A 56,170-nucleotide genomic window follows, 5' to 3' on the forward strand; every position below is an offset into this window, starting at 1 on the left:
CGGCTTCGGCGAGGTGAGCGTTGTCGCCTCCGGCCACATCACCAAGTTGAACGCCCGCGCCAGTGAACCGCTGAGCGCCGGCACTCCGATCCGGATCACCGCCGTGCTCTCGCCGACCTCGGTCCTCGTCGAATCCCGTCTCTGAACAGGAGCATCTGTGCCACCCACCATTCTGATCGCCGTTGTCGGCATCATCATCGTTGTCGTCCTCCTCGGCGCCCTGGTCACCACGCGCTACAAGGTGGCCGGCCCGAACGAGGCCTTCATCGTCACCGGTCGTAAGGGCAAGGCCGTGAAGAACCTGGAGACCGGCCAGGTCTCCACCGACCTCTCCGGCCAGAAGGTCGTGATGGGTGGCGGTGTCTTCGTGATCCCCTTCGTGCAGAAGGCGCACACCCTCGACCTGTCGTCGCGACGACTGATGGTGCAGATCCGTGGCGCCGTCTCGGGCCAGGGCGTGAAGCTCAACCTCGAAGGTGTGGCGATCGTCAAGGTCGGTGGCAACGAGGACTCGATCCGTGCCGCCGCCCAGCGGTTCCTCTCGCAGCAGAAGGAGATCGAGACCTTCACCCAGGAGACGCTCGCCGGTTCGCTGCGTTCCATCGTGGGCTCGCTCTCCGTCGAGCAGATCATCCGGGACCGGGCGGCGTTCGCGCAGCGGGTGGCGGATGAGTCGGAGACCTCGCTGACCGGCCAGGGCCTGGTCCTGGACACGTTCCAGATCCAGGACATCACCGACGACGGCTCCTACCTCGCCGACCTCGGCCGTCCGGAGGCGGCCAAGGTCAACCAGATCGCCTCCATCGCCGAGGCCGAGGCCCGCCAGGCCGCGGAGCAGGCCAGGCTCGCCGCGGAGCAGGAGATCGCCGTGGCCCAGCGTCAGTTGGCGCTGAAGAACGCCGAGATCAAGGCTGAGACGGATGCCGCGCTGGCCCAGGCCGCCGCCGCCGGTCCGTTGGCGCAGGCCGACCGGGACCAGGCGATCCTCGCCGAGCAGGAGAAGGTCGCCGTCCGGCAGGCGGCGCTCAAGGAGCGCCAGCTCGACACCGAGGTGCGCAAGCCCGCTGACGCCGAGCGGTACCGGGTGGAGACCGAGGCCGAGGGTCGCCGCAACTCCCAGGTCTTCGACGCCGACGCAGCCAAGCTGGCCGCGATCGCGAAGGCCGAAGCGGAGGCGGAGCGCGACCGTCTGACCGGTGTGGGTGAGAAGTCGCGCCGTGAGGCGTTGGCCGAGGCCGAGGCGATCGAAGGCGCGAAGCGTGGTGAGGCGGAGAAGGCCCGCCGTATCGCGGAGGCCGACGCGGTCCGCGCGGAAGGTGAGGCACAGGCCGCCTCGGTGTTGGCGATCGGTGAAGCCGAGGCCGAGGCGATGAACAAGAAGGCGGAGGCGTTCGCCCAGTACAACGAGGCCGCCGTCCTGCAGATGCTGGTGGAGATCCTGCCCAAGCTGGCTGCCGAGGTCTCGGCGCCGATGGCCGCGATCGACCAGCTGACCGTGATCTCTACCGACGGTGCGGGTGAACTGCCCAAGCAGGTCACCAACAACATCGCGCAGACCCTGCAACTGCTGAAGTCGAGCACCGGCTTCGACCTGCAGGAGATCATGGGCGGGCTGGGCAAGGCGCAGGCCAGCGCGCCGTCCCCGGCAGCGAACCACGTGGCCGCCGAAGACGCATGATCGCGTCGTCGCGCCAACGCTGACGAACGAAAAGCCCCCTCAAACGCTGTTTGAGGGGGCTTTTCGTCAGGGACTATCGGCGCGTGGGGTGATCAGTCCTTCGCGCTCTTGCCGGGGAGGTCGAGCATCCGCTGCAGGGCGACCTTCGCCTCGGCGGTGGTCTTCTCGTCGACGCTGATCACGTTGACCGCGTTGCCGGCCACCAGGGACTCGAGGGTCCACACCAGGTGCGGCAGGTCGATCCGGTTCATCGTCGAGCAGTAGCAGACGGTGCGGTCCAGGAAGACGATCTTCTTGTCCGGGTGGGCGTCGGCCAGCCGCTTGACCAGGTTGAGCTCGGTGCCGATCGCCCAACTGGTGCCGGGCTCCGCAGCCTCGATGGTCTTGATGATGAACTCGGTGGACCCGATCAGGTCGGCCTTGGTGACCACCTCGTGCGTGCACTCGGGGTGGACCAGGATCTTGATCGACGGGTCCTGCGCGCGCAGGTCGTCGACGACGTCGGGGGAGAAGCGACCGTGCACCGAGCAGTGGCCCTTCCACAGGATCATCTTGGCGTCCTGCAGCTGCTCGACGGTGAGGCCACCGTTGGGGAGCAGCGGGTTCCACACGACACAGTCCTCGAGGGAGTAGCCGAGCTTCAGGACAGCGGTGTTGCGACCGAGGTGCTGGTCGGGGAAGAAGAGGACCTTGGTCTGGTCGCCCTTCTGTGCGAACGCCCACTCCAGCGCTACGTCGGCGTTCGAGGAGGTGCAGACGGCGCCGCCGTTGCGGCCGCAGAACGCCTTGATGTCTGCGGACGAGTTCATGTAGGTGATCGGCACCACGGAGTCGACGACGCCGGCGTCGGCCAGTGCGTCCCAGGCGTCCTCGACCTGCGCCAGGCGAGCCATGTCGGCCATCGAGCAACCGGCCGCGAGGTCCGGGAGGATCACCTTCTGCTCGTCGGTGGTGAGGATGTCGGCCGACTCCGCCATGAAGTGCACGCCGCAGAAGACGATGTGCTCGGCCTCCGGGCGGGCAGCGGCGTCACGGGCCAGTTTGAACGAGTCGCCGGTGACGTCGGCGAACTGGATGACCTCGTCACGCTGGTAGTGGTGTCCGAGGATGAACACCTTCTCGCCGAGGGCTTCCTTGGCGGCGCGGGCGCGAGCGACCAGGTCGGGGTCGGAGGCCGGAGGCAGATCGCCCGGACAATCGACGCCGCGTTCGCTGTTGGGGTCAGTGCCCCTGCCGAGTGGCAGAAGGGGCAGGTCAACCGTCGTCATAGGAACCATCCTAGGGGCGGAGAGGGCGGCGGGTCTGAGGGGTGAACCTTCGTGGTCACCCCGACGATTCCCGGAACCGGAGGAAGTTCCGTGTCGTGGATCACTTTGGTGATCCGGAAGAGCCGGGCAGCGGTGTTCGTTGAAAAGGTGACTACCTTCGAACCCTTGGGAGAAATCACGTGAGCGTCGACGCCGCGACCACCGTTTACGACAACCTCAGCATCGATGCCGCAACCGCCGATGCCCTGTTCCTGCAGGCGCGCACCGCCAACACGTTCTCCTCCCAGCCGGTCTCCGAGGAGCAGTTGGCCGCCATCTACGAGCTCACCAAGATGGGCCCGACGATGATGAACAACCAGCCGCTGCGGATCACCTGGGTGCAGAGCCCCGAGGCGCGCGCCGCGGTCGTGGCCCAGTTGGCCGAGGGGAACCGCGCCAAGGCCGAGCAGGCTCCCGCGCTTGCGGTCCTCAGCTACGACGCCGACTGGCACGAGCAGTTCCCGGTCTTCTTCCCGCACGCCGCGGAGCGCAAGGCGATGTTCGACGCCGACGCCGCCTCACGTGCCGAGATCGCGAAGAACAACGCCTGGATGCAGTCCGGCTACTTCATCATGGCGGTCCGTGCGGCCGGCCTGCACGCCGGACCGATGGGCGGCTTCAACGCGGCCGGCGTCGATGAGGTCGTCAACGCGGGCACCGCCAACCACGCGTTCTTGGTGGTCAACGTCGGCGTCCCCGGTGAGAACGCCTGGTTCGACCGGCTTCCGCGCCTCGACGCCGAGACCGCCACCACCACTCTCTGAGCTCGCTCGTTCGGTTCCCGCAGCCGGACGTCATCCGTACCGTGGGCCGGCCTCCTCGGTTCGTATGACGTCCGCCGGAGCCGAGCGGGAGCGGTCAGCCGAAGGTGCCGTGGTGGAGGTAGGGGCCGGGCGGCTTCATCCCACGAACCGCCAGATAGCCCGACGGGTTGATCGAGAGGCCGGCTGACGTCGCGACCTGGAGCGCCCATTGGTTGGCGCCGGTGATGTGGTCCTGGGCGACCGCGCCGCCCGGAGCGCTCGCCGCGAGCGCCGCCCACAGCAGCCGGGCCGCCGTCCGCCTGTTCTCGGCGGCGAGAAGCACTGCCCCGCCGTCGGGGTTCAGGTACGCGTAGCCCGAACCGGTGCTGGTCTCGGAGACGAGCAATGGCAGATGCTCGAGCAACCAGCCGTGGTCGACGCCGTGCGCCGAGTGCCGGAGCCGACGGTCGAGGGAGTCCATCAGGTCCCGGTCGTTCGGGCCGCCGTCCCGGATCTTGGTGATGGTGGGGATCGCGCCGCGGTCCACGGTGCCGCTGGCCGTCATCTGCGGATGGAGTTCGAAGCCGGCGGCCAGGTAGCGCCTGACCGCGGCCGGGTCGGCTGACGCCGAGAGCATGGCGCGGAGGCAGCCGGCGCCGTGGGCGGCCGCGCTGTTCAGCAGCGCCCGCCCGATCCCACGCCCCTGGGCCTCGGGATGCACCACGTAGGTGTGCAGCAGCCAGGTGAGCTCGCGCACCGTAGAGGTGGCGAATCCGACCACACCGTGCTCGGTCTCGGCGACCCAGCAGCCGCCGGGATCGGTGCTGAGGACGAAGCGAGTGCGATCCATCCACAGCGCGGAGTTGGCCTCGTCCGGGAGGGCGGGGACGGCGACATGGCGTGGCAGCGTGCGCCGGTCGAGGTCGTGGAAGCCCAGGTTCCGCAGCGCAACGACAGCAGGCAGATCGGCCTCCTGCATCGGGCGGATCAGGAGGTCTACGGAAGAGCGCGGTGACGTCATCGAGACTCAGCATGCCTGACGCCGCCGCACCCGTCCGCAGGTTCTCGGCTAGGAGGGCGACTGGCCGAGCGGGGTGTCGCGGAGCGCCGCGTGGACGCGCCCGGCTGCGTCGGTCATCGAGCCGATCTGGTGGGGCGGATCGTCGAAGGATCGGAGGAGGTCCCCGAACCTGTGTCGTAGATAACAATCCCGCTGCACCTGGCCGGGAGCCGCCCAGGCAGGATGGCCGCGTGCGCATCCTCATCGCCCCGGACAAGTTCGCCGGCACCCTGACTGCCGCGCAGGCGGCTGACGCGATCGCGCGAGGCTGGTTGCGACGTCGGCCTGATGACGTCGTCGACCTGTGCCCGATGTCGGACGGTGGACCGGGGTTCGTGGGGGCTCTGAACCAGGCGTTGGGTGGCGAGCTGCGGAGCGTCGAGGTGCCGGGGCTCGCGGGCGGCATGGTGCGTGCCGACTACCTCCTGGTCGGGAGCACCGCCTACCTGGAGTCGGCGCAGGCTGTCGGGTTAGATCAGCAGGCACCCACCGAACGGAGCCCGATGGTCAACAGCACCGTCGGTCTCGGACTGCTGATCCGGGCGGCCCTGGACGCCGGCTCGAAGCGGATCGTCGTCGGCGTCGGTGGTACGGCCACCAACGATGGGGGAGCGGGTCTGCTTGCCGCGCTCGGGGCCACCGCTACCGGGGCACGCCTGGACGCTGGCCCGGCCGGTCTATCCGGTCTGCAAGCCGTCGACCTCGCCGCGCCCTTGCAGGCGCTGAGCGGGGTGGAACTCGTCGTCGCCAGCGATGTCGACACCCAGCTGCTCGGCCTGATCGGCGCCACCAAGACCTTCGGCCCGCAGAAGGGGCTGACCGAGGAGGAACTGCTGATCGCCGACGCCCACCTGCAGCGGTTCGCCGAATCCGCTGACCGGAAGCTGGCCACCGCTGCCGGGGCCGGTGCCGGTGGTGGGATCGGGTATGCGCTGATGCTGCTCGGCGGTGTCCGCGAGCCTGGGGTCGCACTGATCGCCGAAACCCTCGTGCTGGCCGAACGCGCGGCGTCCGCTGACCTGGTGTTGACCGGCGAAGGCTCCTTCGACTTCTCCAGCCGCGCGGGCAAGGTGCCCTACGGGGTGGCCGAGGTCGCCGGCGCCGCGCTCCGTCCCTGCGTGGTGCTGGCCGGACAGGTGCTGATCGGTTCCCGGGAGATGCGCGCCCTCGGGATCGAGTCCGGCTATGCGATGACCGACCTGGTCGGCGAGGAACGTTCCTTCGCCGAACCCGCGGAGGCCCTGGCCGATCTCGCAGAGCGAGTAGCGCGGACGTGGGCACTCGGGGAATAACCCGGAGTGTGCGACGATTGCGTCTAGTGACGTTCTCACCCACGAACAGGGAGTACCAGCATGACCGAGCAGACCTTCGAGACGCGCACCGACCAGATCAACATCTCCCCGGTTGCAGCGGCCAAGGTCAAGAGCCTCCTCGAGCAGGAGGGTCGTGACGACCTCGCGCTGCGGATCTCCGTGCAGCCGGGTGGCTGCTCGGGCCTGCGCTACCAGCTCTTCTTCGACGAGCGCACCCTCGACGGTGACGTCGTCACCGACTTCGACGGCGTCAACGTCGTCGTCGACCGGATGAGCGTTCCTTACCTCAACGGTGCCGTGATCGACTTCGTCGACTCCATCGAGAAGCAGGGCTTCACCATCGACAACCCCAACGCCACCGGCTCCTGCGCCTGCGGCGACTCGTTCCACTGAGTCGAAGGCGTAGCGCTGGCACCCAGCGTTGAAACAGCGAACCCGCAGCCAGTGGCTGCGGGTTCGCTCATTTCTGTTGACCGACGCGGGTCACGCCGTCAGTTCAGGTGCAGGTGCAGGCTGCCGGCGAGCTGCGCCGCTGAGTCGGGCACCGTCACCGCGGTGAGGTCCGCGCCCACGCCGGTGGTCGGAGCGAGAGCGGGGGAGACCTGCACCGCAGTGACGGCGAGACCGAGTTCGGCGCCGGCAGCGTGGCAGTCACCGAGCAGGTCGTGGGGGCTGACGGCGTCGTCGTAGGGCAGGCGAGGTGCGATCGGCTGGCTCATGATTTCGACGCTAAGGGTTACTGTCACGTACAGCCAGGGCCTGCGGGCGGTAGTGTTTCGAGCCATGTCCCTCCTGATTGCCGGTTCCATTGCAACCGACCACCTGATGTCGTTCCCGGGCAAGTTCTCCGACTCGCTCGTCGTCGACCAACTCGACAAGTTGAGCGTCTCGTTCCTGGTTGAGGACCTGGAGATCCGTCGCGGCGGTTGCGCGGCGAACATCTCCTTCGGTCTCGGCAACCTCGGCCTGCGACCGATCCTGGTCGGCGCCGTCGGTGAGGACTTCGCGGACTACCGCGCGTGGCTGGAGCGGCACAACGTGGACTGCGACTCGGTCCACGTTTCCGAGACCCGGCACACCGCCCGTTTCGTCTGTACCAACGACTCGTCGATGGCGCAGATCGCGTCGTTCTACGCCGGTGCGATGAGCGAGTCGCGCGAGATCGAGCTCAAGCCGATCGTGGACCGCGTCGGCGCGCCCGAGTACGTCCTGATCGGCCCGGACGACCCGGAGGGCATGCTGCGCCACACCGAGGAGTGCCGTAGCCGGGGCTACCGCTTCGTCGCCGACCCCTCCCAGCAGCTCGCCTTCGGCGAGGGTCCGCTGATCCGTCAGCTGATCGAGGGTGCACACATCCTGTTCTCCAACGAGTACGAGGCGTCGCTGATCATCCAGAAGACCGGGTGGAGCCGCGACGAGGTGCTCGACCGGGTGGGTACCTGGGTGGTCACCCTCGGCGCCGCCGGTGTCCGGATCGAGCGCAAGGGCGAAGAGACCGTAACCATCGCCGCCGTGCCGGATGTCGTTGCGGTCGAGCCGACCGGTGTCGGTGACGCCTTCCGAGCCGGCTTCCTGGCTGCGCTGACCTGGGGCCTGGACGACACCCGTGCCGCCCAGCTCGGCTGCCTGCTCGCCGTCCACGTGGTGGAGCAGGTCGGCACCCAGGAGTACTCGTTGTCGCGTGAGGCGTTCCTGACCCGGCTGGAGAAGACCTACGGCGCCGAGGCACGGGCCGACATCGAAGGGCACCTGACCACCTTCCGCGCCTGACCCTGAGCGTTGCGGGCCAGACCCGCAGAGACACCGAGCCCGGAGCCACCTCGTGTGGCTCCGGGCTCGTGCTGTCTCTCTGCGGCCCCGGCTAGGAGAGCCGGCGGACCCAGAAGATCGCGACGCCGTCGGTGTCCTCGGTCTCGCCGACGAACTCCTGGCCACGGAGTCGGCAGAAGGCGGGCACGTCGACCCGGGCGGCGACGTCGGTGGCGGCGACCCCGATCAGTTCGCCGACCGCGACCTGGGTCAGGTTCTTGCCCAACTGGATGATCGGTGCCGGGCACCGGAGTCCGCGGCAGTCGAGGACCAGGTCCGCACTCACAGCCCGGCCTCCGCCCGCAGCGAGGCGACCACCTCGGGCAGCGCGGCGAGGAACGCCTCGACGTCGGCTGTGGTCGTGGCCCGGGTCAAGGAGAGCCGGACGTTGCCGTGGGTGAGTACGCCCATCGCGGCCAGCACGTGGCTCGGCGTCAGCGTCGACGCCGTACAGGCCGAGCCGGAGGACACCTCGAAACCACGCCGGTCCAACTCGGTGACCAGAGCTTCGCCGTCCACGAAGAGGCAGGAGAAGGTGACCAGGTGGGGGAGTCGGTCCTCTGTGGCGCCGACCACTTCGACGTCGGGGATCTGGGCCACCGCTTCCCGGATCCGGGCGATCAGCGCGTGTTGCCGGGCAGCCAGCTCGGTCGCCTCGGCCCGGATCGCTTGGAGTGCTGCTGCGGCGGCGAGCGCAGCGGGAACGTTCTCGAAGCCGGTCGCTCGCTCGTCCGCCCTGTCGTCGCCGGGGAAGGGTGCCCGCCAGCGGGCGCCCTTGCGGACCAGGAGCACGCCGACGCCGGCGGGGCCACCCCATTTGTGGGCGGACGCTGCCGCAGCAGACCACCCCGTAGGCAGGTCGAGACGCCCGGCGGAGGCGCAAGCATCCATGAAGAGCGGGGCGTCGCCCGCCAACGTCGCGAGCTCGGCGACGGGTTGGCAGGTCGCCACCTCATGGTTGGCGCTCTGGAGGGCCACCACGCCGAGCGGCTCGTCGGGCAGAGCGAGCTGGACCCGGCCGTCGGAATCGACGGGAAGCTCCTGGACCCGGCCGCCGTTCCGGGCGTGCCATTGGCCGGCGTGGACCACTGAGGAGTGCTCGACGGCCGAGTGGGCGAGGAGGTTCGAGACGCGGGTTCGACCGGCCAGCAGGCCGAGGACGCCGAGGTGGACCGCATGGGTACCGGATGGCGTGAAGGTCACCTCGTCGAACCGGACGCCGAGCCCTTGGGCGACGGCTTCGCGGGCGTTGTCCAGTAGCAGCCGGGCGTTACGGGCCGAACGGTGCAGCCGGCGGGGGTCGGCCCAGCCGGAGTCAAGGGCGGCGAGCAGGGTTTCCCGAGCAGCGGGATGGAGCGGTTCGCCCGCTGCGGAGTCCAGATGCACCGCTCGAGAACCCGATGTAAATGTCACAAGGTGAACCTACCGGGCACCTGCAGTCCACAGCGCGGCTGGCGTCCGATAGTGTTCGGCGTATCCGTGCAGTCCGAGAGAGAGGCTCGTTCGTGGGTCTGCAACTCCCCAAGCGCGCCCGTCGTGTGGCAGCGGGTTCGATGCTTGGTCTCACCCTCCTGACGCTGGGCGCCTGTTCTGAAGAGAGCAAGGCGCAAGCCGACCGGTGGGCGATGCCGGCGAACTCGCCAGCCACTGAGCAAGGCGCCCATATCGCCGATCTGTGGAAGTGGTCGTGGGTCGCCGCGCTCATCACCGGCGTCATTGTGTGGGCTTTGATCTTCTGGGTAGCCGCGCGCTACCGGCGTCGTAGCAACGACGAGATTCCGGTGCAGACGCGTTACAACCTGCCCCTGGAGATCCTCTACACCATCGCCCCCGTGTTCATGGTGATCGCGTTCTTCTACTGGACCGTCAACACCCAGGACAAGGTCCTTCACGAGACCGACAACCCTGACGTGATGGTCGAGGTCGTGGCCCAGCAGTGGTCCTGGACCTTCAACCACTCGGTCGGCGACGCCGAACCCGGTGGCCCCGTCGTCTACGAAGCTGGTACCGCCAGCTACATCCCGACGCTCGTTCTCCCGGTCGACAAGACCATCGAGTTCAAGCTGTCGAGCCCCGACGTCATCCACTCCTTCTGGATCCCCGGCTTCCTCATGAAGATGGACGTCATCCCGGGCCAGGAGGGTGAGCGCCGGAACTCCTTCCAGGTGACCACCACCAAGGAAGGCACCTTCGCCGGTAAGTGCGCCGAGCTGTGCGGCACCTACCACTCGCGGATGCTGTTCAACGTCGAGGTCGTCAGCGACGCTGAGTACCAGGCGTACCTCGACAAGCTGGAGAAGCAGGGCGACTCCGCCGACCAGCCGCTCCTCGGTGGCTCCTACGCAGTCACCCAGGCCGGCCTGACCGATGCCAACAACGACAGCCACGGAGGCGAAGAGTGACCGCCACGGGCAGCGCGACGATGGTTGAGGGACGCAAGTCCCTGGGCCAGAACATGATGCGCCTTCTCACCACCACCGATCACAAGCTGATCGGCAAGATGTATCTCGCCACCTCGTTCGCCTGGTTCATGCTGGGCGGCCTGATGGCGCTGGTGATCCGCTCCGAGCTAGCCTTCCCGGGCAACCAGATCGTGAGCGACGAGACCTACAACCAGATGTTCACGATGCACGGCACGATCATGCTGCTGCTCTTCGCGACGCCGCTCTTCTTCGGTTTCTCGAACGTGATCATGCCGCTGCAGATCGGTGCCCCCGACGTCGCGTTCCCGCGACTGAACATGTTCAGCTACTGGCTGTTCTCGTTCGGTGGTCTGATCGCAGCCTCGGGCTTCCTCACCCCCTCGGGTGCGGCAAGCTTCGGTTGGTTCGCCTACACCCCGCTGTCGAGCGTGATGCGCTCGCCCGGCGTCGGTGGAGACCTCTGGATCATGGGTCTGTGGATGGCCGGTATCGGTACCATCCTCGGCGCGGTGAACTTCATCACCACCATCATCTGCATGCGTGCACCCGGTATGACCATGTTCCGGATGCCGCTCTTCGTGTGGAACACCCTGATCACCAGCCTCCTCGTGCTGATCGCCTTCCCGATCCTGGGTGGCGCGCTGCTCTCGCTCGAGGCTGATCGTCTGCTCGGTGCGCACATCTTCGACGTCGACCACGGTGGCGCCATCCTGTGGCAGCACCTGTTCTGGTTCTTCGGTCACCCCGAGGTGTACATCATCGCGCTGCCGTTCTTCGGCATCGTGACCGAGATCCTCCCCGTCTTCAGCCGTAAGCCGATCTTCGGCTACGTCGGTCTGGTGGCGGCGACCCTCGGTATCGCGATCCTCTCGATCGCGGTGTGGGCGCACCACATGTTCGTCACCGGCGAAGTCAACCTGCCGTTCTTCTCAGGTATGACCTTCTTGATCGCGGTGCCTACCGGCGTGAAGTTCTTCAACTGGATCGGGACGATGTGGGGCGGGTCCATCTCGTTCGACACCCCGATGCTCTGGTCGATCGGCTTCCTCACCACCTTCCTCTTCGGTGGTCTGACCGGTGTCATCCTGGCGAGCCCGCCGCTTGACTTCCACGTCTCCGACTCCTACTTCGTGGTGGCGCACTTCCACTACGTGGTCTTCGGAACCGTCGTCTTCGCGATGTTCGCAGGCTTCTACTTCTGGTGGCCGAAGATGACCGGCAAGATGCTCGACGAGCGTCTTGGCAAGATCCACTTCTGGATCCTGTTCATCGGCTTCCACCTGACCTTCCTGGTCCAGCACTGGCTGGGTGTCGAAGGCATGCCGCGTCGCTACGCCGACTACCTGCCGGACGACGGGTTCACCACGCTCAACCAGATCTCCACAGTGGGTGCATTCCTGCTCGCGGCGTCGACGTTGCCGTTCTTCTACAACGTCTACGTGTCGTCGCGCGGTCCCAAGGTCGAGGTCGATGACCCGTGGGGCTGGGGTCGCTCGCTCGAGTGGGCCACCAGCTGCCCGCCGCCGCGTCACAACTTCCACTCGCTCCCGCGGATTCGTTCCGAATCCCCGGCCTTCGATCTGCACCACCCGGAGATCGCAGCGCTCGAGCTGGATGAAGCCGCGGACGACCTCGAGTCCATCGAAACCAAGGGAGGCAAGGCCTGATGAAGGCAGAGTCATGGATGTTCGTGATCTGCACGATCTTCTTCGCGCTGGTCACCCCTGCCTACTGGTTCGTCACTGACGCCACCGAGACCGGTGGTGACTGGACGGGTACCTCCGCGCTGGTCTGCGCCACGCTGCTGACCGGCATGGTCTCGCTCTACCTGGGCTTCCACGCGTCGAAGATGGACGCCCGGCCCGAGGACCGCAAGGACGGCGAGATCGCTGACGGCGCCGGCGAGCTGGGCTTCTTCCCGCCCTACTCGTGGTGGCCGCTGTGGTGCGCGCTGTGCTTCTCGGTGATCACCTTCGCCCTGGCCCTTGGCCTGTGGTGGCTGGTCATCATCGGGTTCGTGCTCGGCTTCCTGGCCACGATGGGCTGGGTCTTCGAGTACTACCGCGGCGAGTTCGCCCACTGATACATCGCTAACAGAACGGGCCGGCATCCTGATGGATGCCGGCCCGTTCTGTATTTGGTGCTGCGCTGATCAGTTGGCGAGCAGCTCCCGCACCCGCGGGATGACTTCGGTGCCGTAGAGCCGGATCGACTCCAGGAGCTGTTCGTGGGGCATCGAGCCGTTGCTGTACTTCAGGTCGAAGCGTTGAGCGCCGACCGCCTGGATCGCAGCGGCGATCTTGGTAGCAACCGTCTCGGGGGAGCCGACGAAGAGCGCGCCGTGGTCCGCCTCAGCGTCGTACTGGGCGCGCGTAGTGGGCCCCCAGCCGCGCTCAGCGCCGATCCGGTTCCGGTTGGCCACGAAGTGCGGATAGAGCAGCTCACGGGCCTCTTCGTCGGTCTTCGCGATGAAGCCGGGGGAGTGGATCCCGATCGGCTGCAACGGAAGCCCGAGCTGGTCCAGTGCGCGGCGGTAGAGATCGGCCAGTGGGGCGAACCGGGCCGGCTCACCGCCGATGATGGCGATCATCAGGGGCAGCCCGTGCCGAGCTGCGCGGATCACCGACTCCGGAGAGCCGCCGACGCCGACGAAGGTAGGCAGGCTCCCGGCCGCCGTCTTGGGGTAGACGTGGGTGGGCGCCAGCGGCGCGCGGGTGGTGCCCTGCCAGGCGATCTCACTTTCGGTGCGGAGCTTGGCGAAGAGGTCGAGCTTCTCCTCGAAGAGCACCTCGTAGTCGTGCAGGTCGAAGCCGTAGAGCGGGAATGACTCGGTGAACGAGCCGCGGCCCAGGGTGACCTCTGCGCGGCCGTTGGAGAGCGCGTCCAGGGTGGCGAACCGCTCGTAGACGCGGATCGGGTCGTCCGAGCTCAGCACGGTGACGGCGGTGCCGAGCTTGATCTGCTCGGTGACCGAGGCGATCGCGGCCAGCACGACGTCGGGCGCGGTGATCGCGAAGTCGTCACGGTGGTGCTCGCCGACGGAGAAGACGTCGATACCCACCTGGTCGGCCAGCCGCGCCTCGGCGACGACGTTGCGCAGCACCTGGTGGTGGGGGAGGGGGACGCCGGCAGCGTCCACGGTGACATCTCCGAAGGTATCCAGCCCGAAGCTGTACTCGGTCACGATGCTCCAATCTCAGTAGGTCGTTGCTTCTTCAACAATCTATGAGCGGATCCATTCCCGGGCGGGAATGCAAGAAGCCCGGATCAACCAAAGGTTGATCCGGGCTTCCGGGCGTTGAGTCAGAACTCAGTGCTTGGGACGGAGCTCTTCGCCCTCGACACTGTGACGGCCGTCGAATTGGTGGCCATCGGCGGCGTGGTCAAGACCCGCCTCGAGCTCGTGCTCGTGCTCTGCGTGGTGGTGCGCCTCTTCGATCTCGGCCGCGGTGGGCTTCTGAACGTTGTCGGCGAACATCGCACGGGAGAGCTTGGCGCGCAGGCGCGAGCTACGGGAGTCGGGAGCGGCAACGCCGTTGGCGTCGACGTCAGACTCCGGGTCGTAGATCTCGTCGCGGTCACGTGCGGTGAGGGTGTAAGCCTTCGCCTCGTCGATCGGCAGGTGACGCTCAGCGTGACCGCCGTCGGCGCCCCGCATGATGATGCCGGTCTCGTAGCCGTGAAGCAGGACCTCGTTGTCGTGACGCTGGAGCGAGATGCACCAACGCTTGGTGATGATGAAGACGATCGGCGGGATGATGAAGATCGCGAACCGGAGGAACCAGGTGATGTGGTTCAGGTTGAGATCGAACACCACAGCCAGAACGTCGTTACCGCCACCGATCCAGAGCAGGCCGTAGAGCGTGATCATGGCCGACAGGAACGCGGTGCGCGTCGGAGCGTTGCGCGGGCGCTGGAGCAGGTGGTGCTCGCGCTTGTCGCCGGTCACCCAGGCCTCGAGGAACGGCCAGGCGAGGACCATGCTGAGCAGCGCGATCGGCGCCACCATGCCCGGGAGCAGCACGCTCCAGGTCCAGGTGGTGTCGAACCAGTAGGTCTCCAGCGGCGGCATGATGCGGAGCATGCCTTCGGCGATACCCATGTACCAGTCAGGCTGCGAGCCCGCGGTCACCTTGGTCGGGTCGTACGGACCGTACTTCCAGACCGGGTTGATGGTCATCAGACCACCCATGAAGGCACACCAGCCGAACACGATGAAGAAGAAGCCACCGGCCTTCGCCATGTACACGGGGAGCATCGGGTAACCGACGACGTTCTCCTCGGTGCGGCCAGGGCCAGGCCACTGCGTGTGCTTGTGGTAGACGAGCAGCAGCATGTGCGCGGCGATCAGGGCCAGGATCAGCGCCGGGATCAGCAGGATGTGAGCCATGTAGAGGCGAGCGATGATCGCGTCGCCTGGGAACTCGCCACCGAACATGAAGAACGACATGTACGAGCCCAGGACCGGCGTGGCCTTGACCATGCCGTCCGCGATCCGGAGACCGGTACCCGAGAGCAGGTCGTCGGGGAGGGAGTAGCCGGAGAAGCCTTCAACGATGCCGAGCAGGATCAGCAGACCACCGATGATCCAGTTGATCTCACGCGGCTTGCGGAACGCACCGGTCAGGAAGACGCGCATCATGTGCACGAGCATCGAGGCGATGAAGAGCATCGCGGCCCAGTGGTGCATCTGGCGGACCATCAGACCACCGCGGACATCGAAGGAGATGTCGACGGTCGACTTGAAGGCCTCGGACATGTGCAGACCGCGGAGCTGCTCGTAGGTGCCGAAGTACTGGACCTCGGCCATCGACGGGCGGAACCACAGGGTCAGGAAGACGCCGGTGATCAGCAGGACGACGAAGCTCCACAGAGCGATCTCGCCGAGCATGAAGGACCAGTGGTCGGGGAAGACCTTACGGAGGTTCTTCTTGGCCGCGGTCGCGAGACCGAGGCGCTCATCAGCCCAACCGACGACCCGCGCGCCGCGACTCTGCTTGCTCGCGGTGGCAGGGGTCTTGCCGTTGGTGTTAGCCACGGAACTAGTGCTCACTTGGGCTCACGCTCCTTCCAGTACGAAGGGGAGTTGCGCTCCCAGAAGCTGGGTCCGACCGGCTCCAGGAAGCCGCTGCGGGCTGCCAGGAAGCCATCAGCGTCGACCTCGATCGGCAGCTGCGGCAGAGCGCGGGTAGCCGGACCGAAGATCACGCGGCCCTTGTCGGCCAGGTCGAACGTCGACTGGTGGCAGGGGCACAGCAGGTGGTGCGTCTGCTGCTCCCACAGGGCGATCGGGCAGCCGACGTGGGTGCAGATCTTCGAGTAGCAGAGGATGCCCTCGTGGCCCCAGTTCTCGGTGGCCTCGGTGAGGTCCTTCGGCTCGATGCGAACCAGGATCACGGCGGACTTGGCCTTCTCGGCGATCAGGTGGTGGCCGTGCAGCATCTCGACACCGCGAGCCTCGAGGTCCTCGGGGCTGGTGCGGGGGTCCAGGGTCTCGACCAGGCCCTCGGGCTCGGCGTTGACCAGCTGGCCGACCTCGAGGTCCGTGGGACGGATCCAGCGACCCGTGACGTCGTTGACGATGCGGGTGCCTGCGCGCCAGATCGTCTTCTCCAGGGTCTTGCCGGGGAGCGGGCCGAGGTCGCGGAGACCCACGACCAGCGGCAGGCCGACGAGGCCCAGAGCGCCGAGCAGGGTGTTGCGAACCAGCGGACGGCGGGCGATGCCCGACTCCTCCAGACCGGCGGAGAGCGCGGCGAGAGTGGCCTGACGGTCCTCTTCGCTGCTGGCGGCAGGGTGGCGGAGCTCGGAGATCTCCTGGTCGCCCATGAGCTTGCGAGCCCACTGGATGACGCCGATACCGATGAAGAGCAGGGCGAAGCCCAGGGTGAGGCCGAGCGCGACGTTCATCGCGTTCATCCCCATGAAGGTGTCTTCGGGCTTGATCGAGAAGTACGCCACGCAGAAGAGCACAGCGCTGATCATCGACAGCACGAAGAAGGTCGAAACCTGTCGCTCGGCACGCTTCTCAGCGGCCGGGTCGACGTCGGTCGGGCGCCAGTGGTGTTCCGGGTGTCCCGGATCTGCGATCGGCTCCGCGACCGGAAGGTTGTCGTGGTTGTTCGTCACGTCCCTCAGGCCTTCTTCTTGTCGCTACGGGTGGTGTGTGCGGCGATCCAGTAGGCGAAGCCGACCAGGCCACCGATGCCGAACAGCCAGGCGAACATGCCCTCGCTCACAGGACCCAGCGAGCCGAGGCCGAAACCGCCCTGGCTGGGCTGGCTGTGGATCGTGTTCAGGTAGGCGATGATCGCTGCCTTGTCCTCGGAGTTCAGAACCTCGTCGGAGAAGACCGGCATCTGCTGCGGACCGGTGAGCATGGCCTCGTAGAGGTGGGTGTCGCTCGTCTTCGTCAGCGCGGGGGCGTACTTGCCGTTAGGCATAGCGCCACCGGAGCCGTCGAAGTTGTGGCACGCGGTGCAGTTGGTCAAGAACAGCTGCCCACCGCGGACGATGGCCGCGCGGCGCTCGTCCTCACTGAGGTGGTCCAGCGAGAGCTGGGCCTGGGTGGGAACAGCGGGGCCAGGGCCGAGCGACGCCACGAAGGCGCCGATGGCCTCGATCTCGTCGTCGTTGTAGACCTTCGGCTTGGCAGGGGCCTGCTGGCCAGGTGCCTGCATCGGCATACGGCCGGTGCCCATCTGGAAGTTGACTGCCGCGGCGCCGACACCGACCAGCGAGGGGCCGTACTGGCCGTTCTCGCTGTTGATGCCCTCACCGTTCTGCCCATGGCAGAAGGAGCAGCCGACCAGGAAGAGCTGCCGGCCCTCGTTGATGAGTTCCTCATCCGCCTTCGCCGACTTTTCGTCAGCGCTGGAGGGGGAGAGGACGGCGTTGTAAACGCCACCCATCAAGACGAGCCCGAGCAGCATGACCACGATTCCTGCCAGGCGGCTGCGGCGGTGACGCGACAGCCTTCCTGCGGAGCGGTTCAGGAGACGCACGAAATCAGTCCTTGAGCTTGATGGTCGGGTGCTACTTGATCAGGTAGATGGTGGCGAACAGGCCAATCCACACAATGTCGACGAAGTGCCAGTAGTACGACACGACGATGGCGCTGACTGCCTGCTCGTGGGTGAACTTGCGCGCCATGTAGGTGCGCCCGATCACGAAGAGGAAGGCGATCAGACCGCCGGTGACGTGGATGCCGTGGAAGCCCGTGGTCAGGTAGAAGACCGAACCGTAGGCGTTCGCCGGGATGGTCAGCCCGTGGTGGACCAACTCCGCGTACTCAAGGGCCTGACCGCCGATGAAGACGGCACCCATGATGTACGTGAGGATGAACCACTCGCGCAGACCCCACTTGGCCACGTTGAGCAGAGATCCAGTGCGGCCCACCTGGCCACGCTCAGCGGCGAAGACGCCGAGCTGGCAGGTCACCGAGGAGAGCACAAGGATCGTCGTGTTCGCCGTGGAGAACGGAATGTTGAGAAGTTCCGTCTGACTGGCCCACAAGTCTGAGCTCTGAGCACGGATCGTGAAGTAGCACGCGAACAGTGCCGCAAAGAACATCAGCTCGCTCGAGAGCCAGATGATCGTGCCCACACTGACCATGCTGGGACGGTCATGATGCCCGTGTAGACGGGACGCCGGAATCGCAGTTGCTGTCGCCACGGGCCTCATTATGTCGGTTCTTGATCCAGAGAGCACCCCGACCCCCACTTTGAACGGGTCATTAAGTTCACAGGAGGGCGGTTTCCCGCCTGATGCGCGCCTGCGCGCGGGCTCCATTGCCTCGGATTTCGTGGACACGAAGCGGCTCGCAGAGTGGACGCCGCAGCGGATTCGCGACTTCGGTTGCCGGGTCTGGATGGCGTCGGGTCCGATCCGGATGGAAGTGGGACGTGAGGATCATCGCCTCGACCCGGCTGTGGTGCCGCGCGACTTCTGGCGCTGTGGCCGATACGATCACGTCGTGACTGAGACCACAGCACCGCTCAAGATCCTCGTCTACAGCGACGACGTCAACACGCGCTCGCAGGTGATCCTCGCGCTGGGCCGACGCCCGCACCCGGACCTGCCGGAGTTCGAGTACGTCGAGGTGGCAACCGAGCCGGTCGTCCTGCAGAACATGGACGCCGGGGGCATCGCGTTGGCGATCCTCGACGGCGAGGCCGTTCCCGCTGGCGGGATGGGGATCGCCAAGCAGCTCAAGGACGAGATCTACCAGTGCCCACCGGTTGTCGTGCTGATCGGACGTCCGCAGGACGCCTGGCTGGCGACCTGGTCCCGTGCTGAGGCGGCGGTCGCCCACCCGATCGATCCGATCGGTCTGGCCGAGGCCGTGCTGAACATCCTGCGTCCGGCGGTGCCTGCGTCGTGACTCAGTTCTCCTGGCCTGACGTCCTCACCACGGTCGTCGGGGGCCATGACCTGTCCTCGGACCAGACCCGCTGGGCGATGGGCGAGATCCTCTCCGGCGACGCGACGCCGTCCCAGATCGCTGGATTCGCGGTGGCGATGCGGAGCAAGGGCGAGACCGTTGCCGAGGTCGAAGGCCTGGTCGACGCGATGTTCGCCAAGGCGGCACCGTTGACGATCGAGGCGCGTGCGTTGGACATCGTCGGTACCGGCGGTGACCGTTCGTTCTCGGTCAACATCTCCACCATGTCGTCGATCGTGGCGGCCGGGGCCGGTGCCCTGGTCGTCAAGCACGGCAACCGCTCCGCTTCGTCGAAGGCCGGTTCTGCCGACGTCCTGGAGTACCTCGGTGTGCGCCTCGACCTCGCCCCGGACCAGGTGGCCGCGGTGGCGGAACGTGCCGGGGTCACGTTCTGCTTCGCGCCGATCTTCCACTCCGCGCTGCGCCACGCCGGCGTGCCTCGTTCGGAGCTCGGGATCGCGACCTTCTTCAACTTCCTCGGCCCGCTGGCGAACCCGGCGCGTCCGCGCGCCCAGGCGATCGGCTGCGCCGACCTGCGGATGGCGGGCGTGCTGGCCGGCGTCTTCGCGTCGCGTGGCGTGGACGCGTTGGTCTTCCGGGGTGACGACGGCCTCGACGAACTCACCACGACGACGACCTCCCAGGTGTGGTCCGTGCGTGACGGTGTGGTTGAGCACTCGGTCCTCGACCCGACCCGGCTTGCGCTGGCCCGGGCCTCCACCGAGGATCTTCGCGGTGGGGACGTGGCGCACAACGCCGGTGTCGTCCGCGACGTCCTGGCCGGGGCCCGCGGCCCCATCCGCGACGCCGTCCTGCTCAACGCCGGCGCCGCTCTGGCGGTCTACTCGGGTGAGTTCTCCGACGTCGAGGCTGCCGTGGCCCAAGGCATGGAGCGCGCCGCCGAGGCGATCGACTCGGGTGAAGCCGCCGCCGCGTTGGCGCGCTGGGTGGCTGCTGGTTCTGAGTACTGACGGGATGAGCCGGGCGTAGCTGTGACCGGCGGGGTTCCGTCGGGGTGGGTGATGTGGACACCCTGGGGCAGCGGAGGGTGAAGGCGCTCGGCTCGATCGCGAGGCTCAGGAGCCCCTCGACTTTGGAGGTCTCGACAAGCTCGACCACCGGCATTCCGTTGATCGAGCCACCGTTCATCGAGCCACCGTTGATCGAGCCACCGTTGATCGAGCTTGTCGAGATCAACCCCGCGACTATGCCCGGAGGTCTCGACAAGCTCGACTGAGCCAGTTCAGCGGGTGACCTTGAGGATCAGGGTCCCGGTCTTCGCGCTACTCACCGTGCTGCTGCCGAGGTAGCGCACGGTCAGCTTGTGACGCCCGGGCTTCAGCTTGGGCAAGGTAAGGGTGGCCCGGCCGTAGGAGGACGACGCGAGCTTGGCCGTCTTGATCACACGTCCGGAACGCAGCACCTGGATGGTTCCGGTCGGCCTGCTCAGGCCGGTGACCCGCAGGCTCACGCTGACCTTGGCCTTCTTGGTTCGCTGCACCGTACGCGGGATCAAGGAGCCGGTGACGGTCGCCGTCAGCTTGCGTACGGTGACTGGCGCCGAGAGCTCGGTGCCGCTCAGGTAGCCGGATCGTGATGCGGTGACCTGGACCTGGAGCCGCTTCACCACGTCGGTGACGGTCGGCCGATAGCTGCGGCTGGTAGCGCCAGGGATCGCAGATCCGGCCCGCAGCCACTGGTACTTGTAGGTGACGCTGCTGGTCTCCGTCCAGGTGCCAGGGACAGCGGTCAAAGTCTGCCCGACCGCTGGGGATCCAGCGATCCGGGGAGCTTCAAGGACCTCCAGGCGGATACCGGCAACAGCGTTGATCTTGTTGCTCGTGGTGACCGTCTCCGCGTAGCCGGCCTTGCGGCCGGTGACCCGCACCTGGAGTTCCCGGCCCACGTCTGCCTGGGCGACCTGATAGGACGACGAGGTCGCGCCCGAGATCGCGCTGCTTCCGCGGAACCACTGCCAACTCTCGACGACCTCGGAAAGATCCCACACCGGTGACTGCACGGTCAGCACCGCGCCTACCGGGCTCTGGCCGGGCTCGCTTCCACCGTCGCCGGAGATGATCGGAGCCTGCAGCGCAACCGGTCCCGCGGCCACTGAGAAGGGTCGCCACACGTCGCCGGTCGAGCCGAGCTCTTTGCCGTCGGTGTCCAGGGCGAGGGCACGCCACTCCCAGGCGCCAGCTGCCAGGGTGGCCTTCGGTGCCCAAGCGGTCGCGACCGTCACCTGGCTCTCGGTGAGCGAGGTGGTGCCGGGACGGCGGCGCTCGAACCGGTACGCGGCGACGCCCCCGGCGTTGGCGGGCGGCGTCCAGCTGAAGAGGCCGCCGTTGGGCGCGACCACCGCATGCGCGGACGGCGCAGCGAAGCTCGGCGCGGCACCGTCCACGGCGAAGGAACCCCACGGGGACCAGGCACCCTTGCGCCCCTTGGCGTCGGTCCGGCGCACCCGCCAGACATAGGTTCCGCCGGTTCGCGGCAACGGTGTGGTCAGCGTGAGCGCCGGATGCTTGGTGGTGGTGTTGACCACCTGGTTGTTGGTGCTCTCGGTGGTGTCGCCGTTCTTGCGCACCTGAACGTCGTAGGAGGCCGCGAAGGCCAAGGGGCCCCACTCGAAGCGGGCCCCGGACGCACGCTGCTCGCCGTCGGCGGGGTAGGTGAGCGTGGGCACCTGTGAACGCTTCTCCAGCTTGGCCGGGGCGCTCCACGGCAGCGAGTTGCCGGACCCGTCGATCGCCTGGACCCGCCACCACAGGTTGCCTTCGGGATAGGTGGCGGTGGCGGAGGTGAACTGGTTCTGGTCGACGGTCGCCGAGTCGATCACGGTGGCGAACAGCTCGTCGGTGGCCACCTGGACCCGGTAGGCGCGGGCCTCCATGCGCGCATCGGAGCTGACCCCGGTCGTGGTCTCGACGTCGTGGCTGGCGACGTAGTCCTGCCAGCTCAAGGTCACGTCGTCACCCACCTGGGTTCCTGGGATCCCCGAATCCGTGTCGCTGGTCGGCAGCGACACGACGGGGTTGCTCTTCTTCTCGAAGGCATGCTGGGCGTGGGCGAGCGGCCGACAGCTGGTCTCGGCAACACAGGGCTGGACGTACCAGTAGTAGGCGGTTCCGGCCTGGCTGTCAGGGAACGCGTCGATCGCCCGGTAGTGCGTTCCGTCGACCCGAACTCTCCGGAAGACGTTGGTGTGCTCCTGGTCGTAGCTGATCGTGAGCTGGTACGAGCCGGCGCCCGGGACCGTGTCCCAGGCCAGGATCGGCGTCTCGGGGAGTGCCGCACAACGGACCGGGAGGGTGGCGGCACAGGCCTGGCCACCGCTCGCTCCGCCCCGCAGCGAGACGCGATGGCCGGTCACCTCATTGAGGGCAGCCATCGTGAAGGAACCGAAGGTCGAGGACTGGGTGGGTGAACCGGAGCCGTCCGGGGTGGACACAACCATCCACTGGTAGGTCGTTCCCGGGGTGAGGAAGGCGGCCTCCCAATCCTGGTAACTGGCCTGCCGGGTATCGCCGGGCAGGGAGGTCCAACTCTGGGCGCCGGCGGCTCGGATCAACACCGTGTACTTGGGCGGCTTGGTGGACGACCCTGCGTCAGCGCCGTTCATCGGCGTCCAGGTCAGGGTGGGGAAGCGGGTGAAAGTGCCGCCCATAGGCGTCACCGGCTCAGGGGACGCCGCGGCTCCGTAGCCGCTGTCGGTGACGGTGAACGACGGTTGGCCCGCGCCCAGCAGTGGATTCCCCATCCGGCCCGACTCGGTGATCGGGGTGACCTGCCAGCGGTAACTCTCCGAATCCGAGACCTTCGGCTTGAGGTTCCCCCGCGGCGAGACGGAGGTGCTGGCAGTGGTTACGGTCGTCGTCGAGCCGTCGGAGAGCTTGGTGTAGGTGACGCGGTACTTCGCCGCACCGTCGACGGCGCCCCAGGACAGTGTCGGCGGCGGACCTGCGTGGCCGTCGGAGGGGGACATCGTGCCGGGGTCGACCGACCAGGACTGGTAGACGAAGCTGCGCTTCTGCGCCGAGATCAGGTCGGTGACCGCCGCGTTGGTGTTGCTGCTTCCTGGCGCTCGGTCGAGCCCTTGCACCCTCCACCACCAGACGCCGCCGCTGGTGGGCCAGCAGTCGTCTGTCGTCCTCGGGACGTAGGTGGTGTGCACCGTCGTGCAGCTGGTTACGCCGGTATTGAAGTTCTGGTCCTGGCTGAGCTCCAGACGGTAGTGGCTGGCCAAGCGGATCGGGGCCCACTCGAAGTAGACCGGGTTGTCGACCGTGACGCCGTCCGCCGGGTACTCCAAATGGGGTTGCCGCGGCCAGGCGCGGCGGAAGGTCGCCACTGCCGCCTGGCTCCAGTCGCTGGGGATCCCGAAGGCGTCGACCCCGCGTACGCGCCAGAAGTACTCGTCGTTCACCAACGTGGCGGGTCGTGCGTAGCGCGTCCCGGTGACGCCGGTGACCTGGAAGAGGAGGGAGTCGAAGTCGTTGTCGGTGTCGACCTCGAGTTGGTAGGTGACCGCGCCCGGGACCGGCTCCCAGCCGAAGACGCTGTCCTCGACGTACTCGGCAGGGGAACTGTGCTGCGGCGACATCCCGGTGATGTCGACAGATCGGAGCCCCGGGATCCGGAACGAGGAGACCGTCGACCAGCTGGTGTAGATCCCGGTGCCTACCTCGGCAGCGACGCGCCACCAGTACTCCTGCGCTGTGGTGGGGCTGAACAGATAGCTGGGCACTTTGGTGGTGGCTTCGATCTGGCGCGTCGGGTCGCTGAACGAGGAGTCGGTGCCGATCTGGACCTTGTAGCCCGTCGCGCCAGCGACACCCTGCCAACGTAGGGACGGCGAGTCCTCCGGTTGTTGGATCACCGCGCCGTCGATCGGGTGGTTCAACGCCGGCGGGGCCGGCGTCACCCGGTCGAAGGTGGATTCGGCCCAGTCGCTTACGCCGCTGGCGTCCTTGGACCGGACCCGCCAGGCGCCGGCAGCAGGCAGGCCGACGGTCGGCACGTAGCTGACGTTGGTGGTGCTGGAGGACTCCACGAGCGAGCTGAAACTCGAGTTGGCGGCTACCTGGAACTCGTAGCTTGTGGCACCGTCGACACGGTCCCAGGAGAGTCGCGGCATCCCGCCGTCCACCGCCGTGGAGGCGAGGTTGCTCGGGGTGCCCGGCGCGGCACTGGCGGGCGTCTGCCAACCGAGGGCGACCAGGGCCAGGCAGGCGATGGTCGTGGTCAGACGACGGAAATGGCAGCGCACGCGGTCCCCCTGGTGTGGCGATCTACTCCACTGCGGAGGCTAGAAGGAGTGCCGAGGTCCCGCCCGGCAAATCGCTTCGAGATAGTCCGATCGGGCTATCTCATCCGGCCGGTCGGCGGCGCCAAGGTGCTTCTCTGCGGATCAGTCCAGGCCGAGGGAGAAGGCAGCCTCGAGGTCGTGGCGCGAGTAGGCGCGGAAAGCGATGTGGGTCTCGGTGGAGGTGACGCCGGTGATCTTGTTGAGCTTGTCGGCCACCACGGCTGCCACGTCGTCCACGTGGCTGACCCGGACCAACGCGATCAGGTCGATCTGACCGGTCACCGAGTAGACCTCGCTGACGCCGTCGAGTGCGGCGATCTGCTCGGCGACCTCGGGGATCTGGTGAACGTCGGCGTTGACGAAGACGATGGCAGTGATCACACGTCGGAGACTACCGGGCGGGCCGGTGGACCGGGGTGAGGCTGCGCCGCTCGTCGAACGGCACCAGATCGCGGCGGGACTGCTCGACGGCATCGTGGACGGCGAGGTGCCGGGTCGCGCCACCGATCGGGCTCGCCCAGGTGCCGTCGACGTCGACCAGCCGGATGCCGTCCGACTCCAGCCAGCGCAGGATCAACTCGCTCTCCTCGGCACTTGCCGCGGGGACCGGGCCGGGCCCGGTCAGGACCGTCTCGGCACTGGCGCGCAGTTGATCGACGTAGATCCGCGCGTCGGCGCCGGCCGGGATCCGTCCCGCCGCCGCCAACCTGCCGTAGCGCACGATGTGGACGGCCCACCTGCCGTCCTTCTCGCGCTGGGCCGCGACCAACTCCGGGCACCCCGAGAGCCCGGTCAACCGCTGGGTCCGCGACGCCGCCCGGAGGAAGGCGGCGAGCCGGTCCCGGTGGACGCCGGCCTCTTCGAACCGTTCGTCCTCGGCGAGGCGGAGCATCCGGGTGGTGCTCGCGGCGATCACCTCGTCGGGCCGCCGGTGGACGGCGTCAATGACGCGGTCGACCAGGGCGCTGTACGTCTCTTCGCTGACCGAACCGTCGCAGGGGGAGAGGCAACGCCCCATCTCGCCCAGCGCGCAGGGCGTCTGACGGGACGTGCGCGAGAGCCGGTCGGAGCACTGCCTGATCGGGAACGCTTCGTGCAACGCGGTCAGTGAGCGCTCGGCGGAACCCCGTGAGGAGAACGGCCCGAGGTAGTCGGCGCCGTCGTCCGTCACGCGGCGCACCATCGAGAGTCGCGGCCACGGCTCCCGGGTGACCTTGATGAAGTGCATCTTCTCGGGGAAGCGGGAGCGCCGGTTGTAGCGCGGCTTGTGCTCACCGATCAGCCGGAGCTCGCGCACCTGCGCCTCCAGGGTGGTGGCGCACTCGATCGCGTCGACCCTCTCCGCGAGGTTGATCATCTCGCCCATCCGGGACCTGGTCTCGGAGGCGGTGAAGTAGGAGCGGACACGGGTGCGGAGGTCGCGCGAGGTGCCGATGTAGAGGACCCGGCCCTGGTCGTCGCGGAAGAGATAGACGCCGGGCGCATGGGGGAGCGGCTCAGCGAGATGCCGCTTGCGGCGCTGGGCGGTGGAGACGCGAGCGCTGAAGCCCTGCAACTCCTCCAAGGTCTGCACCCCGAGCCCGCCCAGGCGCTCCATCAGCCCGTGCAGCACGTCGACCGTGGCGCGGGCGTCGGCGAGGGCGCGGTGGTTCGGCGTCGTGCTGGCGCCGAAGAGGGTGGCCAAGGAGGAGAGTTTGCAGTTCGGGGCGTCGTCGCGGGTGATCACCCGACGGGCCAGCTTGGCGGTATCGACCACCTCGAAGCGCGGCCAGTCGCGCCCCTGCTCGGCAGCGAAGTGCTTGAGGAAGCCGACGTCGAACGGTGCGTTGTGGGCGACCAGCACGGTGCCCTGGGCGAACTCCAAGAAGGCGGGCAGCGCGGACTCGATCGGAGGAGAGCTGGCCACCATCGTGTTGGTGATGCCGGTCAGTACCGCGATGAAGGCCGGGATCTCGCTGTGCGGGTTGACCAAAGTCTGGAACTCACCGAGGATCTCGCCACCACGAACCTTGACCGCGCCGATCTCGGTGATCATCGATCCAGCTGCGGCAGAACCACCGGTGGTCTCCAGGTCGACGACGGTGAAGGTGACGTCGTGGAGCGGCCGACCGAGCTGGTCGAAACCACGCTGTGCCTCCCAGCGCGGAGCGGAATTCGTTGCGGTACTGCTCATGACAACGGACCGTAGACGGGGCCTCCGACAGAACCAGGACGGCGCGCGCGGTGGTCCGCTTTGTACCCACTAGGCTGTGTGGCCTACCTGTCGATGCACTGAGGAGATAGCTGTGACCGCAACCCTTCCTGACACCACCAACCGTTGGCGGTGCGCTGGCTGCGGCAACCTGACTCGCTTCGACGTCACCCGGACCCGCCGCACCAACGAGTTCTGGCACTTCGACCTGGCCGGTGAGCCGACCGTCGAGAGCACCGAGTTGCTCGCCGAGACGGTGGAGACGGTCACCTGCCGCTGGTGCAACCGCAGCGATGCGATCGAACTGGTCAGTCGCAACGACGCTCCGGTCTCGCAAGACCCCAGCCAGGGCCAGTAACCACCTGATACCCATCCGAACAAGCGCAAGGAGACGCCGGTGAACCAGCCAGAGTCTCCCCGCGCGCGTTCGTTGCCGGATCCGGTCCGGAGCCGAGTGGTCGCCCTGGTGGCCGAGGTGTTGCCCCAGGTCGCCGAGCCGCCCCCGTCGTTGCGTCGGGTGGCGACCTTCGCCGCGCCCCGGCGGGCCCGGTTGGGGCGTAACCAGATCGCCGCGGCGATCGAGACCGACGACGATTTCCGGGGCCACGTCGCGGCTCTGGTCAGCGCGCTCTCCGGCGACCTGGCCACGGCCCTGGCCGACGGCGTCGCCCCGGCCGTTGCGGAGCCCGTCGAGGTGGCCGCGATCGCTTGGCTGACCCGTGCCGACGGCTGGGAGGCGCTCTTCGATGCCGCCGTCGAGCAGGTCGAAGGCGCGGCCGACGCCGTCGACCCACGTGAGGTGGAGCGGCTCCGTGGCCGGATCGCCGAAGCCGAAGGGGCGCTGCGCGAGCAGCGTCTGCGGCATAAGGAACGGCTCGGCGAGCTGAAGGATGAGAACACCAGTCTGCGGCGCAAGCTCGGCGAGGCGCGGGCCGCGCAGCGCGCGGTGGTCACCGATGTCGACCGCGCCGCGACCGAGGCCGAGCAGGCCAGGGAGAGCGCCGAACAGGCGTTGGCCTCGGCTCTGGCAGACAACCGCAGGTTGAAGTCGCAGCTGGAGGAGTTGCAGACGCAGATCGCCGCGATCCGCCGGGACAGTCGCTCGGAACGCGACGAGGCGACGCTGCGGGCGCGTCTGCTGCTCGACACGCTGCTCGACGCCGGCCAAGGGCTGCGCCGTGAGTTGGCGCTTCCTCCGGTCAGCGGCGCTCCGGGCGAACGGGTCGAGGCGGAGATCGCCGCGGCCCGCGACGCGGTCGCCGAACCCGGCGTGAGCCCGTCCCGGCCGGGCCTGTTGGAGGGGTATCTCGCGATGCCCCGGGCGCGGCTGCTGATCGACGGCTACAACGTGAGCAAGGAGGCGTGGCCGGAGTCGTCGCTGGAGGCACAGCGGATCCGCCTGCTGGCACAACTCTCCACCCTGGTGGCACGCACCGGCGCGGAGACCACGGTGGTCTTCGACGCCGCCTCGAGCGCGCACCGTCCGTTGGTCAACCCGCCGCGCGGCGTCAAGGTGCTCTTCAGTCCGGAGGGCGTGATCGCCGACGACGTGCTCCGCGACCTGGTCGAGGCCGAACCGGAGGGTCGGATGGTGGTCGTGGTGACCTCCGACCGTGAGGTGGTTCGCGACGTCCGGCGGATGGGGGCGCGTACGGTCGGCGCCGGCGCGCTGTTGGGGCTGCTCCGGCACTGACGCCGTGCGTCGTCGGAGATTGTGTCGGACCCCACTGTCAGGCTCCCGTCGTCACTGAAAGTCCGGTCGTCCGGACCAAGGAGAGGACGTCATCATGAGCCTGAAGATCGACTGCGACACCTGCGTCGTGCGTGGCCCCGCCTGCCATGACTGCGTGGTCACCGTGCTGCTCGGCCCACCGCCAGAGTTGGCGTTCGACGACGACGAGCAGCGCGCGCTCGACGTGCTGGCTGCGGGCGGCCTGGTGCCACCACTGCGGCTGGTCACCTCGCTGCCGGAGATCGACGTCGAATCTGCCTGACCGTCTCGATATCTGCGATGGGTGTTTGGCGCTGCCGCCGGCAGCGACTAACCTGATGCCTTCACGGCGCCCGCACCAGTTGGTCAAACCGGACCGGCTCGGGCGTCGCGCTGAGTCCGGCCCTCGGTCGGGCGAAGATACAGAGGAGATCGTCAGCTCGTGCCACACGCACGGTTGCGCCTCGTCGCAGGGGTCGCCAGCAGCATCGCCATCGCCGGTATCGCATTGGTACCGGCTCTTCCGAGTAACGCCGACCCCGATATCGAGCAGGTCCAGGCCAAGGTCGACCGGCTCTTCCACGAGGCAGAGGCAGCTACCGAGCGTCACCACGACGCCGAGCTCCGACTCGATGAACTTCGCGCCGACCTGCGCGACCTGCGGGCCGACGAGGCCAAGCAGCAGAAGCGGGTCGACGCGCTCCAGGCCGCGGTCGACCGCGACCTGGCCGCCGAGTACGAGGGCCAGACCATCTCGGCCACCGGCCGGATGGTGGTCTCCGGCGACCCGGCGACCTTCCTCAGCGAGCTGACCACGCTCAGCACCTACCGCGACATCCAGGCACGGTCGGTCGACGAGCTCGACCGCGAGTCCAAAGCGCTCCAGATCCGCCGCGAGGCGACCGAGGAGAGCGCTGACGACCTCGCCGAGACCGAGCAGACCCTCGCCAAGGAGTCCAAGGAGGCGGACGCCAAGCTGGCAGAGGCCAAGGGCATCCTCGGCGACCTCAAGGCTGAGGAGCGGGCCCGGATCGCCGCTGAGTCGAGCCGCGGCAACAGCACCCGCCTGCCGGACGACGTCAAGGCGTCGGGCCGCGCCGCTGCCGCGATCAACTTCGCGCTCGCCCAGCTCGGCGACTCCTACGTCTTCGGCGCTGCCGGTCCGAACGCCTGGGACTGCTCGGGTCTGACCATGGTGGCCTGGGGGCAGGCAGGGGTCTCCCTCCCGCACAGCTCGCGTGCCCAGCAGGGTTACGGAACTCCGGTCTCCTCGGACAACCTGCAGCCTGGCGACCTGGTCTTCTACTACAGCCCGGTCAGCCACGTCGGTATCTACCTCGGTGGCGGTCGGATCGTGCACGCCGCGAACCCGAGCACCGGTGTGGTGATCTCCGGGGTCTTCTCGATGCCCTTCTCGGGCGCCGTACGACCCGGCTGATTCCGCTGAGCATCAGGCTTTCCGGCGCCGGCCATCCACGTTCGTGGGTGGCCGGCGCTGTTGCGTTGGCCGCCGTCCTCGCCGGCTGCTCCGAGGAGCCCGACCCGGTCAGCGCGCCCCAGGGCAGCCTGATCGACCCGGCGGCCGCCGCCTCGGTGATCGCTGACCTTGCGGTCGAGCTCGGTGAACCCGGTCCCGCCGAGGTTGCCCGCTGGCCCGACTACTTCGAGACGAACGTCGAGGCGATCGGGGTCAGTGACGTCGGCATCCGTTTCCTGGTGGACGATGCCGAACTCTCCGCCACGCTGGCCCCGGGCCAGTGGGCCGGAGTCGTCGACCTGAGCTGGCGGTTCGCGGACGCGGACCGTGCCCCCGCCCAGGGCGAGGTCAGCATGATCTTCTCCGGGCGCGGCGACGACCTACGGATCGTGGGGGTCGGTGGTGGCGGCCGAGTGGCTCCACTCTGGCTGCAGACGCCGGTCGAGGTGGCCCGTGGCAAGCATGCGTTGGCCGTCGTCGCGGGCGCCGATGCGAAGACCCGTGCGGCAACCTACGTGCACCAGGCCGACCTGGGCCTGCGAGCGGTCCGGGAGGTGCTGAGGCCGGCGACCCAGGGCGTGGTGATCGAGGCACCGGCCGATGTCGCGCAACTGGAGCGCACCCTGGGCACAGATCCGGGGAGCTACCGCGGGATCGCCGCGGTGACGACGCCGGTCGACGGCTCGACGGCGCCCGGAGCGCCCACCCATATCTTCCTGAACCCGGCACAGTTTGGCTCGCTCGCGCCGCGTGGCGCCCAAGTGGTGATCACCCACGAGGTGACCCATGTCGCCACCGGGGCGGCGACCGCTGTCGCAGTTCCGCTCTGGCTGACCGAAGGGTTCGCCGACTACGTGGCATTGCGTGGTTCGGACGTGCCCGTGACGCGGGCGGCTGCCCAGATCATCGCGCAGGTACGGAAGAACGGCGCACCCACGACGTTGCCCAGCGACGCGGAGTTCGCGGCGCGAACGGCGAAGCTCGGGGCCTCATATGAAGCGGCCTGGATGGTCTGCACGGTGTTGGCGGACCGCGGTGGCGAATCGGCGTTGCTGCAGTTCCATCAGCGGGTGATGGCGGGGGCGAGCGTCGGCCCCACTCTGCGGAAGGTCTTCGGGATCAGCGAGGCAGAGCTGGTTGCGCTCTGGGGCGAGAGACTGCTGGAGTTGGCAGGGTGAAGAGTCCATTCTCGGGTAGGGCGCAGGGGTTCACCCCCTCACTGGTGGCGTTGATCGTGTTGCTGGTCAGCGGCGTCGCCTTCGTGGTGCTGGTCGCCTGGTTGGTGCCGTGGGGCGCAGGCGACCAGGTCGCCGGCCCCGCGCCGGCGGAGAGCGTCTTCACCACCGCCCAGATCCGCCGAGGGGAGGAGTACGCCTCGACGGCGCGGATCCTGGGGTGGAGCTCGCTCGGCGTGGCCACGCTGGTGGCTGCGCTCTTCGGGTTGACCAGGCTCGGCTCACGGCTGGTGCGTGGTAGTACCCGGTGGTGGCCGATCGCAGCCGTGGGCGCCGTCGCCCTCTTCGCCTTGATCACCCGGCTGGCCACGTTGCCCTTCGCCTGGGCGGCCAGGCAGCGCCGGCTGGACGAGGGGCTCACCCAGCAGGCGACGTCGGGCTGGATCGCGGACCTGGCCCGCGAGTACGTGGTCCAGGTGCTGCTCACGGCGCTGGTGCTGACCCTGCTGATCTGGTGCGCCCGGCGTTGGCGGGTCTGGTGGCCGGCGGTCGCGGCCGGTGTGGGTGCGGGGCTGGTGGTGGTCGGCTCCTACCTCTACCCGGTGCTGCTGGAGCCGGTCTTCAACGACTTCGAGACGATGCCCGACGGCGACCTGCGGAGCTCGATCATGGCGCTCGCGGACGAGGAGGGCGTCAAGGTCGACGACGTGCTGATCGCCGACGCCTCCCGCCGGACGACCACGCTGAACGCCTACGTGTCGGGCTTCGGCTCGACGAAGCGCGTCGTCGTCTACGACAACCTGGTCAGCTCGGTGCCCGAGCCTCAGGTGCTCAGTGTGGTGGCCCATGAGTTGGGACATGCCCGGGACGGCGACGTGGTCACCGGGACCGCGCTAGGGGCGGTCGGCACCGCGTTCGGCGTCAGCCTGTTGGCGGTGCTGGTGAATGCCACCTGGCTCCGCCGGCATAGCGGCAGCGAGGGGGCGGGGGATGTCCGGGTGATCCCGTTGGTCCTGGCTCTGGTGGCCGTCGGCACGTTGCTGGCCAGTCCGGTCCAGGCGACGATCAGCCGCACGATCGAGACCCGCGCCGATGAGACCGCGCTGGAGATGACCGGCGATCCGGAGGCGTTCCTCGCGATGCAGCGAACACTCTGTATCCGGGCGGTCTGTGATCCGACACCGCCGGCGTTCAGCCAGTTCTGGTTCGGTACGCACCCGACGGTGTTGCAGCGGGTCGCGATGGCGCGGGAGTTCGCGGGGGAGTAGGCGGACCGTCGATCGTCCGCAGATGACCTTGGCTACCCGCCGGGGAAGCCCTCCTGTGCAGCCTCGAAGAGCGTAGCTACGAAACCGCCAAAGTTACCGACAGCTACTGCGATCACCGCTGCGATCAGTGCGATGAGGAAGGCGTACTCGACGGCGGTTGCGCCGAGGTCCTCGTCGGCTGACAAGGCGGATGGTGGTGACGTCATCTCTGCCTGGCTCCTCGGAACAGTGGGAAATGGCGAAAGCGCCGGGTGTCCACTTCTGCGGACACCCGGCGTTCGGGCCTACAACAGGGGCGTCAGGCACCCGGCAGCGCGTCGACGACGTCCTGGAAGGTCCGCTCGATGCCGTCGCCCAGGAAACCAATCACCGCAATGAGCGCTGCGGCGATGAGCGCGACGAGCAGACCGTACTCAACGGCGGTGGCGCCCTTCTCATCCTCACGCTCGGCGGTGAGGAAGGCCAGCATCTTGGCGTAGAACTCGATCATTGTTTTCCCCTTTTGTCAGCTGATTGCTGCGTTGCCCACATGTTCGGTCAGGCCGTGTGGCCCGCTCACACAGAGAACTCTGCCTCGTTGTCGCGCCCGTCACATCGGGCCTTCGGTCGGGGCGACATAGCCCGAAAGGGCTATTTGTCCTCTGCTCCTATTGGGGGGCTACCGAGCTCAACAGGCCGGTCCGCATCGCGGTGACCAAGGCCTGGGCGCGGTTGGTGGCACCCAGCTTCTGGTAGACCCGGGCGATATGGGTCTTCACCGTCGACTCGCTCATGTAGAGCTGGCCGGCGATCGCCGCGGTGCCCAGTCCTTCGGCGAGCAGCCCGAGTACCTCTTTCTCCCGCTCGGAGAGCCGTGGCCGGTCGTCGCTGGCCCGGCGCATCATCGCCCCGGCCAGGCCGGAGCAGAGGAAGGTGCGCGGCGAGACGGCGGCGTGCCGGGCGGCGTTGACCACCTCGCGGGAGGGGGCGTCCTTGCCGACGAAGGCGGAGGCTCCCGCCTCCATCGCGGCGAAGATGTGGTCGTCGCCCGAATGCATGGTGAGCACGACGAGGCCCATCTTCTCGTCGCGCTGCCGGATCGTCTTGACCAGATCCAGCCCGGTGCCGTCGGGCAACTGCAGATCGGTGACCACCACGTCGGGGTGGAGCTCGCTGATCGCTTGTAGGCCGCGGGCCACCCCGCCGGCCACACCGACCACGGTCATGTCCTCCTCACGCTCGAAAGCGCGGCCGAGGCCGGTCCGGATGAGTTCGTGATCATCGATCAGAACCACACGCAACATGGTGTCCTCCTACTGACTTCGCTGAGAGATCGGATTCACGGTGATTCGAATGAGAGTGGGGGTGAGGCGGGGTGGGCACCTGCATTGAGCTCGACCACAAGCTCGGTACCCGTTCTGCCCTCAGTACTACGTAGGTCGAGGTCGGCGCCGATCCGCCGGGCCCGCTCACGCATGATCCGGAGCCCGTGCGAGTCGGCGCGCGCGGCCTGCAGGCCACGCCCGTTGTCGATCACCCGGAGCCGGGCGTACGGCGGATGGACGGAGCAGGCCACCCTGATCCGGGAGGCCCGAGCATGCTTGACGGCGTTGTTCATCCCCTCCTGGACGATCCGCAGCAGCTCCGTCTCGACGTCGGCGCGGAGCCGGGTGTCGCTCTCGTCCAGGTTGACCTCGACCGGGATGCCGGCGCGGCTCTCGATGTGCTCGGCCATCGCCTGGACGCTCTGGCCCAGGCTGAGTGCGCTGGTCGCCTCGTTGCGGAGCCCGAAGATCGAGCGGCGCAGTTCGGCCACCACCCGGCTGAGCTCGTCGCGGAGCTCCGCCACCAACGCCGCCTGGTCGTCGCTGGAACGGGCGTCCTCGATGCCGTCGATCAGGTAGCCGAAGGCGGCCAGGTCCTGGGCGACGCCGTCGTGCAGGTCCCGGGCCAGCCGTTGCCGCTCCTCGGCGGTTGCCTCGGCCTGGATGCTGGCGAAGAGGAGAGCGGTGTCCAGCTGGACCGCCTCGGGGGAGAGTCGGGTGACCAGGTCCTTGAGGGTGATCAGGGTCGCCGACCGGGAGCGGACGAAGGCCGGGTGCAGGCTGGCCGCCACCACGCCAACCACGCCCCCTTCGGTAACGAGCGGGAAGGCGAGATCACCCTCGCGCATCACCGGGCGCTGGGTCTCGAGCACCTCATGGACCAGATCGCTGATCGGCGCCTCGCCGGTGACCAGGACGTCGCCCTCCAACAGCGGTGCCACTCCGTAGGCGGCCCCGGTGTAGACGACGGCCCCGGCGATCGGAAGCTCCTCGCGGGTCAGATCGATGATGTTCTGCGCGATGCTGACCGGGTTGAGACCGTCGACCAGTTCATCGGAGAGGTCGGTGAGCTGGGTGAGCAGGTCGCGCGCCTCGCGGTAGGAGTGGGCCGTCGTCTGGTGCTCGCCGCGGACGTTGTGGACCACGGCGCCGATCGCCCCGGTACCGACAGCCACCATCAACCAGGTGAAGATGGTGGAGACCAGGTCGACGTTGAGAGTCACCGCATCGTTCGGCACGGTGGCGGCGATCAGCACCACTACGACGGCACCGAGCACCTCAAGGAGTCCGCGCGCGCCGCGGACCAACCCGGCGATGAAGAGCGGCACCGCCAAGGCGGGAAGGAGCACGGCTGACTCCGACAGCGTGATGCCGGAAAGGAGCGCGACCACACTGGCCTCGACCACCAGGGCCGGCATCACCGGGAACCGGCTCATCCCCTCGAGGAAGACGACGACCAGCCAGACGGCGGCCAGGATCACCACCGCGAAGATGGGGGCCAAGTCGCCGGTGACCGCCACCGGGAGTGCCAGCATGACCAGCGCGAAGACCCGCGCCCCGGCGGTGACCGAGGCGTAGCGGGTCCGCTCGTCGAGTCCGCTCACTTGCTGCCGAAGGCCTCAGTGATCCCGATCATGCCGGGGCCGATCACCACGATCAGCAGACAGGGCAGGATGAAGAGGATCACCGGCACCATGATCTTGACCGGCACCTGACTGGCCTTCTCCTCCGCCCGCTGCCGACGCTTGATCCGGATCTCGCCGGACTGCACCCGGAGCACCTGCGCGATCGGGATTCCGACCGAGTCGGCCTGGACCATCGCCGAGACGAAGGTCTTCAGGTCCTTGACGTTGCTCCGTTCGCCGAGGCCACGGAGCGCTTCGGTGCGGCTCCTGCCGATCTGCATCTCCTGCAGCACGCGGTTGAGCTCACCGGCCAGCGGTCCCTCGGTGTTCCGGGCGACGTGCTGGAGGGCGGCGTCGAAACCGAGCCCCGCCTCTACGGAGATCGTGAGTAGGTCGATCGCGTCGGGAAGCTCTTTGAGCAGCTCTTCTTCCCGCTTGACGGCGGTGTTGTAGAGCCAGATGTTGGGGGCGAAGAAGCCCAACACGGCGCCGACGGCCAGCGACAGAATGAGGATCGGCGCCTGCGCTCCGAGCATCAGAGCGAAGTATGCAGCGAAGGCGAGGACGACGACCGTGCCGAGGATCTTGCCCGATGAGACCCGGTCGACGGTCCAGCCGGCAGGGTTGCCGGCGCGGTCCAACTGCTGCCGGATCCGCTCGGCCTGGTCGGCGCCGGTGATCCGGCGGCCCAGGCCTTGCAACCGCTCCAGGAGCGGGATCAGTACCCGTTCGCTGAACGGCTGGTCCGCCTCCACCCCTGGTTCGGCAGCGGGCGTGCCGGTCATCGCCTCCAACACCTCAAGCGATCTCGAGACGCCCTGGCGCTCGGGGCTGAGTCCGCCGATCGCGGAGAACACCAAGAAAAGTGCGCCGAAGATCAGCAGCGCGCCGAGTAGCAGTGCCATCTCAGACCTCCACCTTGACGATGCGGCTGATCACGAAGCCGCCGAGGGACAGCATGACGACGGCTGCAACGAGCAAGGCGAGGCCCATCGGCTCGGTCCACAGCTTGCTGATGTACTCGCGCCGCACCAGCAGCATGTAGAGCGCCATCGCGACTGGGAGGAGCCCGAGGATCCACCCTGAGAGCCGTCCTTCCGCCGACAGAGTGCGAACCTGCCGGCGTAGATAGGCCCGCTCTCGCATCGTCGCCGCCACCGTGGTGAGCAGTTCACCGAGGTTTCCACCGACCTGACGCTGGATCCGGATCGCCATCACCACCCAGGCGAAGTCCCGGCTCTGCGTCCGACGGGCGATCTCCTCCAAGGCGTCCTCAAGGGGGAGTCCCAGCCGTGCGTCGACCAGGGCGCGGCGGAACTCGCCGGCCATCGGCTCGCTGCCCTCTTCGACCACGGTCTGGAGCGATTGCGCCAGCGACATGCCGGCGCTCAGGCTGCCGGCGATCAACTGGAGGGTGTCGGGAAGTTGGTCGCCGAAGGCGTCGAGGCGGCGCTTCCGCTTGAAACCGAGCCAGAGCCAGGGAACCAGCGCACCGAGGATCAGGAAGATCACGATCACCAGCAGGCTGCCGCCCCCCAGCAGCGCGCCGACCAGCCCCGCGAGCAGAGCGATCGCGCCGTGCAGCAGCACCCACTCCGCGGCCCGCATCTGCGAGCCGGCGGCGACCAGGCGAGCCGCGATCCGCTCCTCGACACCCTTGTTCTTGCTCAGCACCGAGGCCGCCGCGTCGCGGGCCTGGTCCAGCGTCAACTGGGGGCCGTCGCCGCGGGCCGGGCCGGCCGATCCTGACGTGTAGGCGGCGATCCGCTGCTCGGCGCTCGGACCCGTGCGCGGCGACGTTGCCGAGTACATGACACCGCCGAGCAGCAACAGCAGACCGAGGCCGAGGGCCGCGATCCCGGCGTACAGCACCGGCTTGGAGATCTGGATGCTCGACTCGGAGTTCGAACCGGCCGCCGCGGGCGGCAGCGTGGTCTCGGCCTCGCGGAGCACCACCTGACGGTTGGTGGAGAGTTCGCCAGCGGTGAGGACGACGTTCGCCTCGACGGTGCTGGCGCCGTCCGGGATCGCAGCGCTGATGAGCATCTGCCGGCTCAGTGCGGCAGCCTCGTCGCTGAAGGTGGCGCGCAGCGCTTCGGCGTCCGAGTCGATCACGGTGCCGTTGCCGGCCTCGGCGAACGCCTCCAACGAGGAGAGCGCCTTCGCGTCCTTGTGCAGCGCGACGACGTCGACCTGGACACCGGCCTTCTGGATCGCGGCGATCACCGCGGTGTCCGGGGTGTTGCCGGAGTCGCGGCCGTCCGAGAGCACCAGCACCTGCCGCTGGCCGACGTTCCCGGCGACCGCGACCGCCTGGATGATGCCGTCGTTGAGCAGGGTGTCCGGGGCGGTGCGGAGTCCACCGATCACGGTCCGGGCCTGATCCCGGTCCAGCGTCGGCTTGAGCAGGGTCTGGACGGCGGAGTCGTAGGTGACCAGGCCGACCCGGACGTCGTCGGGGACGCTGTCGACGAAGGCGAGAGCCGCCGCCTTGGCGGGCTCCAGGAATCCCTTGCCGCGCATCGACTTGCTGGTGTCGAAGGCGATCACCGCGGTCCGGACGATCTCGGTGGAGGATCCTTCGACCTTCTCCACCTCGACCGTGGCGGGCTTGCCGGCGATCGTCACCGTGATCTCGTCGGCCGAGGCCTCTGGCACGGTGGCGAGCAGCTTCACGGTGCCGCCGTCGGACTGGATGTGGTTGATCTGCAGGTCGTCCTCGGCCGCCGACGCCGGATGCGCGACGGCGCTCAACCCGATACAGGCAACGGCCGCCGCCACCGCGGCGAACGCCCGACGCATTACAGGCCGTCCGCTGAGAAGAGGGTGGGGTCGACCGTGACGTTGGCGTAGGCCAGCTTCTCCAGGAACTTCGGGCGCAGGCCGGTGGAGCGGAGCCGACCGCGGCTCCGGCCGTCCTCGTCGAACCCGGCCGAGTGGTCGAAGACGAAGACGTCCTGGAGGGTGATCACGTCGCCCTCCATCCGCTCCACCTCGGTGATGTGGGTGATGTGACGGCTACCGTCCTTGAACCGGCTCTGGTGCACGATCAGGTCGATCGCCGAAGCCATCTGCTCCCGGATCGCCTTGATCGGCAGGTCCATACCGGCCATCAGCACCATCGTCTCGATCCGGGCCAGGGTGTCGCGCGGCCCGTTCGAGTGGACGGTACAGATCGAGCCGTCGTGACCGGTGTTCATCGCCTGCAGCATGTCGAGTGCGGAGGCGTCGCGGACCTCACCGACGATGATCCGGTCCGGACGCATCCGGAGGGAGTTGATCACCAGGTCCCGGATCTCGACGGCGCCACGGCCCTCGAGGTTGGCCGGGCGGGACTCCAGGCGCACCACGTGTTCCTGGTGCAGTTGCAGTTCTGCGGCGTCCTCGATGGTGACGATCCGCTCGTCGTTGGGGATGAAGGAGGAGAGCACGTTGAGGGTGGTCGTCTTACCGGCGCCGGTGGAGCCGGAGACCACGACGTTCAGCTTGCCCCGGACGCAGGCGTCGAGGAAGTCGCTGGCGCGCTGGGTCATCGAGCCGAACGCGACCAGGTCCGCGGCGGTCAACGGGTCGGCGGAGAACTTCCGGATGGTGAGCGCCGAGCCGTCGATGGCCAGCGGCGGGATCACCGCGTTGACCCGGGACCCGTCGGGGAGACGGGCGTCGACCATCGGGCTGGACTCGTCGACCCGGCGTCCGATCCGGGAGACGATCTTGTCGATGGTGCGGCGCAGGTGCGTCTCGTCGGTGAACTTGGCGTCGGCCCAGACCAGGCGACCGCGCTTCTCCAACCAGACGTTGTCGGCGCCGTTGACCATCACCTCGGTGACGTCGGGGTCACGCAGGAACGGCTCGATCGGGCCGTAGCCGAGGATGTCGTCGGTGATCTCCAAGGTGACCTGGGTCCGGTCGCTGTTGCTCAGCGGGCGGTCCTGGGCCCCGAGGACGTCCTTGAGCACCTGGCGGACCCGGCGCTCCAACTCGTCCTGATCCATGTTGACGTCGTAGAGCTGCGGCCCGAGCTGGCGCAGCAGCTCCGCGTGGATGCTGCCCTTCAGCTCTTCGAGCCGGTCGTGGTGCTGGCTGGCGGCGTGGGCGAGCCGACGGGTCACCGACGGGTCGACGGGAGTGCCCGCGTTGGCGACGCGGCGGCCCTCGGGCTCACCGGCGGCGGTGGCCAGCACGGAGTCGGCGACGGCGGTGTCGCGCACGGGCTGTTCCTCAGCGCCGGCACCGGCCTTCGCCTTGGCAAGACGGTCACCCAAGCTGCTCATCGGGGCTCCTCACAGACGGGGTGGAAGGTACTGCGGACAAAGGGTCAGCGCCGCGAACGACGCCAACGCGAGACGCGCGGGGAGCTGACCACCGGGGCCTGCGCGGTATGGGCGGAGACACCGCCGGCGGCGGGGACCGGGGTCGGCTCCTCGTCGGCCGAGAGCAAGGTGGCGAGAGCCTGATACTGCTTGCTGGCCTGGTGTGCCGGGTTCGAGATCACGATCGGCTTACCGGCGTTGGTGGCCGCGGCGATGTCGATCGAGGAGTGGATCATCGTGGTGATCGGCATCCCCAGGATCGCCTCGACCTTCTCGGCGTCCAGACCGACCGCGTCGTCGGCGCGGTTCAACACCAGATGCCGATTGCCTTGAGCGATGTTGAGCAGGTCCAGGGTCTCCAGCGCCACCTTGACGTTCTTCAACGTCGGCACGTCGAGGGTCGCCACGATCACGCACTCGTCGGTCTCGTCGAGCGCCTGCAGGGTCTGCTCGTCGAAGCTGGGGCAGGTGTCCACCACGACGTACTCGAACTCGCGCTTGAGGGTGCGCATCATCCGCGCGATCAGAGTGGCGGTGACCCGGTCTCGGGCGTCCGGCAGGCTGGGCGCCGCCAACACCATCAGCGACTGGTCGTGCCGGGTGAGCAGCGACTCCACCATCGCGAAGTCGATGGAGTCCTCGCCACCGATCGCCTCCTCGATGGTGTGGTGCGGGAAGAGCTGCATGGTGATCGCGACGTCACCGAAGGCGAGGTCGAGGTCGACCAGGCAGACCTTGCGGGCACCGCCCTCGGCAAGGGCCAGGGCCAGGTTGACCGAGGTCGTGGTCTTGCCGACGCCGCCCTTGGGGGAGAAGACCGTGATGATCTTGCCGTCGCCGGTGGCACCTGCTGCCTCCTGGCCGCCGTGCAGCGCCTTCCACAGCTGCTGAGCCCGGCCCACCGCTGCCGCGACGGCGGTCGGGTCGTCGCCGCGGACGACGTCGCGCGCTCCCGACTGCATCGCCTTGTAGAGGACCTCGGTGTCCACCTCGTCGCGGACCAGGATCACGCTGGTCGTCGGTCGGGTGTACCGCATCGACTCGCAGAGGTCGATCGCCGCGCCGAGCTCGATCGTCGGGCCGACCACGACGGCGTACTCGCTGCCGTTGCGGCTCAGCCAGGCGTGCATCGCCTCCGCGCTGTCGACGCCGTGGGCGCCGGGCGGGAGCATGGCGGCGAGGTGGCCGATCAGGGCCGGATCACGTTCAACGATGATCGGCATCACGGTGCCTTGGGGAAGAAGTTGCGCTTGGCGATCACCGGGCCGTCGTTGACCTTCGAGTCGGCGGTGAGCAGGCCGAAGGCCAACTCGGTCTCGAAGCTGGCGAACTGCAGCCGGGTGGCCTGCTCCTGGGTCACCGCGAGGGTGATCAGGGTGCGCGGGATCTCCTCGGTGACCTGGTCACCGTCGGAGTTGGTGCGGGTGCTGGTGATCGTCGAGCTGGCGCCGACGCCGATCACCTTGACGCGGGGGATCAGGGTTCCGCTCCAGCGCGGCTCCCGCTCGTCGGGGTCGGCCTCGGTGGCGAAGATGATCACTTCGGAGCCCGGAGTCACGAAGCCGGCGACGCGGGCGGCGTCGGTGAGGTTGACCGAGATCGCCATCATCCCCTCAGGGATGGCCAGGGACTCGTTCTCGACGGCGCCGGAGCCGAACTTGGAGGTCGTCACCTGCTCGCCGGGGAAGACCCGGGCAGTGGCGCGCAGACCCTTGAGGTCGTCGAGGCTGGCGACGGCACCCGGGAGCACCTGGTCGCGCGGCACCTCGGCACGCTCGAACTTGCCGGCCGAAGCGGCGTCGTCGAACTCCTCCCCGGGCTGGATCTCCTTCACTGCCTTGAGGACCTCGATGGCCTCGACATCCTCCTTGGCCCGCTCATCGGCGCCTTGCACATACAAGAACACCAGGAGCGTGCCTAGTGCAGCGATGACCGCTGCGAGGACGAGCAGAATCTTCCGACGGTCCATGACCACCACTTTCCAAGGGTCGCTTCAAACACGTCCCGACTCCCTCCCGCCAGAAGCCGTGGCCGATGCGACCCAAACATGCCTCAAATGGGGCTGGTTAGACATACGGATCGGCGCATATAGCCCGAAAGGACTAGTGGCGGGTGGTGCCTGTGGTGCTTGAGTGCCTTGGTCAGCGGGCGTAGAGCGCCTCGACGTCGTCGCGGAACTCCCGCATCACGACGTTCCGCTTGAGCTTCAGGCTCGGGGTGAGCTGCCCGCCCTCCTCGGTCCAGTCGCTCGCCAGGATGGTGAACTTCCGGATCGACTCGGCCTTGGAGACCGCCTTGTTGGCCTCCTCGACCGCACCTTGGACCGCGGCCCGGAGCACGTCATCGTCGACCAGGGAGGCGATGCTGCCGGTCTTCTGGTTCTGCTCGGCCCAATAGGGGAAGTACTCCGGGTCGATGGTGATCAGCGCGGCGATGAACGGCTGACCGTCGCCGACCACCATGGTCTGGCTGATCAGTGGGTGGCTGCGCAGGCGGTCCTCCAGCACCGTGGGCGCCACGTTCTTGCCGCCCGCGGTCACCAGGATCTCCTTCTTGCGACCGGTGATCTTGATGAAGCCCTCGTCGTCGACCTCGCCGACGTCGCCGCTGTGGAACCAGCCGTCGGCCAGCGCCTCACGGGTGGCGTCCTCGTTGTTCCAGTAGCCGGCGAAGACCTGGCCGCCCTTGAACAGCAGTTCGCCGTCGTCGGCGACCCGGACCGTGGTGCCCTGGAAGGGGCGTCCGACGGTACCGATCTTGACGGCGTCCGGCAGGTTGACCGAGAGCGCAGCGGTGGTCTCGGTGAGGCCGTAGCCCTCCAGGATGGTGAGGCCGATGCCGCGGTAGAAGTGGCCCAGGCGCTCGCCCAGCGGCGCGCCGCCGGAGATCGCGTACTCGCAGCGGCCACCGAGGGTGGTTCGGAGCTTGCTGTAGACCAGCTTGTCGAAGACCGCGTGCTGGAGCCGGACGGGCAGCGAGATCTTGCCGGCCTCGACGCCGCGGCTGTAGGCGATCGCGATGTCGGCGGCCCGTTGGAAGATCTTCCCCTTGCCGTCGGCTTCGGCCCGCTGTGAGGCGGTGTTGTAGACCTTCTCGAAGACCCGCGGCACCGCCAGGATGAAGCCCGGCTTGAACGCACCGAGGTCGTCGACCAGGTTCTTGATGTCCGCGGAGTGCCCGAGTCGGGCCCGGGCCTTGAAGGCGCCGATCTGGACGATCCGGGCGAAGACGTGGGCGAGCGGGAGGAAGAGCAGCGTCGAGGCGCCGTTCTTCTTGAAGAGCAGCTCCAGCTCCTCGATCGCCACACCCAGCTCGAACATGAAGTTTCCGTGGGTGAGCATGCAGCCCTTGGGACGACCGGTGGTGCCCGAGGTGTAGATCAAGGTGGCGAGGTCGAGCGGGGTCGCGGTGCTGCGGCGGGCCTCGAGTGCCTCGTCGGTGATCTCGGCGCCGCGGCGGCGCAGCTCCTCGATGGCGTTCTCGTCGATCGTCACCACTTCGCGCAGGGTCGGCGACGAGTCCTGGACCGGCTTCACCTTGGCCAGGTGCTCGGCGGACTCGACGATCGCCAGGGTGGCACCGGAGTCCTGGAGGATCCACTCGACCTGGTCGGCCGAGGAGGTCTCGTAGATCGGCACGGTGACCGCGCCGGCGAACCAGATCGCGTAGTCGGCCAGAGTCCACTCGTACCGGGTCCGGGAGAGCAGGGCGACCCGGTCTCCGGCCTCGACGCCGGAGGCGATCAGGCCCTTGGCGACAGCGGCGACCTCGTCGTGGAAGGCGCTGGCGGTGACCTCGCTCCAGGTTTCGCCGGAGCGAACGCTGAAGAGGACGGCGTCCCCGGCTTCGCGCGCGTTACGGACGACGTCGTCCGTGAGGTTCCCCGTCTTGGGGATGTCTACCGCCAGGGGCGTGGAGAACTCACGCACGTTGCTGCCTCCTAGAGCGAGATGTAGCTGGCACGTTACCCGGCAAAGCGTCGCCCGGGACATCCGGTACGCTCCGACTCCTGTACTGCCACGGACCGACAGGGGACCGGGATGCCCGAACAGACCACGTCGTCGATCATCGTTGAAGCCGCGCCTGCGGCGGTGATGGACGTCATCGCCGACTTCGCTGCCTATCCCATCTGGGCCAAGGGGATGAAGGCGGTGAACGTCCTCTCCATGGCCGGCGACCGCGCCGAGCAGGTCTATTTCGAGCTCGACGTCGCCCCGATCCGCGACGAGTACACGCTCGCCTACGTCTGGGACGGCGATCGTCAGGTCACCTGGACGCTGGTGCAGGGCAAGATGCTCCGCTCCCTCGACGGCGCCTACGTGCTGCGGGATCTCGGCGCCGGCCGGACCGAGGTCACCTACCGGCTCTCGCTGGACGTCTCGATCCCGTTGATCGGCATGCTCAAGCGCAAGGGCGAGAAGATCCTGATCGACACCGCGCTCAAGGGCCTCAAGAAGCGCGTCGAGTCGCTCTGAGTCCGGCCTGAGCGTGCGGATCCTCCTCTTCACCGGCAAGGGTGGCGTCGGTAAGTCCACCGTCGCGGCCGGGACGGCTGCGCTCGCCGCTGCCCGGGGCAAGCGGACCCTGGTGCTGTCGACCGACGCCGCGCACTCGCTGGCCGACGCCTTCGGCGCGCCGGTCGGCAGTGAACCGACCGAGGTCGCGCCGCAGCTGTTCGTCCAGCAGGTCGACGCCCAACGCCGCTTCGAACAGTCCTGGGCGGCGATCCAGCGCTACCTGCTGAGCGTGCTCGACGTCGCCGGGGTGGACCCGGTGGCCGCCGAGGAGCTGACCGTGATCCCCGGTGCCGAAGAGGTGCTGGCGTTGCTGGAGCTGCGGGTCCAGGCGTTGCAGGGCGGCTGGGACGTGATCGTCGTCGACTGTGCGCCGACCGCCGAGACCCTGCGCCTGCTCGCCCTTCCTGAAGCTCTCGGTTGGTACATGCAGCGGGTCTTCCCGTTCGAGCGGCGGGTGGTCAAGGCGCTCAAACCCGTGCTGGCCAAGGCGTCCGGCGTGCCGATGCCGGAGGATTCGGTCTTCGACGCCGTGGAGCGGCTGCACGCCGACCTGGACGAGGTGCGTCAGCTGCTGGCCGGGCCGCAGGCCAGTGTCCGGCTGGTGATGACCCCGGAGAAGGTGGTCCTCGCGGAGGCCCGGCGTTCGTGGACCACCCTTTCGTTGTTCGGCTACCGCGTCGACGGGGTGATCGCGAACCGGGTCTTCCCGGCCGAGGCGGCCGACGAGTGGCGTCAGGGCTGGGTGGCGGCACAGGCCGCTGTCCTGGAGGAGACCGCCGAGTCGTTCGCCGAGCTCCGCCAGTGGCGCTCGCTCTACCGTGGCAGTGAGCCGGTCGGCACCGAGGCGTTGCGCGAGGTGGCAGCGGACCTCTACGGCGACGACGACCCGTTCGCGGCTCCCGAAGGCGCCGACCCGTTCCGGGTCACCCGCGATGCTCACGGCGCGCTGCTGGAGTTGGCGCTGCCCAACGTGGCCAAGGCGGACGTCGATCTGGCCAGGCACGGCGATGAACTGGTCGTCACGGTGGCGTCGTATCGTCGGCTCCTCTCGTTGCCGCCGGGTCTTGCGCGGCACCGGGTCGTCGGTGCCCGCGTGGAGTCGGGAACCCTGCAGGTGAGATTCGAGGAGGTGGCACGATGACGGATGAACACGAAGGCCACGACGCCTCGAACCCGGGCCCGGCGGGACAGCCGGGGCACGACCCGGTCGGCTCGGTGGCTGAAGAGGCGGTCAAGCTCTTCGGCGCGCTGTCGGACTGGGCGAAGGACCACCGCGACGACCTCGGTCACTCGGTGTCGGGCTTCGCCGCCACCGCTGCCGCAGCCGCGCACGAGGTCAACGAGCATCTGGCGACCGATGCGCCCGAGTGCCAGTGGTGCCCGGTCTGCCGGGCGGTCCACGTGGTCCGCGAACTCAGCCCTGAGGTGAAGACCCATCTCGCGGTGGCGGGCTCCTCGTTGCTGCAAGCGGCCGCGGCGCTGCTGGCCACCGCAGTCCCGGACCAACCTGCCCGACGCCATGAGGACGTGGAACACATCGACCTCGACGGTGAGTGGCCCGAGTAGGCCGATGGGAACCACGATCGGGATCGACGTCGGCGGCACCAAGATCGCAGGTGCCGTGGTCGATGACGCCGGTCGGCTGGGCCAGCGGCTCAGCGTCCCGACGCCGATCAGCGACACCGAGACGCTCCTGGCGGCGATCGCCGGAGCCGTCCAGCAGCTCCGTACCGACCGGGTGGACGCCGTCGGGATCTCGGTGGCGGGCTTCGTCGACGCGACCCGGAGCAGTGTCTACTTCGCCCCCAACCTGCCGCTGATCGACGTCGAGCTGCGCGCCGAGCTGAGTCGACGGACCGGGCTGCCCACGGTGATCGAGAACGACGGCAATGCCGCGGCCTGGGCGGAGTACCGGTTCGGTGCCGCCCGGGGCAGTGAGCAGGTGATCCTGGTCGCGGTCGGGACCGGCGTCGGGGGTGGGTTGGTTCTGGGCGGGCGGCTACAGCGCGGCGGCCACGGCGTCGCCGGGGAGATCGGGCACCTAGAGCTGGTGCCCGGGGGATTGCCCTGCGGGTGTGGCCGGACCGGTTGCTTGGAGCAGTACGCGAGTGGCTCCGCGCTGCAACGGAGTGCCCGCGCCGCAGTCGTCGCCGACCCGGTGGCCGGGGCGGCGCTGCTCGCGGCGGCCGGTGGCGATCCGAACGCGCTGTTGGGGCCGCAGGTGACCGCGGCGGCGGCCGGTGGCGACGCGCTGGCGATGGGGCTGGTCGCGGAGCTGGGCCGACTGCTCGGCGAAGGGATCGCCGATCTGGTCGCGATCCTGGACCCCGAGGTGATCGTGCTGGGCGGCGGCGTCGCGGAGAGCGGGGACCTGCTCGTCGACGCCGTGCGTGCCGGGCTCGCCGGCCACCTCACCGGTGCCGGTCATCGCCCGGTCGGCGCGATTCGCGCCGCCCTGTTGGGCAACGCCGCCGCGATCCTCGGGGTCGCCGACCTGGCGCGGCAACCATGAGCAGTTGCGTGGTCGGGATCGACGTCGGCGGAACCAAGGTGCTGGCGGGCGTTGTCGAAGGCGGTCAGGTGCTGGCCACCAGCCGCCGTGAGACGCCCGGACGCCGGGTCTCGGAGAGCGCCGTCGAGGAGGCGTTGAGTGAGGCGCTGGCCGAGGTGGCCGATGGGCGCCGGGTCCACGCCGTCGGGGTGGCTGCGGCCGGCTTCGTGGACCGGAGCGGCGAACGCGTGCGCTTCGCACCGCATCTGCCGTGGCTCGACGCCCCGGTGCGACAGCGCCTCGAGGACCGCTGGCAGGTCCCGGTAGTGGTCGAGAACGACGCCACGGCGGCCGCCCATGCCGAGGTCGCCCTCGGCGCGGCGCGCGGTGCGGAGACCGCCGTCGTCGTCAATCTGGGCACCGGGATCGGCGGTGCCGCGGCGATCGGCGGCCGGGTGCTACGTGGCCACAACGGGATGGCCGGCGAGTTCGGGCACATGGTGGTGGTGCCGGACGGCGCACCGTGCGAATGCGGCGGTGCCGGTTGCTGGGAGCAGTACGCCAGCGGCAACGCGCTGCAGCGGGTGGCCCGGGAACGGATGGTCGGTCAGCCGACACTGCTGGCGCAGATGTGCGACGGCGACCTGGCCCGGTTGCGCGGCCCGATGGTGACTGAGGCCGCCGAGCAGGGCGACCTGGTGGCCCTGGAGGCGTTCGCCACCGTCGGCGAGTGGTTGGGCCGAGGCCTCGCGAATCTCACCGCTGCCTTCGACCCCGAGGTGATCGTGATCGGCGGCGGCGTCGCGGCCGCAGGGGAGCGGCTGCTCGCCCCAGCCCGCCGGGTGCTGGAACGGACCGTGGTCGGAGCCGGGCATCGCGAGCTGCCTCGGGTGGTGCCGGCCGAGCTCGGCGCGCAGGCGGGACTGATCGGTGCCGCCGATCTGGCGCTCCGGGCCCTCCGTTCCGGCCGCTGAGTGCCCGAACGGAGAGCCGTCTGGCGGCTCCGCTAGATCCGGGAGCCGTCGTCCCAGGGATCGTTGCGGGTGCGTGGCATATGCCAGACCAGGTAGCCGAAACTGCCGACGAACCACCCGATCAGCAACAGGTTGATGATCGGGGGGAACGACTGGCCGCTGAACAGCAGGACCAGGAAGAGCAGGGGGACGCCGAAGAGACCGACCCACGCCGCCAACCGCGGGCCGGTCGCGACCGGGATCGGTGGTGGCTTCGGCGGCACGAACCGGCCCTCGTCGTCCCAGGCTCGGTAGCTGAGCTCCTCGGGGACCACGACCTCCGGCTCGGGCGGGGCGAGCGGTGCAACGGGTTCCGGGGGCGCCGTCTCGGCCGCGATCTCTTCGACCTGTGGGGCGTCGCCGTAGTTCTCGACGATCTGGCGCCAGGCCTCGTCTTCGTCCCCTGGTTTCACAGTGCCGAGCCTACGACCCGGTCACACACCGGTCGCCGAGCGGATGAACTCTGCGGAGTCGGCGTAGATCCGGGGCGCGTCGTTGTCGATGGTCGCCACGTGGAAGGAGTCGTGCAGCAGGGTCACGGAGGCGTTCGGCACGTGCCGGGTGATCAGCTCCACCGAGCTGGGATCAAGGACGTGGTCGTCGACCGACCGGAAGACCTGGACCGGTGCCTTCACCTTGGCCAGGTCGGCGCGCACCTGCCGCCAGCCGCCGAGCATCGAGGCGAGCGCCTTGAGCGGCGTGCGCTCGTAGCCGTGCTCGTCGCCGCCGGGCTTCTTGATGTCGTTGCCGATCGCCGGCATCGACGGCATGAGCCACTTGAGGACCGGTAGCGCCAACAACTGCTTGTTGGTGGAGTTGATGCCGGGGTTCACCAGAACCACCGCGGCGACGTCGTCGGGGTGGTCGGCGGCGAGTCGCAACGCGAGGGCGCCGCCCATCGACAGACCCGCGACGACGACCACATCGTGGTCTGCCCGGAGCCGGGTGAACGCGGCCTCGACGGCGCCGTGCCAGTCCGCCCAGCCGGTGGTGTTCATCTCCTGCCAACTGGTCCCGTGGCCGGGCAATAACGGCACCTCGACCCCGTACCCGCGCTCGGCCAGGTACTCGGCCCAGGGTCGCATCGAAGCCGGCGAACCGGTGAAGCCATGGGAGAGCAGGACGCCGAGGCGCCGTTGCGGGTCTGCGGTCAGCTCTGGGCGCGCGGCGGCCGAGAAAGGCGCGGTTGGCGAGTTCTGGGACACGCTGCGGATTCTTCCATGTTGGGTCGCTCTAGGGGGAGGGGTGAAATAGGGCTAGGGTTTTCCCCGTCTGTCAGCGGGTGATGGGCTCCTCGAGGAGGTCGGCGCGGTGTTCTACTGGTTCTTGAAGTGGGTGGCGCTTGGTCCGCTGCTGCGGGTCGTCTTCCGGCCGCAGGCCGAAGGGCTGGAGAACGTCCCCACCGATGGGCCGGCGATCCTGGCCAGCAATCACCTGAGCTACGCCGACTGGCTCTTCATGCCGCTGACGCTGCCGCGCCGAGTCTCGTTCGTGGCCAAGGCCGAATACTTCACCACCCCGGGCGTCAAAGGCTGGTTCCAGAAGACCTTCTTCTCCGGCGCCGGCCAGATCCCGATCGACCGCTCGGGCGCGAACGCTGCCGAGGGCGCGTTGATGTCCGCCAAAGGTGTGCTGGGCGACGGTGAGCTCTTCGGGATCTACCCCGAAGGGACCCGATCCCACGACGGTCGCCTCTATCGCGGCAAAACCGGTGTGGCCCGGCTCGCCCTGGAGACCGGCGTCCCGGTGATCCCGGTCGCGGTGGTCGGCACCGACGTGGTGGCCCCGCCCGGAAAGAAGTTCGGCAAGGTGACCCGTCCGCAGGTGCGCTTCGGCAAGCCCCTCGACTTCTCGCGTTACGAAGGCCTGGAGAACGACCGCTACATCCTGCGCTCGGTCACCGACGAGATCATGTACGAGATCATGACCCTTTCGGGCCAGGAGTACGTCGACATGTACGCCACCCGCGCCAAGGCCGAGGCCAAGCAGGCCGAACGCGACGCCGCCGCGGAGAAGAAGGCCTCCTGAACAGCTGGCTGATCCAGCCGCGCCGCCTCGACCCAGCGGTCGAGGCCGTCGAGGATCGGCTCTATCGGGCGTTGGCCCTGCTGCGGGTCGTGTTGACCGGCAACATGGTGGCGCTCAACGTCTTCCGCTACGACAACTTCTCACGCCCGCACCTCGGGATGACGGTCGTCGCCGCGATGGTGCTCTGGACCGGTGTGACGATCTGGGCCTACGGCGGCGCGCGGCGGCGCACCCCGCTGCTGCTCGGCGTCGACATGGCGATCGCCATCGCGGCCCTACTCTCCACCCTCGTGGTCAAGGGCAGCTGGTTCAACGCCTCGGTGCCTGGCTTCTGGATCGCCGGAGCCCTGATGGCGTGGGCGATCTACTGGCGCTGGTGGGGTGGCCTGCTCGCCGGTGCCGCGCTGAGCGCGGTCGATCTGGCGATGCGCGACTCGATCTCGCAGACCAACTACGCCAACGTGTTCCTGCTGGTGATCGGCGGCACGGTGGTGGGCTATCTGGCTGGTTCGCTGCAACAGATGGCGGCCTCGCGGGCCGTCGCGGAGCGGGCCGCGGCCAGCGCCGCGGAGCGGGCCCGGTTGGCGCGTGCCGTCCATGACGGGGTGCTGCAGGTCTTGGCCCTGGTCCAACGCCGCGGTCGGGAACTGGGCGGCGAAGCGGCCGAGCTCGGCGAGCTGGCAGGCGCCCAGGAGGCAGCGCTGCGCTCGTTGATCCGGCAGCAGGACGTCACCTCGGCGCCCGGTGACGACGCCGTCCAGGACCTGGTGGTCCTGGTGGAGCAGCTCACCCGGCGCGGTTCGCCGAGGATCAGCGTGGCGGGGCCGGGCCACCAGGTGCTGGTGCCGGAGCCGACGGCGCGGGAGTTGATCGCCGTCGTCGAGGAGTGCCTGGCCAACGTCGTCCGGCACGTCGGCCCGCACGCTCCGGTCTGGATCTTCGTGGAGGAGCTCGGCGACCAGATCGCGCTCAGCGTCCGCGACGACGGCCCCGGTATCGAGCCGGGCCGGTTGGCGAACGCGGCCGAACAGGGACGGCTCGGTGTGCTGGAGTCGATCCAGGGCCGGATCCGCGACCTCGGCGGCACCGCGAACCTGACGACCGCTCCGGGGCAGGGTGTCGAGTGGGAGTTCCAAGTACCACGTCCTCAGGAGGGCCGATGACGATCCATGGTGGGCACCCGTTCGCGCAGCCGGAGTCGGAGCGCGATCAGATCCGCCGGCTGCGGGGGCGGCTCGGCGGTGCGGTCAGTCTCTGGCTGACCGGTGCCGGGGCCGGCCGCGCCGGCCTGACCGTCTCCTCGCTGATGGTGGCCGGTGGTGAACGGGGTCGGGTGCTGGGTCTGATCGACCCGGATTCGGATCTGGCTGACGAACTCGCCGAGACCCAGGTCGCCGTCATCGGGTTGCTGGAGTGGCCGCATCGCGAGTTGGCCGACGCGTTCGCCGGGGTGGCGCCGGCGCCGGGCGGTCTCTTCGCCCAGGCCGAGTTCGCCGACACCCCGTGGGGACCGCTACCGGCCGGCGTCACCACCTGGGCCGGCGTCCGGGTGGAGGAGGTACGCGAGGTCGGCTGGTCGCAGCTGATCACGGCGACGGTCGAGACGATCACGATCGGCGAGGAGATCCGCCCGCTGGAACACCGCCGCGGCCGTTACCGGTAACCCCGAGGGATCGGGTGGGGGATCGTCTACGGTGTCGCACATGACTTCTGAAGGCTCGGGGCCGCTGCGGGTGATGGTGGTCGACGATCACCCGATGTGGCGTGACGCCGTGGAACGCGACCTGATCGCTGCCGGTTTCGACGTGGTCGCCGTCGCCGCGACCGGGGACGAGGCGCTGGTCCGGTTCAACGCGACCCGGCCCCAGGTGGTCGTCCTCGACCTCCAGATCCCCGGCCCGAACGGCGTCGAGGTCACCGCCTCGGTGCTCCGCACCGATCCGTCGGCGCGGGTGCTGATCCTCTCGGCCTCCGGCGAACAGGACGACGTGTTGGCCGCGGTCAAGGCGGGCGCCACCGGCTACCTGGTGAAGTCGGCGTCACGGAGCGAACTACTCGAGGCGGTGCAGCGGGTCGCGGCGGGCGACACGGTCTTCACCCCGGGGCTGGCCGGCTTGGTGCTGGGGGAGTACCGGCGGCTGCTGGATGCGCCGACCGACAGCACGCCGCAGCTCACCGAGCGGGAGACCGAGGTGCTGCGGCTGGTCGCCAAAGGCCTGTCTTACAAGCAGATCGCCGACCGCTTGGTGCTTTCACACCGCACCATCCAGAACCACGTCCAGAACACGCTGCGCAAGCTTCAGCTGCACAATCGGGTCCAGCTGACCCGCTGGGCGATCGAGCGCGGTCTCGATGACGAGGAGCTCTGACTCCTCAGAGATCGTCGAGCTGACGGACCGCGCGTTGGTGTGCGGAGTCCGCGGCGCTCACCTCGGCACGCGCCGTCCGGACCTGCTCACGGGCGTCGTCCAGATCGGCGTCGGTCTGGTCCTGCTCGCTCTCGTGCTCACTGAGCTGACGACGTAGCTCGTCGATCTCGGCCTGGAGCTGCAGACTCCGCGCCTCCAGAGTTGCGACCTCGTCCTCGACGTCGGCGAGTGCGCTCCGGGCTTCGGCGAGGGTCTCCGCGGCCTCGGCCACCGCGGCTTCGACGGCGACCCGACGTTTGGCCACCGCGTCCGGGTCCGGGACCACCCGCAGTTGCGGCGGAGCCGGGGGCTCGATCGGGGAGGGCGCGAAGTCGACGGCGTCGGGGATCGCGACACTCGCCGTCAGGTCGCTGACGCCGAGGCCGGTACTGCTCAACGCGGTGAGCAGAAGCCCGGTGCGTAAGGCGATGGCGGCCTGGGCGTCGATCATCGCCGCCGTCAAGGTGGCCTCGACCTGCTCGGCCACCGCGTCGCTGACCCGCTGCCCGTGTTCGCCGGCCAGTGCCCGTGCCCGGGCGGTGACCGCTGCGGTCAGCTGCCGACGCTGCTTGGTCAACGCCCGCAGATCGGCGCCGGAGAGAGTCTCCTGGGCCTCGCGCAGAGCCTCGCCGACGGCGAGGACCTGGTCCACCTGGGCCGGGTCACGGCGCACCAGGAGGTTCAGCACCGCGGCCGGAGCAGTCGGCTTGCGCAGCCCACGGATCGCCTCGGCCAGTTCGCGGTCCGTGCCGCGGTGCTCCTTGACGGCCGCGTCGCGGGCCGCGGTGAACTCGGCGACCGGCAGCCCATAGAGCCGGTCAGCGATGCGGAGCAGCGAGTCGGTCAAACCTGAGCCCAGCCCTTCGACCGCTCGACGGCGTCGAGCCAGCGTCGGTAACCGGCGTCGATCTGGCTCCGTTCGCTCTTCGGGGTGAAGGTCGCCTCCACCTGCCAGGTGGCCCGGAGCTCGTCGGTGGATGCCCAGACCCCGGTGCCCAGACCGGCGAGGAAGGCAGCTCCGATCGCCGTGCTCTCCACGAACCGGGGGCGCTGCACGTTGACGCCGAGCTGGTCGGCCTGCACCTGGCAGAGCAGGTCGTTGCTCGCCGCACCGCCGTCCACGCGCAGGGTGGCGGCGTCGCGGCCCATCGTCTCCATCACGTCGCGGACCTCGTAGGCGATCGCCTCCAGGGTGGCGCGGACCAGGTGGGCACGGGTGGTGCCGCGGGTCAGCCCGACGATCAGGCCACGGGCATGCGGATCCCAGTGCGGCGCGCCGAGCCCGGTCAGCGCGGGAACGAAGACGACACCTTCGGAGTCGTCGACGGTGCTGGCGATCGCTGCCGTCTCGGAGGCGGAGCCGACGATCTGCAGACCGTCGCGGAGCCACTGCACGGCGGCGCCGGTGACGAAGATCGAGCCCTCCAACGCATAGGTGAGCTCACCCTCGGGGGAGCGCCAGGCGGCGGTGGTCAACAACCCGTCGCTGCGGAGCAGATCGGTGCCCGTGTTGGTGAGGATGAAGGAGCCGGTGCCGTAGGTGCACTTCGCCTCGCCGGGGGCGAAGCAGGTCTGGCCGAAGAGAGCGGCCTGCTGGTCGCCGGCGATCCCGGCGATGGGCAGGGTGAGACCGCAGAACATCCGTGGGTCGGTGTCGGCGATGACACCCCAACTGGGCACCAGGTCGGGGAGCGCGTCGAGGGGCACGCCGAAGAGGTCGCACAGTTCCTGGCTCCAGTCCCCGGTGTTGAGGTCGAAGAGCAGGGTGCGGCTCGCGTTGGAGGCGTCGGTGACGTGCCAGATCCCGCGCGTCATCCGGGCGACCAGGTAGGAGTCGACGGTGCCGATCGCGTAGCGCCCCGACTCGACCAGGGCCCAGGTGTTCGGCTCGTTCTCGGCGAGCCAGGCCAGCTTGGTCGCGGAGAAGTAGGGGTCGAGGCGCAGCCCGGTCAGTTCGCGGACCCGGTCCTCATGGCCGGCCTCCTTGAGACGGGCACAGATCTCCGCGGAGCGGCGGTCCTGCCAGACGATCGCACGTCGCGGCGAGCCCAACGTCTCCCGATCCCACAGCACGACCGTCTCGCGTTGGTTGGTGATCCCGACCGCCGTCAGCGGCGGACCCTGGTAGCTGGCGAGGACCGAGCGGGTGGCCTCCAGCGTGGCCTGCCAGATCTCCTCGGGGTTGTGCTCCACCCACCCCGGCTGTGGGAAGTGTTGGGCGAACTCCTGATAACCGCGGGCGGCGATGGCACCGTCGGTGGTGACCACCAACGCGGTGACGCCGGTGGTGCCGGCATCGATGGCAAGGATGCTCATGGCTGCACGTTAGGGCATCGCCGGCCCGCTCAGCCCTCAACCTCGGCCTGCTCGGCCTACGAGCAGCGTCAGCGGACGTGAGCGCCGGTGTGGTCACAGTGCGGTCTCAGGATGCGCCACGCGCCTCGCGGTCGTTGCCATCGAGGCGCGATTCGGTCCAGAGTGAGGGTCACGCGGTTCGGACTCCGGCCGTGAGACGCGCGATCGGGAGGCAGTAGATGGCAGAGGCGCAGGCACAACCGGAGAAGGACCAACACGAACTCAAGCGGGTCCTCGGTCCTGGCCTGCTGTTGCTCTTCATCGTCGGTGACATCCTGGGTGCCGGTGTTTACGCGGTCACCGGTCGGTTGGCCGGTCAGGTCGGCGGAATCGCCTGGTTGCCGTTCCTGGTGGCGTTCGCCGTCGCGACGCTGACCGCCTTCAGCTACCTGGAGTTGGTGACCAAGTACCCGCAGGCCTCCGGTGCTGCGCTCTATGCCCACAAGGCGTTCGGCATCCACTTCGTGACCTTCCTGGTCGCCTTCACCGTGGTCTGCTCCGGCATCACCAGCGCCTCGACGTCGTCGAACCTGTTGGCCGAGAACCTGATGATCGGCCTGAACGAGTTCAACGACTCGGTGCCGACCGGCGACACCGCCTCCCTGATCACCGCCCTGGCCTTCATGGTGCTGCTGGCGCTGATCAACCTGCGCGGTGTCGGCGAGAGCGTCATGTTCAACGTCTTCCTGACGATCATCGAGATGGCTGCGCTGGCGATCGTGATCGGGATCGGCTTCTGGGTGGTTGCCAAGGGTGACGGCAACGTCGACCGGATCACCGTCTTCGAGAGCCCCGACGACAAGGGCCTCTTCATGGCGGTGACGGTGGCTACCGCGATCGCCTTCTTCTCGATGGTCGGTTTCGAGGACTCGGTGAACATGGTCGAGGAGACCAAGAACCCGGAGAAGATCTTCCCGCGGATGATGCTGACCGGCCTCGGTATCGCGGTGATCATCTACATGCTGGTCGCGGTCTCGGTGGTCGCCGTCATCCCGCCCGGAGACATCGCGGCACCGAAGAACCCGGAGGCCGGGATCCTGCTCGACGTGGTGCGGATCGGTGCGCCGGACATCAACATCGACAAGATCTTCCCGTTCATGACGGTCTTCGCGGTCGCGAACACCGCGCTGATCAACATGTTGATGGCGAGCCGGTTGATCTACGGCATGGCTCGCCAGGACGTGCTGCCGCCGGTGCTCGGCAAGGTCTCGCACCGCCGTCGTTCGCCGTACACCGCGATCGCCTTCACCACCCTGCTGGCACTCGGCCTGATCATCGTGGTCCGGCTGCAGTCCGAGAGCACCGTGATCGGCGCCCTCTCGGGCACCACGGCACTGCTGCTGTTGGCGGTCTTCTCGCTGGTCAACGTCTGCTGCCTGATCCTGCGCCGCGACACCACCACGACGCCGGCGCTGAAGGCGCCGACCTGGGTTCCGATCCTCGGCGCCGTCGCCTGTCTCTACCTGTTGGGCCCGTGGGCACGCCTGGAGGCGGACATGATCCAGTACAAGATCGCCGGTGGTCTGCTGCTGATCGGCATCGTGCTGTGGGGGATCACGATGGTGATCCACAAACCAGAAGGCGGACACTTCCAGGACATCGAGCATCTGGGGGAGTGAACACCCACCCGGCAGAGGCCGGGGACTCGCGTAGGCTTGAGCGCGTGATCCCCGACCTCGCCGCGCTGCAGGCCATTGGTGCCGCCCAGCAGCCCACGTACCCCGACCCCGCCGCAGTCGACAACGCAGTCTCCAAGCTGCGTGGTTTTCCGCCGCTGGTCTTTGCGGGCGAGTGCGACGAGCTCAAGGAGAAGATCGCGGCCGTGGGTCGCGGCGACGCCTTCCTGCTCGCCGGTGGCGACTGCGCCGAGGTCTTCGACCAGGTCAACGCCGACAACGTGCGTAACAAGCTGCGGGTGCTCCTGCAGATGGCGGTCGTGCTCACCTACGCCGGTTCGATGCCGGTGGTGAAGATGGGTCGCCTGGCCGGTCAGTACGCCAAGCCGCGTTCCTCCGACACCGAGACCCGCGACGGCGTCACCCTGCCGGCCTACCGCGGCGACGCCGTCAACGGGTTCGAGTTCACCGAGGAGTCGCGGATCCCTGACCCGCAGCGCCTGGTCGACGTCTACAACGCGAGCGCGTCGACGCTGAACCTGATCCGTGCCTTCACCAACGGTGGTTACGCCGACCTGCGCCAGGTGCACACCT

The 56,170-nt window shown here is 68.4% G+C and carries 56 protein-coding genes (2 of these 56 only partly in view); 29 read left to right on the plus strand and 27 right to left on the minus strand.

Annotated elements, in window-relative coordinates; all coding sequences use genetic code 11:
- Together ACLM5J_RS14850 and ACLM5J_RS14855 are read left to right on the plus strand one after the other, a co-directional pair.
- A protein-coding gene (locus ACLM5J_RS14850; RefSeq protein WP_413657219.1) for a hypothetical protein crosses the window boundary here: on the plus strand, nucleotides 1-145 show its 3' portion. 344 nt of this gene lie to the left of the window's left edge; the window shows 145 of its 489 coding nt (coding positions 345-489); the start codon falls outside the window, past its left edge; it ends in the stop codon at nucleotides 143-145.
- A gap of 12 nt (nucleotides 146-157) precedes the next feature.
- The gene (locus ACLM5J_RS14855) at nucleotides 158-1,678 is read left to right on the plus strand and encodes a flotillin family protein (protein ID WP_413657220.1); all 1,521 of its coding nucleotides are present in this window, start codon (nucleotides 158-160) and stop codon (nucleotides 1,676-1,678) included.
- Between the two features lie 92 nt (nucleotides 1,679-1,770).
- Here the strand turns inward: ACLM5J_RS14855 and nadA are convergent, their stop codons facing one another.
- The gene (nadA, locus tag ACLM5J_RS14860; RefSeq protein WP_413657221.1) at nucleotides 1,771-2,946 is read right to left on the minus strand and encodes a quinolinate synthase NadA; all 1,176 of its coding nucleotides are present in this window, start codon (nucleotides 2,944-2,946) and stop codon (nucleotides 1,771-1,773) included.
- A gap of 179 nt (nucleotides 2,947-3,125) precedes the next feature.
- On the opposite strand from nadA, the gene ACLM5J_RS14865 reads away from it, so the two are divergent.
- Complete coding sequence (locus ACLM5J_RS14865; RefSeq protein ID WP_413657222.1) at nucleotides 3,126-3,749, plus strand: malonic semialdehyde reductase; 624 nt, start codon at nucleotides 3,126-3,128, stop codon at nucleotides 3,747-3,749.
- A gap of 94 nt (nucleotides 3,750-3,843) precedes the next feature.
- Here ACLM5J_RS14865 and ACLM5J_RS14870 read toward each other — a convergent pair whose 3' ends face one another.
- Entirely contained in the window at nucleotides 3,844-4,749 is a 906-nt protein-coding gene (locus tag ACLM5J_RS14870; RefSeq protein WP_413657223.1) for an N-acetyltransferase family protein, read from the minus strand.
- A 230-nt stretch (nucleotides 4,750-4,979) separates the two neighbouring features.
- Here ACLM5J_RS14870 and ACLM5J_RS14875 point away from each other — a divergent pair, with 230 nt between their 5' ends.
- Nucleotides 4,980-6,080: a glycerate kinase gene (locus ACLM5J_RS14875; RefSeq protein ID WP_413657225.1), complete on the plus strand. Its 1,101-nt coding sequence runs from the start codon at nucleotides 4,980-4,982 to the stop codon at nucleotides 6,078-6,080.
- A gap of 60 nt (nucleotides 6,081-6,140) precedes the next feature.
- On the plus strand, nucleotides 6,141-6,494 hold the full coding sequence (erpA, locus tag ACLM5J_RS14880) for an iron-sulfur cluster insertion protein ErpA (RefSeq protein ID WP_413657226.1): 354 nt from the start codon (nucleotides 6,141-6,143) through the stop codon (nucleotides 6,492-6,494).
- Between the two features lie 98 nt (nucleotides 6,495-6,592).
- Here erpA and ACLM5J_RS14885 read toward each other — a convergent pair whose 3' ends face one another.
- On the minus strand, nucleotides 6,593-6,820 hold the full coding sequence (locus ACLM5J_RS14885) for a hypothetical protein (RefSeq protein WP_413657227.1): 228 nt from the start codon (nucleotides 6,818-6,820) through the stop codon (nucleotides 6,593-6,595).
- A gap of 64 nt (nucleotides 6,821-6,884) precedes the next feature.
- Between ACLM5J_RS14885 and ACLM5J_RS14890 the strand changes: the two genes are divergently transcribed.
- Nucleotides 6,885-7,871: a carbohydrate kinase family protein gene (locus ACLM5J_RS14890; protein WP_413657228.1), complete on the plus strand. Its 987-nt coding sequence runs from the start codon at nucleotides 6,885-6,887 to the stop codon at nucleotides 7,869-7,871.
- Between the two features lie 91 nt (nucleotides 7,872-7,962).
- On the opposite strand, the gene ACLM5J_RS14895 is transcribed toward ACLM5J_RS14890, so the two are convergent.
- Nucleotides 7,963-8,196 (minus strand): sulfurtransferase TusA family protein, encoded by a 234-nt coding sequence (locus ACLM5J_RS14895; RefSeq protein WP_413657229.1) that lies wholly within the window; start codon nucleotides 8,194-8,196, stop codon nucleotides 7,963-7,965.
- Nucleotides 8,193-9,323 (minus strand): cysteine desulfurase family protein, encoded by a 1,131-nt coding sequence (locus ACLM5J_RS14900; RefSeq protein WP_413657230.1) that lies wholly within the window; start codon nucleotides 9,321-9,323, stop codon nucleotides 8,193-8,195. Before ACLM5J_RS14900 ends, ACLM5J_RS14895 begins: the two co-directional genes overlap by 4 nt.
- Before the next feature lie 92 nt (nucleotides 9,324-9,415).
- Here ACLM5J_RS14900 and coxB point away from each other — a divergent pair, with 92 nt between their 5' ends.
- Genes coxB through ACLM5J_RS14915 form a run of 3 tightly spaced genes read left to right on the plus strand, consistent with a single transcriptional unit; the run spans nucleotide 9,416 to nucleotide 12,416 of the window.
- Complete coding sequence (gene coxB, locus ACLM5J_RS14905) at nucleotides 9,416-10,312, plus strand: cytochrome c oxidase subunit II (protein ID WP_413657231.1); 897 nt, start codon at nucleotides 9,416-9,418, stop codon at nucleotides 10,310-10,312.
- Nucleotides 10,313-10,332: 20 nt separating this feature from the next.
- Nucleotides 10,333-12,000, plus strand: coding sequence for a cytochrome c oxidase subunit I (ctaD, locus tag ACLM5J_RS14910; RefSeq protein WP_413657295.1), 1,668 nt, complete (start codon nucleotides 10,333-10,335; stop codon nucleotides 11,998-12,000).
- Nucleotides 12,000-12,416, plus strand: a complete 417-nt coding sequence (locus ACLM5J_RS14915; protein ID WP_413657232.1) for a cytochrome c oxidase subunit 4 — start codon at nucleotides 12,000-12,002, stop codon at nucleotides 12,414-12,416. The genes ctaD and ACLM5J_RS14915 overlap by 1 nt, the downstream gene beginning before the upstream one ends.
- Nucleotides 12,417-12,485: 69 nt before the next feature.
- Here the strand turns inward: ACLM5J_RS14915 and ACLM5J_RS14920 are convergent, their stop codons facing one another.
- The 5 genes from ACLM5J_RS14920 to ACLM5J_RS14940 form a co-directional block, all read right to left on the minus strand.
- Nucleotides 12,486-13,517, minus strand: a complete 1,032-nt coding sequence (locus ACLM5J_RS14920) for an LLM class flavin-dependent oxidoreductase (RefSeq protein WP_413657233.1) — start codon at nucleotides 13,515-13,517, stop codon at nucleotides 12,486-12,488.
- A gap of 126 nt (nucleotides 13,518-13,643) precedes the next feature.
- Complete coding sequence (locus tag ACLM5J_RS14925; protein ID WP_413657234.1) at nucleotides 13,644-15,386, minus strand: cytochrome b; 1,743 nt, start codon at nucleotides 15,384-15,386, stop codon at nucleotides 13,644-13,646.
- Nucleotides 15,383-16,471, minus strand: coding sequence for a Rieske 2Fe-2S domain-containing protein (locus ACLM5J_RS14930; RefSeq protein ID WP_413657296.1), 1,089 nt, complete (start codon nucleotides 16,469-16,471; stop codon nucleotides 15,383-15,385). Before ACLM5J_RS14930 ends, ACLM5J_RS14925 begins: the two co-directional genes overlap by 4 nt.
- Entirely contained in the window at nucleotides 16,468-17,337 is an 870-nt protein-coding gene (locus ACLM5J_RS14935; RefSeq protein WP_413657235.1) for a c-type cytochrome, read from the minus strand. Before ACLM5J_RS14935 ends, ACLM5J_RS14930 begins: the two co-directional genes overlap by 4 nt.
- 31 nt (nucleotides 17,338-17,368) lie before the next feature.
- The gene (locus ACLM5J_RS14940) at nucleotides 17,369-18,016 is read right to left on the minus strand and encodes a heme-copper oxidase subunit III (RefSeq protein ID WP_413657236.1); all 648 of its coding nucleotides are present in this window, start codon (nucleotides 18,014-18,016) and stop codon (nucleotides 17,369-17,371) included.
- 292 nt (nucleotides 18,017-18,308) lie between these two features.
- Between ACLM5J_RS14940 and ACLM5J_RS14945 the strand changes: the two genes are divergently transcribed.
- Genes ACLM5J_RS14945 through ACLM5J_RS14955 form a run of 3 tightly spaced genes read left to right on the plus strand, consistent with a single transcriptional unit; the run spans nucleotide 18,309 to nucleotide 20,013 of the window.
- A complete protein-coding gene (locus ACLM5J_RS14945) occupies nucleotides 18,309-18,716 on the plus strand; it encodes a hypothetical protein (protein ID WP_413657237.1) in 408 nt (135 codons plus the stop codon).
- On the plus strand, nucleotides 18,713-19,747 hold the full coding sequence (gene trpD / locus ACLM5J_RS14950) for an anthranilate phosphoribosyltransferase (protein ID WP_413657238.1): 1,035 nt from the start codon (nucleotides 18,713-18,715) through the stop codon (nucleotides 19,745-19,747). Before ACLM5J_RS14945 ends, trpD begins: the two co-directional genes overlap by 4 nt.
- Before the next feature lie 44 nt (nucleotides 19,748-19,791).
- On the plus strand, nucleotides 19,792-20,013 hold the full coding sequence (locus ACLM5J_RS14955; protein WP_413657239.1) for a hypothetical protein: 222 nt from the start codon (nucleotides 19,792-19,794) through the stop codon (nucleotides 20,011-20,013).
- 6 nt (nucleotides 20,014-20,019) lie between these two features.
- On the opposite strand, the gene ACLM5J_RS14960 is transcribed toward ACLM5J_RS14955, so the two are convergent.
- The 3 genes from ACLM5J_RS14960 to ACLM5J_RS14970 all read right to left on the minus strand — a co-directional run bounded on the left by ACLM5J_RS14960 (nucleotide 20,020) and on the right by ACLM5J_RS14970 (nucleotide 26,257).
- Nucleotides 20,020-24,045: an Ig-like domain repeat protein gene (locus tag ACLM5J_RS14960; protein ID WP_413657240.1), complete on the minus strand. Its 4,026-nt coding sequence runs from the start codon at nucleotides 24,043-24,045 to the stop codon at nucleotides 20,020-20,022.
- Nucleotides 24,046-24,186: 141 nt separating this feature from the next.
- Nucleotides 24,187-24,465: an Lrp/AsnC family transcriptional regulator gene (locus ACLM5J_RS14965; protein WP_413657242.1), complete on the minus strand. Its 279-nt coding sequence runs from the start codon at nucleotides 24,463-24,465 to the stop codon at nucleotides 24,187-24,189.
- Between the two features lie 10 nt (nucleotides 24,466-24,475).
- A complete protein-coding gene (locus ACLM5J_RS14970; protein ID WP_413657243.1) occupies nucleotides 24,476-26,257 on the minus strand; it encodes a DEDD exonuclease domain-containing protein in 1,782 nt (593 codons plus the stop codon).
- A 112-nt stretch (nucleotides 26,258-26,369) separates the two neighbouring features.
- Here ACLM5J_RS14970 and ACLM5J_RS14975 point away from each other — a divergent pair, with 112 nt between their 5' ends.
- From ACLM5J_RS14975 to ACLM5J_RS15000, 6 genes are all read left to right on the plus strand, one after another.
- Complete coding sequence (locus ACLM5J_RS14975) at nucleotides 26,370-26,633, plus strand: hypothetical protein (protein WP_413657244.1); 264 nt, start codon at nucleotides 26,370-26,372, stop codon at nucleotides 26,631-26,633.
- A 39-nt stretch (nucleotides 26,634-26,672) separates the two neighbouring features.
- Complete coding sequence (locus ACLM5J_RS14980; protein WP_413657245.1) at nucleotides 26,673-27,968, plus strand: NYN domain-containing protein; 1,296 nt, start codon at nucleotides 26,673-26,675, stop codon at nucleotides 27,966-27,968.
- Between the two features lie 94 nt (nucleotides 27,969-28,062).
- A complete protein-coding gene (locus tag ACLM5J_RS14985) occupies nucleotides 28,063-28,269 on the plus strand; it encodes a hypothetical protein (protein WP_413657246.1) in 207 nt (68 codons plus the stop codon).
- 159 nt (nucleotides 28,270-28,428) lie between these two features.
- Entirely contained in the window at nucleotides 28,429-29,424 is a 996-nt protein-coding gene (locus tag ACLM5J_RS14990; RefSeq protein ID WP_413657247.1) for an NlpC/P60 family protein, read from the plus strand.
- A 47-nt stretch (nucleotides 29,425-29,471) separates the two neighbouring features.
- Nucleotides 29,472-30,641 carry a hypothetical protein gene (locus ACLM5J_RS14995; RefSeq protein ID WP_413657248.1) on the plus strand — a complete coding sequence of 390 codons (1,170 nt, stop codon included), beginning with the start codon at nucleotides 29,472-29,474 and terminating at the stop codon, nucleotides 30,639-30,641.
- Entirely contained in the window at nucleotides 30,638-31,906 is a 1,269-nt protein-coding gene (locus ACLM5J_RS15000; RefSeq protein WP_413657249.1) for a M48 family metallopeptidase, read from the plus strand. The genes ACLM5J_RS14995 and ACLM5J_RS15000 overlap by 4 nt, the downstream gene beginning before the upstream one ends.
- 32 nt (nucleotides 31,907-31,938) lie before the next feature.
- Here the strand turns inward: ACLM5J_RS15000 and ACLM5J_RS15005 are convergent, their stop codons facing one another.
- The 10 genes from ACLM5J_RS15005 to ACLM5J_RS15050 all read right to left on the minus strand — a co-directional run bounded on the left by ACLM5J_RS15005 (nucleotide 31,939) and on the right by ACLM5J_RS15050 (nucleotide 43,077).
- Nucleotides 31,939-32,112 (minus strand): hypothetical protein, encoded by a 174-nt coding sequence (locus ACLM5J_RS15005; RefSeq protein ID WP_413657250.1) that lies wholly within the window; start codon nucleotides 32,110-32,112, stop codon nucleotides 31,939-31,941.
- Nucleotides 32,113-32,204: 92 nt separating this feature from the next.
- Nucleotides 32,205-32,396 carry a Flp family type IVb pilin gene (locus ACLM5J_RS15010; RefSeq protein ID WP_413657251.1) on the minus strand — a complete coding sequence of 64 codons (192 nt, stop codon included), beginning with the start codon at nucleotides 32,394-32,396 and terminating at the stop codon, nucleotides 32,205-32,207.
- A gap of 157 nt (nucleotides 32,397-32,553) precedes the next feature.
- Nucleotides 32,554-33,189 carry a response regulator gene (locus ACLM5J_RS15015; RefSeq protein WP_413657252.1) on the minus strand — a complete coding sequence of 212 codons (636 nt, stop codon included), beginning with the start codon at nucleotides 33,187-33,189 and terminating at the stop codon, nucleotides 32,554-32,556.
- Between the two features lie 35 nt (nucleotides 33,190-33,224).
- Entirely contained in the window at nucleotides 33,225-34,814 is a 1,590-nt protein-coding gene (locus tag ACLM5J_RS15020; protein ID WP_413657253.1) for a histidine kinase, read from the minus strand.
- Entirely contained in the window at nucleotides 34,811-35,740 is a 930-nt protein-coding gene (locus tag ACLM5J_RS15025) for a type II secretion system F family protein (RefSeq protein ID WP_413657254.1), read from the minus strand. Before ACLM5J_RS15025 ends, ACLM5J_RS15020 begins: the two co-directional genes overlap by 4 nt.
- Before the next feature lies 1 nt (nucleotide 35,741).
- Complete coding sequence (locus ACLM5J_RS15030) at nucleotides 35,742-37,637, minus strand: type II secretion system F family protein (RefSeq protein ID WP_413657255.1); 1,896 nt, start codon at nucleotides 37,635-37,637, stop codon at nucleotides 35,742-35,744.
- Nucleotides 37,637-39,109 carry a CpaF family protein gene (locus ACLM5J_RS15035; RefSeq protein ID WP_413657257.1) on the minus strand — a complete coding sequence of 491 codons (1,473 nt, stop codon included), beginning with the start codon at nucleotides 39,107-39,109 and terminating at the stop codon, nucleotides 37,637-37,639. The genes ACLM5J_RS15030 and ACLM5J_RS15035 overlap by 1 nt, the downstream gene beginning before the upstream one ends.
- Before the next feature lie 44 nt (nucleotides 39,110-39,153).
- A complete protein-coding gene (locus ACLM5J_RS15040) occupies nucleotides 39,154-40,371 on the minus strand; it encodes an AAA family ATPase (RefSeq protein ID WP_413657258.1) in 1,218 nt (405 codons plus the stop codon).
- Entirely contained in the window at nucleotides 40,371-41,117 is a 747-nt protein-coding gene (cpaB, locus tag ACLM5J_RS15045; RefSeq protein WP_413657259.1) for a Flp pilus assembly protein CpaB, read from the minus strand. Before cpaB ends, ACLM5J_RS15040 begins: the two co-directional genes overlap by 1 nt.
- A gap of 172 nt (nucleotides 41,118-41,289) precedes the next feature.
- Nucleotides 41,290-43,077, minus strand: coding sequence for an AMP-dependent synthetase/ligase (locus tag ACLM5J_RS15050; RefSeq protein ID WP_413657260.1), 1,788 nt, complete (start codon nucleotides 43,075-43,077; stop codon nucleotides 41,290-41,292).
- 111 nt (nucleotides 43,078-43,188) lie between these two features.
- Here ACLM5J_RS15050 and ACLM5J_RS15055 point away from each other — a divergent pair, with 111 nt between their 5' ends.
- Genes ACLM5J_RS15055 through ACLM5J_RS15075 form a run of 5 tightly spaced genes read left to right on the plus strand, consistent with a single transcriptional unit; the run spans nucleotide 43,189 to nucleotide 47,130 of the window.
- Complete coding sequence (locus ACLM5J_RS15055; protein WP_413657261.1) at nucleotides 43,189-43,623, plus strand: SRPBCC family protein; 435 nt, start codon at nucleotides 43,189-43,191, stop codon at nucleotides 43,621-43,623.
- Nucleotides 43,624-43,636: 13 nt separating this feature from the next.
- Entirely contained in the window at nucleotides 43,637-44,806 is a 1,170-nt protein-coding gene (locus ACLM5J_RS15060; protein WP_413657262.1) for an ArsA family ATPase, read from the plus strand.
- Nucleotides 44,803-45,231 (plus strand): hypothetical protein, encoded by a 429-nt coding sequence (locus tag ACLM5J_RS15065; RefSeq protein ID WP_413657263.1) that lies wholly within the window; start codon nucleotides 44,803-44,805, stop codon nucleotides 45,229-45,231. Before ACLM5J_RS15060 ends, ACLM5J_RS15065 begins: the two co-directional genes overlap by 4 nt.
- Before the next feature lie 4 nt (nucleotides 45,232-45,235).
- Nucleotides 45,236-46,177: an ROK family protein gene (locus tag ACLM5J_RS15070; protein ID WP_413657264.1), complete on the plus strand. Its 942-nt coding sequence runs from the start codon at nucleotides 45,236-45,238 to the stop codon at nucleotides 46,175-46,177.
- Entirely contained in the window at nucleotides 46,174-47,130 is a 957-nt protein-coding gene (locus tag ACLM5J_RS15075) for an ROK family protein (protein ID WP_413657265.1), read from the plus strand. Before ACLM5J_RS15070 ends, ACLM5J_RS15075 begins: the two co-directional genes overlap by 4 nt.
- A 32-nt stretch (nucleotides 47,131-47,162) precedes the next feature.
- Here the strand turns inward: ACLM5J_RS15075 and ACLM5J_RS15080 are convergent, their stop codons facing one another.
- Together ACLM5J_RS15080 and ACLM5J_RS15085 are read right to left on the minus strand one after the other, a co-directional pair.
- Nucleotides 47,163-47,582, minus strand: a complete 420-nt coding sequence (locus ACLM5J_RS15080) for a hypothetical protein (protein WP_413657266.1) — start codon at nucleotides 47,580-47,582, stop codon at nucleotides 47,163-47,165.
- A 21-nt stretch (nucleotides 47,583-47,603) separates the two neighbouring features.
- Entirely contained in the window at nucleotides 47,604-48,374 is a 771-nt protein-coding gene (locus ACLM5J_RS15085) for an alpha/beta hydrolase (protein WP_413657267.1), read from the minus strand.
- Nucleotides 48,375-48,480: 106 nt separating this feature from the next.
- Between ACLM5J_RS15085 and ACLM5J_RS15090 the strand changes: the two genes are divergently transcribed.
- The 4 genes from ACLM5J_RS15090 to ACLM5J_RS15105 are packed head-to-tail and all read left to right on the plus strand — an operon-like array spanning nucleotide 48,481 to nucleotide 51,566.
- Nucleotides 48,481-49,197: a lysophospholipid acyltransferase family protein gene (locus ACLM5J_RS15090; RefSeq protein ID WP_413657268.1), complete on the plus strand. Its 717-nt coding sequence runs from the start codon at nucleotides 48,481-48,483 to the stop codon at nucleotides 49,195-49,197.
- Between the two features lie 11 nt (nucleotides 49,198-49,208).
- Nucleotides 49,209-50,360: a MacS family sensor histidine kinase gene (macS, locus tag ACLM5J_RS15095; protein ID WP_413657297.1), complete on the plus strand. Its 1,152-nt coding sequence runs from the start codon at nucleotides 49,209-49,211 to the stop codon at nucleotides 50,358-50,360.
- A complete protein-coding gene (locus ACLM5J_RS15100) occupies nucleotides 50,357-50,860 on the plus strand; it encodes a flavin reductase family protein (RefSeq protein ID WP_413657269.1) in 504 nt (167 codons plus the stop codon). Before macS ends, ACLM5J_RS15100 begins: the two co-directional genes overlap by 4 nt.
- Nucleotides 50,861-50,900: 40 nt before the next feature.
- Entirely contained in the window at nucleotides 50,901-51,566 is a 666-nt protein-coding gene (locus ACLM5J_RS15105) for a response regulator (RefSeq protein WP_413657270.1), read from the plus strand.
- A gap of 4 nt (nucleotides 51,567-51,570) precedes the next feature.
- Here the strand turns inward: ACLM5J_RS15105 and ACLM5J_RS15110 are convergent, their stop codons facing one another.
- Nucleotides 51,571-52,452 (minus strand): hypothetical protein, encoded by an 882-nt coding sequence (locus tag ACLM5J_RS15110; protein ID WP_413657271.1) that lies wholly within the window; start codon nucleotides 52,450-52,452, stop codon nucleotides 51,571-51,573.
- Nucleotides 52,449-53,921 (minus strand): glycerol kinase GlpK, encoded by a 1,473-nt coding sequence (gene glpK, locus ACLM5J_RS15115; protein ID WP_413657272.1) that lies wholly within the window; start codon nucleotides 53,919-53,921, stop codon nucleotides 52,449-52,451. The genes ACLM5J_RS15110 and glpK overlap by 4 nt, the downstream gene beginning before the upstream one ends.
- 218 nt (nucleotides 53,922-54,139) lie before the next feature.
- Between glpK and ACLM5J_RS15120 the strand changes: the two genes are divergently transcribed.
- Nucleotides 54,140-55,579, plus strand: a complete 1,440-nt coding sequence (locus tag ACLM5J_RS15120) for an APC family permease (RefSeq protein ID WP_413657273.1) — start codon at nucleotides 54,140-54,142, stop codon at nucleotides 55,577-55,579.
- 44 nt (nucleotides 55,580-55,623) lie between these two features.
- On the plus strand, nucleotides 55,624-56,170 hold the start of the coding sequence (locus ACLM5J_RS15125; RefSeq protein WP_413657274.1) for a class II 3-deoxy-7-phosphoheptulonate synthase. The gene runs 782 nt beyond the window's last position; only the first 547 of its 1,329 coding nucleotides appear in the window; it begins with the start codon at nucleotides 55,624-55,626; its stop codon lies beyond the right edge, outside the window.

Origin of the sequence: Nocardioides sp. Bht2 (assembly GCF_047308515.1) — a bacterium.
GTDB lineage: Bacteria > Actinomycetota > Actinomycetes > Propionibacteriales > Nocardioidaceae > Nocardioides.

What these genes read in the sequence shown, in the direction of transcription:
- nadA (WP_413657221.1), bottom strand. Translation starts at nt 2,946, where the DNA reads ATGACGACGGTTGACCTGCCCCTTCTGCCACTCGGCAGGGGCACTGAC.
- ACLM5J_RS14870 (WP_413657223.1), bottom strand. Translation starts at nt 4,749, where the DNA reads ATGACGTCACCGCGCTCTTCCGTAGACCTCCTGATCCGCCCGATGCAG.
- erpA (WP_413657226.1), top strand. Translation starts at nt 6,141, where the DNA reads ATGACCGAGCAGACCTTCGAGACGCGCACCGACCAGATCAACATCTCC.
- ACLM5J_RS14885 (WP_413657227.1), bottom strand. Translation starts at nt 6,820, where the DNA reads ATGAGCCAGCCGATCGCACCTCGCCTGCCCTACGACGACGCCGTCAGC.
- ACLM5J_RS14890 (WP_413657228.1), top strand. Translation starts at nt 6,885, where the DNA reads ATGTCCCTCCTGATTGCCGGTTCCATTGCAACCGACCACCTGATGTCG.
- ctaD (WP_413657295.1), top strand. Translation starts at nt 10,333, where the DNA reads ATGGTTGAGGGACGCAAGTCCCTGGGCCAGAACATGATGCGCCTTCTC.
- ACLM5J_RS14915 (WP_413657232.1), top strand. Translation starts at nt 12,000, where the DNA reads ATGAAGGCAGAGTCATGGATGTTCGTGATCTGCACGATCTTCTTCGCG.
- ACLM5J_RS14940 (WP_413657236.1), bottom strand. Translation starts at nt 18,016, where the DNA reads ATGAGGCCCGTGGCGACAGCAACTGCGATTCCGGCGTCCCGTCTACAC.
- ACLM5J_RS14970 (WP_413657243.1), bottom strand. Translation starts at nt 26,257, where the DNA reads ATGAGCAGTACCGCAACGAATTCCGCTCCGCGCTGGGAGGCACAGCGT.
- ACLM5J_RS14985 (WP_413657246.1), top strand. Translation starts at nt 28,063, where the DNA reads ATGAGCCTGAAGATCGACTGCGACACCTGCGTCGTGCGTGGCCCCGCC.
- ACLM5J_RS15005 (WP_413657250.1), bottom strand. Translation starts at nt 32,112, where the DNA reads ATGACGTCACCACCATCCGCCTTGTCAGCCGACGAGGACCTCGGCGCA.
- ACLM5J_RS15010 (WP_413657251.1), bottom strand. Translation starts at nt 32,396, where the DNA reads ATGATCGAGTTCTACGCCAAGATGCTGGCCTTCCTCACCGCCGAGCGT.
- ACLM5J_RS15015 (WP_413657252.1), bottom strand. Translation starts at nt 33,189, where the DNA reads ATGTTGCGTGTGGTTCTGATCGATGATCACGAACTCATCCGGACCGGC.
- ACLM5J_RS15025 (WP_413657254.1), bottom strand. Translation starts at nt 35,740, where the DNA reads ATGGCACTGCTACTCGGCGCGCTGCTGATCTTCGGCGCACTTTTCTTG.
- ACLM5J_RS15030 (WP_413657255.1), bottom strand. Translation starts at nt 37,637, where the DNA reads ATGCGTCGGGCGTTCGCCGCGGTGGCGGCGGCCGTTGCCTGTATCGGG.
- ACLM5J_RS15035 (WP_413657257.1), bottom strand. Translation starts at nt 39,109, where the DNA reads ATGAGCAGCTTGGGTGACCGTCTTGCCAAGGCGAAGGCCGGTGCCGGC.
- ACLM5J_RS15040 (WP_413657258.1), bottom strand. Translation starts at nt 40,371, where the DNA reads ATGCCGATCATCGTTGAACGTGATCCGGCCCTGATCGGCCACCTCGCC.
- cpaB (WP_413657259.1), bottom strand. Translation starts at nt 41,117, where the DNA reads ATGGACCGTCGGAAGATTCTGCTCGTCCTCGCAGCGGTCATCGCTGCA.
- ACLM5J_RS15055 (WP_413657261.1), top strand. Translation starts at nt 43,189, where the DNA reads ATGCCCGAACAGACCACGTCGTCGATCATCGTTGAAGCCGCGCCTGCG.
- ACLM5J_RS15065 (WP_413657263.1), top strand. Translation starts at nt 44,803, where the DNA reads ATGACGGATGAACACGAAGGCCACGACGCCTCGAACCCGGGCCCGGCG.
- ACLM5J_RS15070 (WP_413657264.1), top strand. Translation starts at nt 45,236, where the DNA reads ATGGGAACCACGATCGGGATCGACGTCGGCGGCACCAAGATCGCAGGT.
- ACLM5J_RS15075 (WP_413657265.1), top strand. Translation starts at nt 46,174, where the DNA reads ATGAGCAGTTGCGTGGTCGGGATCGACGTCGGCGGAACCAAGGTGCTG.
- ACLM5J_RS15100 (WP_413657269.1), top strand. Translation starts at nt 50,357, where the DNA reads ATGACGATCCATGGTGGGCACCCGTTCGCGCAGCCGGAGTCGGAGCGC.
- ACLM5J_RS15105 (WP_413657270.1), top strand. Translation starts at nt 50,901, where the DNA reads ATGACTTCTGAAGGCTCGGGGCCGCTGCGGGTGATGGTGGTCGACGAT.
- glpK (WP_413657272.1), bottom strand. Translation starts at nt 53,921, where the DNA reads ATGAGCATCCTTGCCATCGATGCCGGCACCACCGGCGTCACCGCGTTG.
- ACLM5J_RS15120 (WP_413657273.1), top strand. Translation starts at nt 54,140, where the DNA reads ATGGCAGAGGCGCAGGCACAACCGGAGAAGGACCAACACGAACTCAAG.